The 48,495-nt window shown below is 71.1% G+C and carries 41 protein-coding genes and 1 pseudogene; 22 read left to right on the top strand and 20 right to left on the bottom strand.

What is annotated here, in order from left to right; genetic code table 11:
- From A5714_RS16705 to A5714_RS16695, 3 genes are all read left to right on the top strand, one after another.
- Positions 1-394, top strand: a 394-nt coding sequence (locus A5714_RS16705) for a UTRA domain-containing protein (RefSeq protein ID WP_156747352.1), incomplete at its 5' end; no start/stop codon positions are given.
- Entirely contained in the window at positions 394-2,001 is a 1,608-nt protein-coding gene (locus A5714_RS16700) for an AMP-binding protein (protein ID WP_068073920.1), read from the top strand. The genes A5714_RS16705 and A5714_RS16700, both read left to right, overlap by 1 nt.
- Position 2,002: 1 nt before the next feature.
- Positions 2,003-2,776: an SDR family NAD(P)-dependent oxidoreductase gene (locus A5714_RS16695; protein ID WP_068286904.1), complete on the top strand. Its 774-nt coding sequence runs from the start codon at positions 2,003-2,005 to the stop codon at positions 2,774-2,776.
- Between the two features lie 2 nt (positions 2,777-2,778).
- On the opposite strand, the gene A5714_RS16690 is transcribed toward A5714_RS16695, so the two are convergent.
- The 3 genes and pseudogenes from A5714_RS16690 to A5714_RS16680 form a co-directional block, all read right to left on the bottom strand.
- Entirely contained in the window at positions 2,779-3,243 is a 465-nt protein-coding gene (locus A5714_RS16690) for an SRPBCC family protein (RefSeq protein ID WP_068286902.1), read from the bottom strand.
- A 66-nt stretch (positions 3,244-3,309) separates the two neighbouring features.
- Positions 3,310-5,313 (bottom strand): APC family permease, encoded by a 2,004-nt coding sequence (locus A5714_RS16685; protein WP_068286900.1) that lies wholly within the window; start codon positions 5,311-5,313, stop codon positions 3,310-3,312.
- A gap of 58 nt (positions 5,314-5,371) precedes the next feature.
- Positions 5,372-7,291, bottom strand: a pseudogene (locus A5714_RS16680) (APC family permease); the annotation flags it as partial.
- 611 nt (positions 7,292-7,902) lie between these two features.
- Between A5714_RS16680 and A5714_RS16675 the strand changes: the two are divergent.
- From A5714_RS16675 to A5714_RS16665, 3 genes are all read left to right on the top strand, one after another.
- The gene (locus A5714_RS16675) at positions 7,903-9,669 is read left to right on the top strand and encodes an NAD-binding protein (protein WP_068286898.1); all 1,767 of its coding nucleotides are present in this window, start codon (positions 7,903-7,905) and stop codon (positions 9,667-9,669) included.
- A 280-nt stretch (positions 9,670-9,949) separates the two neighbouring features.
- Positions 9,950-11,272, top strand: coding sequence for a PPE domain-containing protein (locus A5714_RS16670; RefSeq protein WP_068286896.1), 1,323 nt, complete (start codon positions 9,950-9,952; stop codon positions 11,270-11,272).
- A gap of 204 nt (positions 11,273-11,476) precedes the next feature.
- Entirely contained in the window at positions 11,477-16,333 is a 4,857-nt protein-coding gene (locus A5714_RS16665; protein WP_068286894.1) for a cation-translocating P-type ATPase, read from the top strand.
- Here A5714_RS16665 and A5714_RS16660 read toward each other — a convergent pair.
- Both A5714_RS16660 and A5714_RS16655 read right to left on the bottom strand, forming a co-directional pair.
- Complete coding sequence (locus A5714_RS16660) at positions 16,330-17,886, bottom strand: AMP-binding protein (protein ID WP_068286892.1); 1,557 nt, start codon at positions 17,884-17,886, stop codon at positions 16,330-16,332. The two genes, A5714_RS16665 and A5714_RS16660, sit on opposite strands and share 4 nt — an antisense overlap.
- Positions 17,883-18,776, bottom strand: a complete 894-nt coding sequence (locus A5714_RS16655; RefSeq protein WP_068073935.1) for an SDR family NAD(P)-dependent oxidoreductase — start codon at positions 18,774-18,776, stop codon at positions 17,883-17,885. Before A5714_RS16655 ends, A5714_RS16660 begins: the two co-directional genes overlap by 4 nt.
- 256 nt (positions 18,777-19,032) lie before the next feature.
- Between A5714_RS16655 and A5714_RS16650 the strand changes: the two genes are divergently transcribed.
- From A5714_RS16650 to A5714_RS16640, 3 genes are all read left to right on the top strand, one after another.
- Positions 19,033-19,797: a cutinase family protein gene (locus tag A5714_RS16650; protein WP_082959793.1), complete on the top strand. Its 765-nt coding sequence runs from the start codon at positions 19,033-19,035 to the stop codon at positions 19,795-19,797.
- Between the two features lie 80 nt (positions 19,798-19,877).
- Positions 19,878-20,294 carry a cupin domain-containing protein gene (locus A5714_RS16645; RefSeq protein WP_068073939.1) on the top strand — a complete coding sequence of 139 codons (417 nt, stop codon included), beginning with the start codon at positions 19,878-19,880 and terminating at the stop codon, positions 20,292-20,294.
- Positions 20,291-20,860: a VOC family protein gene (locus A5714_RS16640; protein WP_068286889.1), complete on the top strand. Its 570-nt coding sequence runs from the start codon at positions 20,291-20,293 to the stop codon at positions 20,858-20,860. The genes A5714_RS16645 and A5714_RS16640 overlap by 4 nt, the downstream gene beginning before the upstream one ends.
- Here the strand turns inward: A5714_RS16640 and A5714_RS16635 are convergent.
- The 4 genes from A5714_RS16635 to A5714_RS16620 all read right to left on the bottom strand — a co-directional run bounded on the left by A5714_RS16635 (position 20,850) and on the right by A5714_RS16620 (position 25,310).
- Positions 20,850-22,247, bottom strand: a complete 1,398-nt coding sequence (locus A5714_RS16635) for an aldehyde dehydrogenase family protein (protein ID WP_068286886.1) — start codon at positions 22,245-22,247, stop codon at positions 20,850-20,852. The two genes, A5714_RS16640 and A5714_RS16635, sit on opposite strands and share 11 nt — an antisense overlap.
- Position 22,248: 1 nt before the next feature.
- On the bottom strand, positions 22,249-23,340 hold the full coding sequence (locus A5714_RS16630) for an AMP-binding protein (RefSeq protein WP_068286881.1): 1,092 nt from the start codon (positions 23,338-23,340) through the stop codon (positions 22,249-22,251).
- Positions 23,341-23,476: 136 nt separating this feature from the next.
- Entirely contained in the window at positions 23,477-24,235 is a 759-nt protein-coding gene (locus A5714_RS16625; protein WP_068286878.1) for an SDR family oxidoreductase, read from the bottom strand.
- 118 nt (positions 24,236-24,353) lie between these two features.
- Positions 24,354-25,310, bottom strand: coding sequence for an oxygenase MpaB family protein (locus A5714_RS16620; protein WP_068286875.1), 957 nt, complete (start codon positions 25,308-25,310; stop codon positions 24,354-24,356).
- Between the two features lie 94 nt (positions 25,311-25,404).
- Here A5714_RS16620 and A5714_RS16615 point away from each other — a divergent pair, with 94 nt between their 5' ends.
- From A5714_RS16615 to A5714_RS16605, 3 genes are all read left to right on the top strand, one after another.
- Positions 25,405-25,995 (top strand): TetR/AcrR family transcriptional regulator, encoded by a 591-nt coding sequence (locus A5714_RS16615; protein ID WP_068073948.1) that lies wholly within the window; start codon positions 25,405-25,407, stop codon positions 25,993-25,995.
- A gap of 41 nt (positions 25,996-26,036) precedes the next feature.
- Positions 26,037-27,413 (top strand): adenylate/guanylate cyclase domain-containing protein, encoded by a 1,377-nt coding sequence (locus A5714_RS16610; protein ID WP_068286872.1) that lies wholly within the window; start codon positions 26,037-26,039, stop codon positions 27,411-27,413.
- A 91-nt stretch (positions 27,414-27,504) separates the two neighbouring features.
- Positions 27,505-28,236, top strand: a complete 732-nt coding sequence (locus tag A5714_RS16605; RefSeq protein WP_068286870.1) for a class I SAM-dependent methyltransferase — start codon at positions 27,505-27,507, stop codon at positions 28,234-28,236.
- A gap of 10 nt (positions 28,237-28,246) precedes the next feature.
- Here A5714_RS16605 and A5714_RS16600 read toward each other — a convergent pair whose 3' ends face one another.
- From A5714_RS16600 to A5714_RS16590, 3 genes are all read right to left on the bottom strand, one after another.
- Entirely contained in the window at positions 28,247-29,053 is an 807-nt protein-coding gene (locus tag A5714_RS16600) for an SDR family oxidoreductase (protein ID WP_068286867.1), read from the bottom strand.
- A 1-nt stretch (position 29,054) separates the two neighbouring features.
- Complete coding sequence (locus A5714_RS16595) at positions 29,055-29,510, bottom strand: SRPBCC family protein (RefSeq protein ID WP_068286861.1); 456 nt, start codon at positions 29,508-29,510, stop codon at positions 29,055-29,057.
- A 211-nt stretch (positions 29,511-29,721) separates the two neighbouring features.
- Positions 29,722-30,414: an SDR family oxidoreductase gene (locus A5714_RS16590; RefSeq protein WP_068286858.1), complete on the bottom strand. Its 693-nt coding sequence runs from the start codon at positions 30,412-30,414 to the stop codon at positions 29,722-29,724.
- Between the two features lie 85 nt (positions 30,415-30,499).
- Between A5714_RS16590 and A5714_RS16585 the strand changes: the two genes are divergently transcribed.
- Positions 30,500-31,087 (top strand): CGNR zinc finger domain-containing protein, encoded by a 588-nt coding sequence (locus tag A5714_RS16585; RefSeq protein ID WP_231975910.1) that lies wholly within the window; start codon positions 30,500-30,502, stop codon positions 31,085-31,087.
- Here A5714_RS16585 and A5714_RS16580 read toward each other — a convergent pair whose 3' ends face one another.
- The 3 genes from A5714_RS16580 to A5714_RS16570 form a co-directional block, all read right to left on the bottom strand.
- Positions 31,088-31,864 carry a DUF2127 domain-containing protein gene (locus A5714_RS16580; RefSeq protein ID WP_068286856.1) on the bottom strand — a complete coding sequence of 259 codons (777 nt, stop codon included), beginning with the start codon at positions 31,862-31,864 and terminating at the stop codon, positions 31,088-31,090.
- Between the two features lie 58 nt (positions 31,865-31,922).
- Positions 31,923-33,329, bottom strand: coding sequence for an MmgE/PrpD family protein (locus A5714_RS16575; RefSeq protein WP_068286853.1), 1,407 nt, complete (start codon positions 33,327-33,329; stop codon positions 31,923-31,925).
- A gap of 96 nt (positions 33,330-33,425) precedes the next feature.
- Positions 33,426-34,379 (bottom strand): LysR family transcriptional regulator, encoded by a 954-nt coding sequence (locus A5714_RS16570; RefSeq protein ID WP_068073964.1) that lies wholly within the window; start codon positions 34,377-34,379, stop codon positions 33,426-33,428.
- A 95-nt stretch (positions 34,380-34,474) separates the two neighbouring features.
- Between A5714_RS16570 and A5714_RS16565 the strand changes: the two genes are divergently transcribed.
- On the top strand, positions 34,475-35,077 hold the full coding sequence (locus A5714_RS16565; RefSeq protein ID WP_231975909.1) for a 4-carboxymuconolactone decarboxylase: 603 nt from the start codon (positions 34,475-34,477) through the stop codon (positions 35,075-35,077).
- 20 nt (positions 35,078-35,097) lie between these two features.
- Here the strand turns inward: A5714_RS16565 and A5714_RS16560 are convergent, their stop codons facing one another.
- Positions 35,098-35,949 (bottom strand): helix-turn-helix domain-containing protein, encoded by an 852-nt coding sequence (locus A5714_RS16560; RefSeq protein ID WP_068286846.1) that lies wholly within the window; start codon positions 35,947-35,949, stop codon positions 35,098-35,100.
- A gap of 173 nt (positions 35,950-36,122) precedes the next feature.
- Between A5714_RS16560 and A5714_RS16555 the strand changes: the two genes are divergently transcribed.
- The 4 genes from A5714_RS16555 (at position 36,123) to A5714_RS16540 (ending at position 39,756) form a co-directional block, all read left to right on the top strand.
- A complete protein-coding gene (locus tag A5714_RS16555) occupies positions 36,123-36,533 on the top strand; it encodes a nuclear transport factor 2 family protein (RefSeq protein ID WP_068286843.1) in 411 nt (136 codons plus the stop codon).
- Entirely contained in the window at positions 36,530-37,348 is an 819-nt protein-coding gene (locus A5714_RS16550; RefSeq protein WP_068286833.1) for an SDR family NAD(P)-dependent oxidoreductase, read from the top strand. Before A5714_RS16555 ends, A5714_RS16550 begins: the two co-directional genes overlap by 4 nt.
- Before the next feature lie 246 nt (positions 37,349-37,594).
- The gene (locus tag A5714_RS16545; protein WP_068286832.1) at positions 37,595-38,881 is read left to right on the top strand and encodes a sodium:proton exchanger; all 1,287 of its coding nucleotides are present in this window, start codon (positions 37,595-37,597) and stop codon (positions 38,879-38,881) included.
- 35 nt (positions 38,882-38,916) lie between these two features.
- Entirely contained in the window at positions 38,917-39,756 is an 840-nt protein-coding gene (locus tag A5714_RS16540) for an SDR family oxidoreductase (protein WP_082959787.1), read from the top strand.
- Between the two features lie 6 nt (positions 39,757-39,762).
- Here the strand turns inward: A5714_RS16540 and A5714_RS16535 are convergent, their stop codons facing one another.
- The 3 genes from A5714_RS16535 to A5714_RS16525 form a co-directional block, all read right to left on the bottom strand.
- The gene (locus A5714_RS16535) at positions 39,763-41,538 is read right to left on the bottom strand and encodes a SulP family inorganic anion transporter (RefSeq protein ID WP_068286829.1); all 1,776 of its coding nucleotides are present in this window, start codon (positions 41,536-41,538) and stop codon (positions 39,763-39,765) included.
- Positions 41,539-41,554: 16 nt separating this feature from the next.
- Positions 41,555-42,640, bottom strand: coding sequence for a sulfate ABC transporter substrate-binding protein (locus A5714_RS16530; RefSeq protein ID WP_068286827.1), 1,086 nt, complete (start codon positions 42,638-42,640; stop codon positions 41,555-41,557).
- Between the two features lie 267 nt (positions 42,641-42,907).
- On the bottom strand, positions 42,908-43,495 hold the full coding sequence (locus A5714_RS16525; RefSeq protein WP_082959791.1) for a TetR/AcrR family transcriptional regulator: 588 nt from the start codon (positions 43,493-43,495) through the stop codon (positions 42,908-42,910).
- Between the two features lie 179 nt (positions 43,496-43,674).
- On the opposite strand from A5714_RS16525, the gene A5714_RS16520 reads away from it, so the two are divergent.
- Positions 43,675-44,241, top strand: a complete 567-nt coding sequence (locus A5714_RS16520; protein WP_068073982.1) for a pyridoxamine 5'-phosphate oxidase family protein — start codon at positions 43,675-43,677, stop codon at positions 44,239-44,241.
- Here A5714_RS16520 and A5714_RS16515 read toward each other — a convergent pair.
- The gene (locus A5714_RS16515; protein WP_068073984.1) at positions 44,229-44,699 is read right to left on the bottom strand and encodes an SRPBCC family protein; all 471 of its coding nucleotides are present in this window, start codon (positions 44,697-44,699) and stop codon (positions 44,229-44,231) included. The two genes, A5714_RS16520 and A5714_RS16515, sit on opposite strands and share 13 nt — an antisense overlap.
- A 166-nt stretch (positions 44,700-44,865) precedes the next feature.
- Between A5714_RS16515 and A5714_RS16510 the strand changes: the two genes are divergently transcribed.
- From A5714_RS16510 to A5714_RS16500, 3 genes are all read left to right on the top strand, one after another.
- Complete coding sequence (locus tag A5714_RS16510; protein WP_068073986.1) at positions 44,866-45,078, top strand: heavy-metal-associated domain-containing protein; 213 nt, start codon at positions 44,866-44,868, stop codon at positions 45,076-45,078.
- Positions 45,075-47,327 (top strand): cation-translocating P-type ATPase, encoded by a 2,253-nt coding sequence (locus A5714_RS16505; RefSeq protein ID WP_068286822.1) that lies wholly within the window; start codon positions 45,075-45,077, stop codon positions 47,325-47,327. Before A5714_RS16510 ends, A5714_RS16505 begins: the two co-directional genes overlap by 4 nt.
- A 127-nt stretch (positions 47,328-47,454) precedes the next feature.
- The coding region (locus A5714_RS16500; RefSeq protein ID WP_068286819.1) for an alpha/beta hydrolase family protein at positions 47,455-48,495 on the top strand (1,041 nt) is incomplete at its 3' end.

Raw genomic sequence — 48,495 nt, 5'->3', positions numbered from 1 at the left:
GACCGGCCTGGCCGGCGACGAGCAGTGGTTGACCGTCCGCGGGTTCCGCCGACCCAAAGGCGACGATTCGCAGGCCGCCCTGTGCCGCACCGAGTACCACATCAACCGTGCCTTCGCGGGGGTCGGGCGGCTGTTGCAGCGCCACGAGGGCCCCATCTTTCCGCTCATCGAGGACCTGTTCGGCCTGAGCGTCGTCGAGGTCCGGCAGGAGGTCGCGGCGGTGCTGATCGCCCCGGCGCTGGCCGCCGGGCTCGGCGTCGAGCCCGGTGCGCCGGCGCTGCAGGTGCAACGCACGTACACCACCTCCGACGGGCAGGTCGCCCAGGTCACCGTCAACACCCATCCCGCGTCGCGTTTCCGTCATTCGATGACGATGCGCCGCGTCCGCGGCTGATGGGCCCGTCCACCAGGCTGATCGGGGGCCGTCGCGTCCGCTGGGACGACGCCCGCGCCGCCGACGCCTACGCGCGCGGCTGGTGGACCCGCCGCACGCTCACCGACTCGTTGCAAGAGGCCGCCGCCACCACGCCCGAGCGGGTCGTCATCGTCGACGGTGCCGTCCGGCTCGACTGTGCGACCCTGCACCGCCAGGCGCTGTCCCTGGCCCACGCGCTGTCGTCGCGCCATCCCCCGGGCAGCGTGGTGTCGTTCATGCTGCCGAACTGGCACGAGGCCGCGGTGATCTACCTGGCCGCGACGCTGGCGGGCATGGTGGCTAACCCCATCCTGCCGTCGCTGCGCGACCGGGAATTGCGCTTCCTCCTCGAAGACGCCGCCAGCCGAATCGTGTTCGCGCCCTCCCGGTTTGCCGGCCACGACTACGCCGCCATGCTGGACCGGGTGACCGCGCACCTGGCGACCCCGCCCGAGGTCGTCCTCGTGCGGGCCGGCGCCGACGCCCACGGCACGTCGTTTGCCGAGCTGGTGCACCGGGGCGCGGTTGGAGGGGTCCTGCCGGAACTCGACGCCGACGCGGTCCGCATGATCCTCTACACGTCGGGCACCACGGGGCGTCCCAAAGGGGTTCTGCACAGCCATAATTCAATCCATGCGTTGATCCGGCAACTGCGGCAGCACTGGCGCGTCGAGCCCGGTGACGGCTTCCTGGTGGCCTCGCCGATCGCGCACATCGGCGGTTCCATCTACGCGTTCGAATGCCCGCTGCTGCTGGGCAGCACCGCCGTGCTGATGGAACGCTGGGACGCCGACGACGCGGTCCGCCTGATGGACGGCGAACGCTGTACGCACATGGCCGGAGCGACACCGTTTCTGGTGCAGCTGATGGCCGCCGCCGGGCGCGCCGGCACCCGGCTGCCGCGGTTGAAGCTGTTCGTCTGCGGCGGCGCTTCGGTGCCAGCCACGCTGATCCGCAGGGCGACCACGTATTTCGAGGCGGCGGTGGTCACCCGCGTGTACGGGTCCACCGAGGTACCGGTGACGACGGTGGGGTCGCTCGGGTGCGTCGAGCACGCGGCCGACACCGACGGTCGCGTGGGCGTGGCGCAGGTCAAGCTGGTCGACGGTGAGATCTGCGCGCGCGGGCCGCAGATGCTCGTCGGCTACCACCACGCCGACGACGAGGACGGCTGCTTCGACGACGAGGGTTACTTCCGTACCGGGGACCTGGCGCGCTGGATCGACGGCGACTACCTCGTGGTCACGGGACGCGCCAAGGACCTCATCATCCGCAACGGCGAGAACATCTCACCCAAGGAGGTCGAGGACGTCCTGGCCGGGCATCCCGGCGTCGCGGAGGTCGCGGTCGTCGGCCTGCCCGACCCGCGCACCGGGGAGCGGGCCTGCGCCGTCGTCGTGCCCGCTCCGGCGGCACCTCCGTCCGGCCTGGACGTCGCCGGGCTGCGCGACTTCCTGCAACGGTGCGGCGTCGCGCGGTTCAAAGCCCCGGAGCAGGTGGTCGTCTGGGACGTCCTGCCGAAGAATGACGCGGGCAAAATACTCAAACATCGGATCAAGGCGGCGCTCATGGAAGCACAGCGGTGACATGCAGGTAGCGGTCGTGACGGGGGCCAGCGGCGGGATCGGTTCGGGCTGCGCCGCCAAGCTCGCCGGGATGGGCATGGCGGTGCTGGCGACGGGACGCAGCCACGACAAGCTGGCGGCGCTCGCAAAGCGCATCGGTGATGCCGAGCGGATCGCCACCGTCGCCCTGGACCTGACCGAGGACGACGCGCCCCGGCGCCTGGTCGCGGCGGCCGTGGACCGGTGGGGGCGCATCGATTTCCTGGTGAACATCGCCGGGATCGGCAGCCCCAAGCCGGTGCACGAGACCGACGACGAATCGCTGGACCACTTCCTCGGGCTCATGCTGCGTGCCCCATTCCGGCTCATCCGCGAGGTCCTCCCGCACCTGCAACCGGGCTCGGCGATTATCAACGTCACGTCGACATTCGCGGTGGTGGGCGGGCTGCGCGGCGGCGCCTACTCGGCGGCCAAGGGCGGCCTGACCGCGCTCACCACCCACATCGCCTGCCAATACGGGGCGCAGGGAATCCGGTGCAACGCCGTCGCGCCCGGCGTGATCCAGACGCCGATGACCGAGCATCGCCTGCAGGATCAGCGGTTTCGCCGCATCAACACCGAGATGACGCCGCACCAGCGGCTGGGCACCGTCGACGACGTCGCGAGCACCGTCGCCTTCCTGTGTTCGCCCGGCGGCGCCTTCATCAACGGGCAGACGATCGTCGTCGACGGCGGCTGGAGCACGACGAAATACCTGTCCGAGCTGGCGCTGTCCTCGCAGTGGCGCAGCCCCTGAGATCAGGACCGGCCCGCGAAGCGGGCGGCCAGCCCGGCCAACATCTCGCGGTGCGCCTTGACCGCCTGCCGCGCCGTGACCCCGGCCAGCGGCCGCGGCGCGGCGATCTGGATCCGTTCGGTCACCCGCGCGCCCGCCGGGTCCGGCTCGAAGCGGACCGTTCCGCGCAGGCGCACGCCCGGGAACTGATCCGCCTCGGTCCGCACGTCACACACCGCCGGCACGCGCAGCCGGGCGCGGTAGGTGATCCCGACGGTCAACGGCCCCAGTGCAATACGGTCCCGCACGCGATAGCTGTGCAGGTAACCGTCATCAGTTCTACTGCGCGCCAAGGTTTCCACGGAGACGATCAGCGGGTGTAACAGCGCCAGGCTGTCCAGGTCCACGTAGAAGTCGCGGACCTCCTCCGGTCGGGCCGGCACCCGCTGGGTCAACGTGTGCTCGGACTGCGCGAGCCACCAACTCATCGCATTATTGTGACCCGGGCGTCGGCCCGCTGGGGCCGCGGCTCACCGCGGTCCGTTGCTACCGGGTCAGTCGCCGACCGGGCTGGGGATCCTGACCTTGCCGCCCGTGGGCTCGGCGTGGTGGCGCAGCGAGATGTCAACGGGGGCGATCCGCGCGATCCGGGATTCGATGTCGTAGGGCACGATGATGGCGGTCGCGCCGGGGATCCGGCTGACGGCCCGGGCCATCCTGTCGGCCGTCCGGTCGTGCAGCAGCCGACCGAGCAGTGGCGAATAGGTGCGGCGCGGCAGCAGCACCGTCAGCCTGCTGTCCGGATGTTCCTGCAGCACTTGGCACACCAACTCGTGCGCGGCGCGGGAGAGGTGCCGGTCCGGGCAGTCGATCATCCGCAGCGGCGTGTGGTGTTCGAAGTGTTCCCACCGTTGCTCGAGCCGGTCGGCGTGGTCCTGATCGATCACGAAGTGCACCGCGGCCAGATCCTCGGCGTGCAAGCCGTTGCCGTAGCGCAGCGCCTCGATCTCGGCGAGGTCCACGTGGTCGACGAACACCAGCACCCGTAGCCGCGGGTGGCGGCTAACGTCGAAATGCTCTTCGAGCGTCGTCTCCAGGACCGAGGCCTCGGCGCGGTACTTGTGGTTGAGCCGCATCAAGATCAACACCAGCAGCGGGAAGATGATCACGATCAGCCAGGCGCCCTCGGTGAACTTCGCCACCACGAAGATGCCCACGACGACCGTTGACATGAGGCCGGTGGCTAGGTTGGCGATCATGTTGAGCCGCCAGCGCTTACCGCGGTTGGTCAGGTGGTGTTTGGCCATGCCGTAGCCGGCCATCGAGAACGCGGTGAACACGCCGATCGCGAAGAAAGGCACCAGCGCGCTCACCTTGGCCTCGGTGACGAGCAGCAGCACCAAGGCCAGCGCCGTCAGCAGCAGGATGCCGTTGGAGAACACCAGGCGGTGGCCCCGCTTGGTCAGCGGGCGCGGCAGAAACCGGTCCTCGGCAACGAAATTCGCCAACGACGGGAAGCCGTTGAAGCTGGTGTTGCAGCCCGTGAACAGAATGGCCGCGGTGGCCGCCTGCACCATGAAATAGAGGGCGTTGCCGAGCACCCCGTGACCGTAGACCGCCCGCGTGATCTCGGACAGCATCGAGGGGTACTCGTCGAGGTACGGGGTGGCGTGGGTGACGTGCGCCAGCCAGGCCACGCCCGCCAGCAGGAACCCGAGGATGCAGGCCATCACCGTGAGCACCTTGCGGGCGTTGACGCCCTCGGGCTTGCGGAACAGGCTGACGGTGTTGGAGATCGCCTCGACACCGGTCAGCGATGTGCCGCCGTTGGCGAAGGCGCGCAGGACGATCAGGACGGTCGCGCCCATCAGCAGGCCGTTGCCCTGGTGGATCGGGACGGCCCCGACGATGTGCTGCGGATCGTATTTCGGTAGGCCCGAGATCATTTCGCGCACGAACCCGGTCACGATCGTCACCAGGATCATGGCGACGAAGGCGTACGTCGTGATCGCGAACATCCGGCCCGAGCGGCGCAGCCCGCGCAGGTTCATCAGGCAGATGAGGACCACCGACGCCAGGGTGATCTCCAGGTGGTAGGGCCGCAGGGCCGGGATCGCCGACACCACGGCGACGGTGGCGGCCGCGGGCTGCACGGCGACGGTGACCACGTAGTCGATCAGCAACGCCGCCGCGGCGATCTGCGCCACCCGGGGACCGAAGTTGTCCCGCGCCACGGTGTAGGAGCCGCCCGATCGCGCGTAGCGCATGACCACCTGCCGGTAGGACACCGTCACCAGCGCCAGGATGACCAGGATGACGCCGGTGATCGGCAGCAGCAGCGTGAACGCCGACATCCCGGCGGCCGGCAGCAGCTCGATCATGATCTGCTCGGTGCCGTACGCCGTCGAGGAGATCGCGTCGGGCGAAAGCGCGCCCAGCGCAATCTTGTTCGGCAGCCGCTCGGCTTCCAGCTGATCGGTGGTCAGGGGCTGACCGAGGAAGAGCCGCTTACACCTGTCCGGGATTGACGGAGGCAGAACTCCGGCCGATGTCGTCACAACGCTCGCTTTCTCTGGTGCTGCACGCGTAGTTCCCCGGGGCGTCAGCTCACCGGGCAGCCGCCGCGATGCGGGATTCGATGTCGTAGGGCACGATCTGCGCGGCCGCGCCAGGGATGCGGCTGATCGCAGCGGCGATCTTGTCCGCCGTGCGGTCGTGCAACAACCGGCCCACCAACGGTGAATACGACCGCCGCGGCAGCAGCACCGTCACCCTGGTGTCCGGATGCTCTTCGAGCTCCTTGAACAGCAACTCGTGCGCCGCCCGGCTCAGGTGCCGGTCCGGGCACTCCACCAGGCGCAATGGCGTGTCGTGCTGGAAGCGCTCCCAATAGGTCTGGAGCAACGAGGAACGGGCGGCGTCCAGGACGAAGTGCACCGCCGTGAGGTCGTCGGCGTGGAGGCCGTTGCCGTAGCGCAGCGCCTCCACCTCGGCCAGATCGATGCTGTCGACGAAGAGGAACACCCGGTGTCGCGTGTAGCGCCCCAGTTCCGGCCGCTCGGTGCGCGACATTTCGAGCACCGACGCCTCGGCGCGATATTGCGCGTTCAGCCTCATCAGGGCCAGCACCAGAATCGGGAACACGACCACGATCAGCCAGGCCCCCTCGGTGAACTTGGCGATCGCGAAGATGGCCACCACGACCGTCGACAGAATGCCCGCCGAGAGATTGATCGTCAGCTTGCGGCGCCAGCCGGGGCCCCGGTGCGTCAGGTGGTACTTGGTCATGCCGTAACCGGCCATCGAGAAGCCGGTGAAGACGCCGATGGCGTAGAACGGGACCAGCGCGTCGACCGACCCGCCCGTGATGACCAGCAAGGCGACCGACAGGACCGTCAGCGCGATGATGCCGTTGGAGAACACCAGCCGATGGCCCCGCTTCATCAGCGGGCGGGGCAGGAACCGGTCCTCGGCGACGAAGCTGGCCAGCGCGGGAAACCCGTTGAAGCTGGTGTTGCCGCCCGTGTAGAGGATCGCCGCGGTGGAGGCCTGCACCATGAAGTAGAGAACGTTGCCCACCGGCCCCTGGCCGAACACCGCGCGCGCGATCTCCGACAGCATCGACGGGTAGCCGTCTTCGTACGGGAACGCGTGGGTGACGTGCGCCAGCCAGGCCACGCCGGCCAGCAGGAACGCGAGGATGCACGCCATGATGGTCATGACCTTGCGCGCGTTGGGCCCCTCGGGTTTGCGCAGGCTGTTGACGGTGTTCGAGATCGCTTCGACGCCCGTGAGTGACGAGCCCCCATTGGCGAACGCGCGCAACACGATCAGCACCGTGGCGCCCATGATGAGGCCGTTGCCGTGGTGAACCGCGACCGCACCCGCGGCGTGCTCCGGGTCGTAAGTGGGCAATCCGCCGAAGAATTCACGGCCGACGCCGACGCAGATCACCAGGGACACCATGCCGACGAAGGCGTAGGTCGGCAGCGCGAAGCCAACCCCGGCCTCGCGCAGCCCGCGCAGGTTCGCGATGCACATCAGTAGGACGACCCCGACGGTGATCTCCAGGCTGTAGGGACCCAGCGACGGAATAGCGGAGACCACCGCGACCGTCCCGGCCGCGCACTGCACCGCCACGGTCACGACATAGTCGATCAGCAGCGCGGCGGCCGCGACCTGTGCCACCCGCGGGCCGAAGTTCTCCCGCGCCACCACATACGACCCGCCGGAGCGGGTGTAGGTCATGACGACTTGGCGGTACGACGCCGCCACCAAGACTAGGATGAGCAAGATGACGCCCGTGATGGGCAGCAGCAGCGCGAAGGCGGCCATCCCCGCCGCCGGCAGCAGCTCGATCATGATCTGCTCGGACCCGTACGCGGTCGACGAGATCGCGTCCGGCGACAACACTCCCAGCGCGACGGGGTTGGACAGTCGCTCGTGCTGAAGTTGGTTGTTGATCAACGGTTTTCCGAGGAAACCGCGCTTGCAGACGTCGGAGAACGAGGACCATTCATGGCGCCCGTCAGCCAAAGACGTTGTCACGGAGCACTTTCCTCCCGCGGTAGAAGTCACGACCGTCGCAGCCTAGCGGCTCCATGCTCGGTCCGCCTGCCCGTCGACACAACGCGAAAGCGCCACTGGGTATAAGATCCACAGACAATTGGCAGCAAACTTGTCAGCACATCCCCAGTTTGTTATTCGGCAGTAACACAAAACCGCATTTTGTTAACAAGAGGTGCGGTTTTTTCCAGGTATCAGTCGCAACCCTCACAGTTTTTCGACAGGTTCTGTGAGATCGACCACTCGGCTGCGCATCGGCTCTCACAATCAGCACAAGTTGCTGTGAGACACCGGCCGGGGAGCTGAAATGCGTTGCCCGGCAATGCGTTAAGTACCAAACCGGGCCGCTACCGGACGTGGTTGCTACAAGCACAGTTGGACAAACGTCGGCCGAATTCGGCTCAGGCGGATTCACCGGCTGTTAATATCGTCAAAACCCCAAATGCCGGGGCGGCAATTCGACCGTCGCCCCGACCAGGTGAACGCCTTCGCCCCGAACGAGACCCGAGGATGCCGTGAGATCGGTTCCCTTCGCCGAGGCAGAGGCGTACCTGCAATTGTCCGCGAAGGGATCCTCTCTCATGAGTCAGCGAGTCATTGTCAGCGGTGACGATGCGCTGGCCATGACGGTCATCGAGGAGCTGCGCAGAGCCGGCGCCAGCGTGGCCCGGGTCCTGGGCAGCGACCTGGCCGGAGCCAGGGTGAAGACCGAGCTGGAACGCGCCGGCATCGCGCAAGCGGTCGCGGTGGTGTGCGCCGGTGACGACGACGCCACCAACCTGGAGATCGCATTGCTGGCCCGCAAGGCCAACCCGGACATTCGGATCGTGGCGCGGGTCGCCAATGATGTGCTGCGCGAGGCGATCTCCGTCGACGACGGACCCAGCGCGATCTTCGACGTCGCCAACCTCGCCGGACAGGGTGTCGTCGAGGCGTGCTTGGCGCGCACCACGCACCCCTTCGAGGCCGCGGGCCTCGACTTCGTCATGTTCGGCACCGAGGCGCCCCGAGACGCCAGCCTGCGCGACATCTACGGCGACCTGGCGCCGGTGGCCGTCGTGCACGGCCCCAACTCGGCCGCCCCCGGTCAGGTCATCCCCTGCCCGGGAAGGGATTACGTCGTCGCCGCAGGTGACTGGACGGCGATGATCGGCACCGTCGAGGAGGCGGCCTCGTGCGGCTTTCGCGCGCCGCGGGCCGCCCGGATACGCACGCGGCGGCCCCGGCTCCGCCGGGCGCTCGACGCGGCGCGGACGTTGCCGCAGGAACTCAACCCCGCGTTCTTCCCGTTGATCGTCGCGCTGATCGCATTGGTCATCGGCTCAACGACGTTGCTGCACTTCGCGTATGGCCACCCGGGCATGTCGTGGGTGGACGCCTTTTACTTCACCAACGAGACAATCACTACCACCGGTTACGGCGACTTCAGCTTCGCCAGCCAGCCCACCTGGCTGCGGATCTACGCGGCCGTGCTGATGCTGGCCGGGGTGACGACCACAGCCTTGCTGGTCGCGTTCATCGCCGATGTGCTGCTCTCGCGCCGCTTTGTCTGGTCGTACGGACGGCCGCGGGCGCGCCACCTGCGCAACCACATCATCGTGGTCGGGCTGAGCGCGTTGGGAATTCGCGTGGTCACGGACCTCACGCTGGCCGGATACGACGTCGCCGTCATCGAGCGCGACCAAGGCAACCGGTTCCTGCCGAACACGTCGACGCTCGACGTCCCGGTGATCTTTGGGGACGCCACCCTGCGCCAGACGCTGGAGGCCGCCCGCGTGGACACCGCGCGGGCGGTCGCGGTCCTCACGCGCGACGACATGATCAACATCGAGACCGGGATCGTGGTGCGCGAGATGCTGGCCTCCCGGCTCGAGTCGACCGGCGACCGGTGGGCGAAAATGCCGCTGGTGCTGCGGGTGTACGACCACGAGCTGGGCGCCGCGGTGGCGCAGCGGTTCGGGTTCGAAAACGTCCGCTCCACCGTCGAGTTGGCCGCACCGCGCTTCGTCGGCGCGGCACTGGGCCTGCAGGTGCTGGGCACGTTCTCGGTGGGCAACCGGTCCTTCCTGGTCGGCGGGATGCACGTGCAGGCCGGCAGCGAACTCGACGGGCTGCAGATGTTCGAGCTGTCCACCCACACCCGCGTCATCGCGATCACCCGGGAGGACGCCCCGGTGCTGCTGCACCCGCGCCGCGACGCCCGGCTCACCGCCGGTGACACCGTGTACCTGGTCGGCCCGTACCGAGAGTTGTTGGCCACCTTGCGCAAGGGTCAGCACTTCCAGCCTCAGCCCGCCACCGACGACGAAGCAACGGACCAACAAATGAACCTCAGGCTGATCACGTGAGCGGTCAACCGTGAGGTTCTCGATGCAACCAGAACCAAGCTCGTTGTAAGGCGTTGGGGCGCAACGCGTCCTGACGCAGACCGGTCACAGATGCGGCCGCGACCCAGTCGCAGCCGCGCAGCAGACACCGAGAGGGAAGCCCATGCTCGCTGCCCCAGTGCAGATCGAGACACCGGACGCCCGCAGCTCCTCGCGGGGCGCCGTCGACTCGTACCCGGCCCCGAGCCGCCACGCCGTTGTCCGCGGGCGGCCGTCGATCGTCGGATAAGGCGTGCCGGCAGTGGATTTCGCGACGCTTCCGCCCGAGGTCAACTCCGGTCTCATGTACGCGGGCCCGGGTTTGGGTCCCATGCTCGCCGCCTCGGAGGCGTGGGACACGCTGGCCGCCGAACTGTATTCGGCGGCCAACAGCTACGCCGCGGTGGTGACGGGCCTGACGTCCGGCGCGTGGCTGGGCCCGTCGGCGGTATCGATGACCGCCGCCGCGAGCTCGTACGTCGCGTGGCTGAGCCGCACCGCCGGCCAGGCCGAGGAGACGGCCGGCCAGGCCCGGGTCGCCGCCGGCGCCTACGAGGCGGCCTTCGCGGCGACGGTGCCGCCGGAGGAGGTGGCGGCCAACCGCACGCAGCTGGCGACGCTGGTGGCCACGAACGTGTTGGGGCAGAACACCGCCGCGATCGCGGCCACCGAGGCCGAATACGGCGAGATGTGGGCCCAGGACGCCGTCGCGATGTATGGCTACTCGGCGACCGCCGCGTCGGCCACCCAGATGACGCCGTTCACCAGCCCGCAGCAGAACACCAACGCGGGAGGCGTGGGGGCCCAGCAGAGCGCCATCACCCAAGCCGGCGCGACGTCGGCCGGTCAGGTGCAGAGCGCGGTGTCCAACGCCGCGGTGCAACCGGCGTCCAACGCGACGTCCCTGGGTGGCCTCTTCAATTCCGACGTCTTTGACGGGCTCACACCGCTGGATCTCCTGGACCTGGGCGCCGACGCGGTGGCCTTCGGCATCGATGCGCCGATATCGCCGTTGGCCGTCATCTCGCTGCCCATCGACCTGGTCGGAGCGCAGACCGGTCTGCACACCGACGACATCATCAGCGGCTGGGCGGACGCGGGGGTCACACCCAAAATGGCGGCCGACGTGCCGGGCCCGGTCCCGGCGTCGGCCCCCAGCGTGGCGCAGAGCATGACGACGGCCGGTGTGGGCGAGGCGAATTCCGTTGGCGCGCTGTCTGTCCCGCCCACCTGGACGGCCGCGACCCCCGCGGTGCGCCCGATCGCCCTGACCCTGCCGGCGTTCAGCCTCGGCGAACAGGCGGCGGCGGCGGCCCCCAGCACCGGGGTCGGCGAACTCGCGCTATCCAGCCTGGCCGGACGCACGGTGGCCGACACCTTCCGCCAGCGCGAGCGGGTGCCCGCCGCCGCGGCCGCGCCGGCCAAGGACGCCGCGCCCGCACCGGAGGGCGACGAGGACTCCGGCGCGCGCACCGTCGTGACGGGAATCGCCGCGGAGATCCGCGACATGGGCCGGTTGCGCGACGAAGGCCTGATCACCGACGAGGAATTCCTCGAGCAGAAGAACCGTCTGCTCGGGCGGTGACCCGCGTCGCGCCTTCGCGGGCGGGTTTGGCGGGCTGCCAAAACGGTAAGATTTCGGTCAGGGAAGCGGCCCTGATACCTACCGGAAGCCCGACCTGCATCGTCATCGGTGTCGTCGCATGGTTTGCCTCCCGGCTCACATGTGGACAGGTTCTTCACACGCCACGAACATTAGGCGCGGTAGACGTAATCGAAGGGTGACGGAGTGAAGATTCCGGGCGTGGCCAGCGTCGTCGCTGGAGTGGCCGGTGGGGCAGCTCAGGTCGTGCGGGCGGGGGTGTCTACCGCGGCCGGGGCGGCCGGCGCCCTGCAGACGCTGACCAGCCCCGTCGCGGAACTCGCCGGCCCGGTGGTGCAGACCGTCGCACAGACGACCGGCCGGGCGATCGGCCTGGGCGGCGCGACCGACGGGTCGATCGCTCCCGTCACCCCGCCGGTGCGCTGGCAAAGTGGCCGGCGCGTCCATTTGGACCTGGACCCGTTGTTGCCGTTCCCGCGCTGGCACGAATACTCGGCCGTCGTCGAGGAACCGGTCCGGCGCATCCCGGGGGTCGCGAAGGCACACGTCGAGGGCTCCCTCGGCCGGCTCGTCGTCGAGCTCAGCGAGGACGCGGACCCGGGGGACGTCCTGGACGAGGTGCGCGACGCGGTGACCACCGTGGCCGCCGACATCGGGACCCCGCGACCCGAATCGGGGCCGGCGTCGGCGCCCTTCGCCGATCCCGGCAACCCGCTGGCCGTGCTCGTGCCGCTGACCGCCGCGGCCATGGACCTAGTCGCGATGAGCGTCGCCGTCACGGGTCTGGTCACCCGCCTGCCCGCCGCACCGAAGACCACCCGCGCCGCGGCCGCGCTCATCAACCACCAGCCGCGCATGGTGGCGATCCTGGAATCCCGGCTCGGCCGGGTCGGCGCCGACATCGCGCTCAGCGCCACGACCGCCGCGGCCAACGGGCTGACCCAGGCGTTCGGCACGCCGCTGCTCGACATGGTGCAGCGAAGCCTGCAGGTCTCCGAGGCCGTGGCGCACCGGCGGGTGTGGCGCGACCGGGAACCCGCGCTGGCCACGCCGGACCGGCCCCAGGCGCCGGTGGTGCCCGTCATCTCCTCGGCCGGAACCCGCGAGCACGAACCGCGGCACAGCTGGGCCGCCGCCGCGGCGGGCGAGGCGTCGCACGTGGTGGTCAGCGGCGCCATCGACGTCGCGATCGACTCCGCGAAGGGCTCGATGGCCGGTCCGGTGGAAAGCTACGTCGACTCGGCGGCCAACGGCTCGCTGATCGCCGCGGCCAGCGCGTTGGTGGCCGGCGGCGGCACCGAAGACGCGGCCGGCGCAATCCTGGCCGGGGTGCCGCGGGCCGCACACATGGGCCGGCAGGCGTTCGCGGCGGTGCTGGGTCGCGGCCTGGCCAACGACGGGCAACTGGTCCTCGACCCCGGCGCGCTGCGCCGGCTGGACCGGGTGAAGGTCGTCGTGATCGACGGCGCCGCGCTGCGCGGCGATCACCGCGCCGTGCTGCGCGTCCACGGCGAGGCGCCCGGCTGGGACGACGACCGCGTCTATGAGGTGGTCGACGCGCTGTTGCACGGCGAACAGGCGCCCGAGCCGGACCCCGACGAGCTGCCCGCGACCGGGGCGCGGCTCAAATGGCTTCCCTCGCAAGGGCCGTCGGCGACGCCGGCCCAGGGCCTGGAACGCGCCGACCTGATCGTGGACGGCGAGCGGGTGGGCAGCGTCGACGTCGGCTGGGAGGTCGACCCCTACGCCATTCCGCTGTTCCAGACCGCGAACCGGACGGGCGCGCGGGTGGTGCTGCGCCACGTCGCCGGCACCGAGGACCTCAGCGCGAGCGTCGCGGCGACGCATCCGCCGGGCACGCCGCTGCTCAACGTGGTGCGCGAGCTGCGTGCCGACCGCGGACCGGTGCTGCTGATCACCGCGCTGCACCGGGACTTCGCCTCCACGGACACCCTGGCGGCGCTTGCCATCGCCGATGTCAGTGTGGCGCTTGACGATCCGCGCGCCGCGACGGCGTGGACGGCCGACATCATCACCGGCACCGACCTGGCCGACGCGGTGCGTATCCTCTCGGCGATCCCGGTGGCCCGGCAGGCCAGCGAATCGGCCGTGCACCTGGCGCAGGGCGGCACCACGCTGGCCGGCTTGCTGCTGGTCACCGGGGAGCAGCCGGCGTCGACCAATCCGGTGAGCTTCCGGCGCTGGCTCAACCCGGTCAACGCCGCCGCGGCCACCGCCCTGCTGGCGGGCTCCTTCTCGGCCACCCGGGTGCTGCGGCTGCCCGACCCCACCCCGCAACCGCTCACCGCGTGGCATGCCCTGGATCCGGAGATCGTCTACTCGCGGCTCGCGGGCGGGGCCAAGCCGCTGGCCGTCGACAGCGCCGGCCCGTCGTGGCGGCGGCGCCTCGACGACCTGTCCTACAGCCCGGCGCTGGCGCCGTTGCGCGGGCCCGTCAACAACCTGGTGCAGCTGGCCTCGGCCACCCGCGCCGAACTGTCCGATCCCCTGACGCCCATCCTGGCCGTCGGGGCGGCCGCGTCGGCGATCGTCGGCAGCAACGTCGACGCGCTGCTGGTCGCCGGCGTCATGACCGTCAACGCCATCACCGGCGGCGTGCAGCGCCTGCGGGCCGAAGCCGCGGCCGCCGAGTTGTTCGCCGAGCAGGACCAGCTGGTGCGCCGCGTCGTCGTTCCGGCCGTCGCGACCACCCGGCGCCGGCTCGAGGCGGCCCAGCGCGCCACCCGCACCGCCACGGTGTCCGCGAAATCGCTGCGGCCGGGCGACGTGATCGACTTGGCGGCGCCCGAAGTGGTGCCGGCCGACGCCCGCCTGCTGGTCGCCGAGGACCTCGAGGTCGACGAGTCCCTGCTCACCGGCGAATCGCTGCCGGTGGACAAGCAGGTGGATCCCGTCGCCGTCAACGACCCGGACCGCGCCAGCATGTTGTTCGAGGGCAGCACGATCGTCGCCGGGCGGGCCCGGGCCATCGTGGTGGCCACCGGCGTCGGCACCGCCGCGCACCGCGCGATCTCCGCGGTCGCGGACGTCGAGACGGCGGCCGGCGTCCAGGCCCGCCTGCGTGAGCTGACCAGCAAGGTGCTCCCGCTGACCCTGGCCGGCGGCGCCACGGTGTCGGTGCTGGCGCTGCTGCGGCGGGCGCCGCTGCGCCAAGCCGTGGCCGACGGCGTGGCGATCGCGGTGGCCGCGGTCCCCGAGGGGCTGCCGCTGGTGGCCACCCTGTCGCAGCTCTCCGCGGCGCAGCGGTTGACGGCGCGCGGCGCCCTGGTCCGCGCGCCGCGGACCATCGAGGCGCTGGGGCGGGTCGACACCGTGTGCTTCGACAAGACCGGCACGCTCACCGAGAACCGGCTGCGCCTGGTGTGCGCGGTGCCGGTCGGCGTGGACCCGCACGACCCGTTCCCCGAGCTGACCTCCCCCGAGGCCGGCGCGCTGGTCCGGGCCGCGGCCCGCGCGTCGACGCAGCCGCAGGAGGGTCAGGGGCACGCGCACGCCACCGACGAGGCCATCGTCACGGCCGCGGCGTCGCTCAACGGGCACCGCGACGGAGACTGGACGATGCTCGCCGAAGTCCCGTTCGAGTCCAGTCGCGGCTTCGCCGCGGCGATCGGCACGTCGGATAACGGCGAGTCGGGGCCGGCCGCGCCGGTGCTGATCCTCAAGGGTGCCCCCGAGGTCATCCTGCCGCGCTGCCGCTTCGCCGATCCCGAAGCCGACCAGCGCCAGGCGGAGGCGGTGGTGCACGGCCTCGCCGAGCAGGGCCTGCGGGTGCTGGCGGTGGCGCAGCGCGGCTGGGAGCGGGAGGTGACCGACGAAGGCACCGACGCCGACGCCGTGGACGCCGCCGCCCACGACCTCGAGCTGCTCGGCTACGTCGGTCTGGCCGACACCGCGCGCGCGTCGGCCCGCCCGCTGATCGAGGCGCTGGTGGACGCCCACCGCGACGTCGTGTTGATCACCGGCGATCACCCGGTCACCGCCCGCGCGATCGCCCGCCAGCTGGGCCTGCCGGCGGACGTGCGCGTGGTGACCGGGGCCGAACTCACCGGCCTGGACGAGGACGCCTCCGCCAAGTTCGTCGCCGACGTGCAGGTGTTCGCCCGGGTCAGCCCCGAACAGAAGGTGCAGATCGTCGCCGCCTTGCAGCGCAGCGGCCGGGTGACGGCGATGGTCGGCGACGGTGCCAACGACGCCGCCGCCATTCGCATGGCGGACGTCGGCATCGGGGTGAGCGGGCGCGGCTCGTCGGCCGCCCGGGGCGCCGCCGACATCGTGCTGACCGACTCCGACCTCGGCGTGCTGCTCGACGCCCTGGTCGAGGGCCGCAGCATGTGGGCCGGCGTGCGCGACGCGGTCACCATCCTGGTCGGCGGCAACGTCGGCGAGGTGCTGTTCACGATCATCGGCACGGCGTTCGGGCAGGGCCGCGCGCCGATCGGCACCCGCCAGCTGCTGCTGGTGAACCTGCTCACCGACATGTTCCCCGCGCTGGCCGTCGCGGTGACCTCGCAATACGTCGAACCCGACGTGGCGGACTACGACTCCCCCGAGGCCGCCGAGGCGGCTCGGCGCGCACACCAGCAGGTGGTGCTCACCGGTCCCACGCCGTCCCTCGACGCCCCGCTGATGCGCCAGATCATCACCCGCGGCGCCGTCACCTCCGCCGGCGCGACCGCGGCGTGGGCCATCGGGCGCTACACGCCGGGCACCGAACGCCGCACCTCGACGATGGGCCTGACCGCCCTGGTCACCACGCAGCTGGCGCAGACGCTGCTGACGCGGCGCCACAGCCCGCTGGTGGTGGCGACCGCCCTGGGCAGCGCGGGTGTCCTGGTAGGCATCATCCAGACCCCGGTGATCAGCCAGTTCTTCGGCTGCACCCCGCTGGGTCCGGTCGCCTGGACCGGCGTGCTGGGGTCCACCGCGGGCGCCACCGCGATCTCGGTGCTGGCGCCGAACTGGCTCGCCCGCCAGGTGGCCGCCCTGGAACCCGGCCGGGGCGAGACCCCCGCACCGGGCTAACCGGACAGCGCCTGCCGCACCACCTTGCCGGTGGCGGTGCGCGGGATGCTGGCGACGATGTGGATGTCGCGGGGCTGCTCGAACCGGGACACCCTGCCCAGCAGGTACTCCCGCAACCCCGGCGGGTCGATCTCGCTGCCGGGCTGCAACGCGACGTAGGCCGCCAGGCGCTGGCCGAACCGCTCGTCGGGCACGCCGACGACGGCGTTGTCGGCGACGGCGGGGTGCTGGGCCAGGGCGTTCTCGACGGCCCGCGGGTATACGTTCTCGCCGCCGGAGATGATCATGTCGTCCTCGCGCCCGACGATGAACAGCCGGCCCGCGTTGTCGAGGTAGCCCATGTCCCCGGTGCTCGTCATGCCCTCGACCACGGCCTTGGCGCCGCCCCCGGTGTACCCCTTGCTCGCCAGCCCACCGCCCACGAAGATCCGGCCGATGACGCGGGGGCCGACGGCCCGGTCGGCGCGGTCGAAGATCCGCACGGGGCAGCCGGCCACCGGCCGCCCGACGGTCTCGGGCGCCTCGCGCAGGTCCGCCGGCGTCGCCAGGGCGCCGATGCCGACCTCGGTCGAGCCGTAGCCGTTGTAGAGCACCTCCCCGTAGGCGTCCATGAACCGCTGGCCCAGCGTGGGGTCGAGCCGGTCACCGCTGGAAAGCACCACCCGCAGGTGGGGCACCGGGTTGCGGGCGCGCACCCGCTCGGGCAGCTCGAGGATGCGGGCCAGCACCACCGGGACGGCGGTGAAGGCGTCGGCCCGCTGCAGCGACGCCTGCGCCAGCGCAGCCTCGGCGTCGAAGCGGCGCTGGGTCAGCACCGTGCCGCCGAGGGCCACGGTCAGCATCACCATGCCGAGCCCCAGCCCGTGAAACATCGGCATCGCCACCGAGACGCGTGAGCCGGTGTGCAGCCGGGTGCGCGCCAGGATGGTGACCCAGACGCCCACCGCGGAGCGCAGCTCCGGGTCGCGGGGCACGCCCTTGGGGGTGCCGGTGGTGCCGGACGTCAACAGGACGATCCGCCCGGGCGCGGCGACGCGCGGCCGGGCGGCGCGGTCCAGTAGAACCGTCGCCGGGTCGACGACGTCGATCGCCGGGTCGGCGGCGCGGATGTGCTCGGCGAATTCCGCGTCGGCGACCACGGTGCCGATGCCGTGGCCGCGCAGCGCGGCCGCCAGGGCGTCGGCGCGGAACTCGGTGTTGACGGGGACGACGTCGGCGCCGACGAGCGCCGCGGCGAAGACTCCCGCGACGAAACCGCGCCCGTTGCGGCACAGCACCCCGACGGCCCGGCCGGGCCCGACGCCGGGCAGGCGGGAGGCGACCGACTCGATGAGCAGCTGCAGCTCGCGGTAGCTCAGGGCGCCGTCGTCGTCGACGATCGCGGCCCGGTCGGGCCACCGGGCCGCGGCGACCGCTAGCAGCGTGTACGGGTTGGTGCCGCCGCGGCGCGCGGCGCGCAGCAACCGGATCGTGGCCGCCGGCGACGGCGGCGTCAGCAGTCCGGAGCGCACGAGCGCACGGGCCGCGGTCGGCAGCACCGCGGTACCGGTCATCGGCCGCGCTCCGCGTCGCCGACCGCGCGCCGGTACCACAGCCGCGCAGCCACCTCGGCCGGGCCCGCCAGCACCACGCAAGCCAGCTCGGCCGGCAGCAGCCACGGCGGCTCGCTGGTGCGCGGCCGGTCGATGAGCGCCTTGGCGATCACGTCGGCGGCCTCCTCCGCCGACAGGCTCGGCAGCCTGCCGAGGACGGGCGTTGGGGCGATCATCGGGGTGCGCACGAGCGCGAAGTAGACCGACGTCACGGCGACCCCGTCGGCGTGCAACTCCGGGGCCACGCTGCGCAGCCACCGGTCGAACGCCCCCTTGGACGCCTGGTAGGCGCCCCATTGCGGGCCCGGCGCCACGCGCACGCCCACGCTCGACACGTTGACGATGTGGCCGCCGCCGTTGTCTCGCATGGCGGGTAACAGGCCCAGCAGCAACCACACCGGCCCCAGGTAGTTGACGTCGATGGTGCGCTGGAAATCGTGCGGCCGGTCGTACTGCTGATGCAGCGAGCGGCGCAGCGACTTGCCCGCGTTGCTCACCACGACGTCGAGCGCGCCGTGCCGCTCGGTGATCCGCTTGGCCAGCGTGGCGACGGCCGACTCGTCGGCCAGGTCGGTCGGGTAGGCCGTCGCGCGGCCGCCGCCGGCGTTGATGGCTGCCGCGACGTCGCACAACTTGTCCTCGGTGCGGGCGACCAGCAGCACGTGGGCGCCCGCGGCCGCCAGGCTACGGGCCGTAGCCTCGCCGATGCCGGACGACGCGCCCGTGACCAGGGCCGTCTTGCCGGAGACGGCGATGCGCAACCGGTCCGGGTCCGAGATCCGCGCCGGGTTGGCGACGAGGTTCACCGCCCGGACGAGCGCCGCGCCGAGAGGTTGAGCTAGTGCGTTCACTGGGCCGCCGCATTCACTCGAGAGGGGTTGCCGAGGGCGGCTTCTGCTTCACCGCGGGCTCGGCTCGTAAACCACAGCAAGCAGACCACACCGCCGCGGCCCGCCGCTCTCCGGCCCGGCCGCCGCTTGTCGGCCTTTGGGGTTCGGCGCGCAGGCCCAGGTCAGCGGGCACTACCGGCGGCCGTGAGAGCAGCGTGAGAGGAGTTTGTGAACGCCGCGTAATTTCTTCGACCGCCCGGTTTAGGTGGGGGCGGCGGTGGGCACAAGTTGCGGCATGATCGCACGTCAAATAACGCGTTTCGTTGGCTCCGCCGCGGTGGCGGCGTCGGGTGTCGGCGCCTCGCTGCTCGCCGGCTCGTTGCTTCCCTCCGCCGCGGCGCAGTGCCCCGACGTTCAGGTCGTCTACGCCCGCGGCACCGGTGAGGCGCCGGGCGTCGGCCCCACCGGGCAGGCTTTCGTCGATGCGTTGCACCAACGCGTCGGCAACAAGTCGTTCGACGTGTATCCGGTCAACTACCCCGCCAGCGACCAGTGGGCCACCGGCATCGACGGCGTCCGCGACGCGGGTGCGCACGTGGTGTCGATGGCGCACGACTGCCCCAACACCAAGATGGTGCTCAGCGGCTACTCGCAGGGGGCGGCCGTGATGGGCTTCGTCACCTCGGCCGCCGTGCCCGACGGGATCGACCCCACCACCGTGCCCAAGCCGTTGGACCCGGCGATCGCCGACCACGTGTCCTCGGTGGTGTTGTTCGGCACGCCCAACACCCGGGCGATGAACTTCCTCAACGAGCCGCCGGTCGTCATCGGCCCGCTGTACCAGGCGAAGACGCTCAAGGTGTGCGCCACCGACGACCCGGTGTGCTCCGACGGGCTCAACTTCTCCGCGCACAACACCTACGCCGACGACGGCTCGATGATCGACAAGGGCGTGGACTTCGCGGCCAGCCGCCTCGGTGTGGGCGGCCCGCCGCCCGCGGCGACGGCGGTCGGCTCCACCGGTGGTGGCTTCGGCAGCTGAGCTGACTACGCTCTCTGCGGGTAACGCTGCCCGCGGGACACCGCCGCCCGGCCGGCCGGCGGGTCAGATCGGAGCTGACGATGGCGAACGTTGAGCTGCTGACCTTCGACGAGATTCCTACCGAGGTGTTCATGCGGTGGGATATCACCGAGCATCAGGTCAACCAGCACCTGCTGAGCGCCGAGCTCACCGGGACCCCGGCGATCGTGGCGGACCTGCTGACCTTCCCGCCCGGGTTCATCCACCACATGCACCGGCACCCGCACGCCGACATGATGGTGGTTCCGCTCAAGGGCAGCCTGCAGTTCACGGAGGACTTCGAACACACGCTGGACATGCGGGTGGGCCAGCTCCTCGTGGTGCCGCGCGGCAACTGGCACGAATTCCGCAACGTCAGCGGCGACACCACCCAGGTGTTGCACGTCTTCAGCGGCGTGGGCGCGGTGCAGGACATCGGTTACGAGCCGCATCCCGAGCAGTTTTCGACCATCCGGTGAGCGAGCACCCGCCGGCCCCGCTGGTCGTCAACCATCTGGGGCTCACCGTCCCGGACATTCACGCCGCGATCGACTGGTACGGCACGGTGTTCGGGTTTCGCTGCATCATGGGGCCGCGGGTGCTCGAGGCGGCGGGACACGGCGAGGCCGCGGCCGTGTTCGGTGGCCGGTTCCGCCGCGCCCTGCAGGCCCACCTGCTCACCGGCAACTCGGTGGGCATCGAGCTGTTCCAGTTCGTCGACCCGCCCACCGAACAGTCGCCGCCGCCCGGCGAGGCGGCGCCGTGGTTCCGCCACGGCCTGTGGCACCTCTGCCTCACCCATCCCGACGTGGCGGCCCTCATCGAGCGGGTGGTGCAGCACGGCGGGACGCTGCTGGCCGAGCCGTACGACTTCGTGCCGGGCCGGCCGTGGACGCTGGCGTACGCCGCGGACCCGTGGGGCACGGTGCTCGAGGTGATGAGTCACAGCTACGCCGAGGCATTCGGCAACTGGCCCCAGCCCGGTCAGCTGGTCCCGCCGACGCTGGTGCCCCCGCCGGACGCCGACGCGCCGCCTAGCGTTTGACCGAACCCCTCACGATGCCCTTGGTGCGCATCAACGCCTCGGCGAGGAACCCGTCGTGCGGGATGTCGGGCGCGGTGCGCCAGGTCGGGTGCGGGCCCCAGTACACGTTGCCGACGGTCGGTTCGGCGAGCAGGGCGTCGATCAGCGCCTCGTCGTTGGTGATCGCGGTGACGACCAGCGAGCGGCACAGCGCCGCGACGCCGGCGTGGCGTGACCAGGGGGCCACCCACACGCACGGAAAGGGCAGCTCCAGGTTGAGGCGGTCCACGTCCGGCTCCGCCAGCAGGTGCACGGCCGGGCGCAGCGCCGCGTAGCCGTCGCCGAGCTCGGCGACCACCTGGTCGGCGCCCAGCAGCGGCGTCGAACCGGCCGCCTTGCCCGCCAGATACGTCGCCAGCGACCGGGCGCTCTCGAGGGGCTGGGTGGGCAGTCGCGCGCGCTCGTCGGCGCTGGGCAACGGCTCGAGCACCGCCAGGCGCTCGGCGATGGCTGCGGCCAGCGGCCCGGGGTCGCCCTCGTAGAGCACGGCGGTGGCGTTGACGCAGGCCATGCCCCCGAGGTTGGCGATCGAGTCGACGATGACCTCGAGATGCTCGCGCCAGTCCTGCTCGGCGGTGATGAGGATCTTGGTGTGACCCGGACCGTTCACGAGGACCGACGGGTCGTCGGCGTACTTGTCCACCACGTCTTGCCCGCCGTAGACCATCGCGATGTCGGCGGACCGGATCAGCTCGTCGGCACCGGCGTACTCGGTCGGCAGGTAGAGCGCGTCCTCGGCGCGGAACCCGGCCTGCCGCAGCGCCTGCACGAGGCGGTGAGCGGTCAGCGGTTCACGCCGCGACGGCCGCACCGCCACCCGGTACCCCAGCGCCAGCGCCTGGGGCCACAGGCCGTGCACGCCCGGGCCGTTGCCCGCCGCGTGGACGGCGAACACCTCACCGCGCCGCACCCAGGCCGCGCGCTCGCGGCCCTGCCGCCAATCGAGCTGAGCCCCGACCGGCCGCGCGGGCTGCACCGCGTCGAAGGCGTGCGCCACCGAGTCCGCGACGCCGCACGCCCCGGCCCGGGTGATCGCGATCGGCAGCCCGGCGATGTCGCTGGCCAGCGCGACGTAGTCGTCGAAGTCCAGCCCGGCGATCACCTGCGAGGCGAAGGCGTCGGCGGCGCCCGCCAGGGCCGCCGCGCGGTGCGCCACCGGCAGCGGCGCGACCTTGCGCTGCGCCGCGAGTGCCCGCGAAATGTAGAGCGGCGGAACGATGCTGAGCTCGGCGACCGCCTCGCCCGCGGTGCTGGTGATCACCGCCCGGTTGCGGGTCCGGTATTGCCCCGCGGGGCCGAGGGCGTCGATCGAGAGCGCGGCGGTCGCCGCGGCGGGTCGATCGGTCATCTCAGTAGACGCCCTCGATGACGGCTTCGCCCTCGAAGGTGGCGACCGGGCGCACCTCGCTGACCGAGTCGCTGAGTTGGCCCGCCGGGCCCGGCATCCTGATCGCCAGGTCACGCTCGAGGTTGTTCGGGATGAACATGCCCTTGCTGACGTGATTCATCACCACCTGGCCCACCTGCCCGTACGGAACCCGCTCGCCGGAGTCGGGTTCGACCACCCAGAACACCACGTACGGGGTGCGCGGGTCGAACACGAAGGCGTCGTCCAGGGCGCGCGTGACCGCCTGGGAGAGCACCATCGTGCTGCCGAACGCCATGGTGATGGTGGTCGCCGGGAAGATGTCGCGCAGCAGGTCCAGGGTGTCGGCGTCGACGTGCGCGCCGCTGAGCAGCAGGTAGCGGATCTTGTCGTTGACCAGGTCGACGAGCCGGTCGTCGCGGGCGATGGCCTCCAGCAGCGGCGGGGTGGCGTGCAGGTTGGCGACGTCCTGCGTCTGCAGGACGAAGGCGGCCTGCTCGACCACGTGGTCGACGTAGGCCGCCACCTCGGTCGCCGCCTGACGGGCGGCGAGCTTCTTGACCCAGCGGGGATCGATGTCGATCGCGTGGAACACCGAACCCAGCCGCTCCGCTACCCGCCGGGAGAAGTACCCGACACCGTGCGGGCCACTGGGCATCAGGCACAGGAAGCCCCGGCCGCGCACGAAGCCGCCCGAGGCGAAATCCTCGGTCTGCCAATCGATCACCTGCGTGACCCAATCGGGGAGCTGCACGGTGCGTTTCGGCGCGCCGGTGGTGCCGCCGGATTCGAAGATCTGCGGTACCGGAGGCGGTGACCCGTATCCGCGCGGAATCAGGTCCTCGACCTTGGCGCCGCGCAGCTCGCCGAGCAGGTTGGGAAACAACCGCAGGTCCGCGTAGCTGCGGACGTCGGTGCGCGGGTCGAAATCCAGCGTCCGGGCGGTCCGCAGCCAGAAGGGCGACCCGGTGTCCTCGCCGAAGTGCCAGGCGATGGCCGCGCGCAGGTAGGCGTCGGGGTCGTCGACGGGCGCCGCCCTCGGCACGTCGAGCACGGAGAAGTCGATGTCGGCCATAGCTTCGATCCTGTCGCATCACCGACGGTGACGCCAACGACCGTGCCGACGCCGGCGACGCCGGATTCGCCTACTTCACAAGGTGTTTCACTGCCGTGCACGCGGCGTTCAGCACCCTCCGCCCGCCGGTCGGTGCCTACCGCCCGGCGGTGACCGCCTCGTTGAACCGCGGATAGATGTCGTCGAACGTGCCGTCGCGCTCGGCGTAGCGGAACGCCTTGACGCGCTCGACCACGATCTCGTCGGCCTGCGGGTTGGCCTGCAGCAGCGCGATGGTCTCGTCGATGTAGTCCTGCAGCGGCATGGCCTTCGGGTCGAATCCCCGGTCGCCCTGCAGGCCGGTCTGCACCTGGGGCGGGATCAGCTCGATCACCTGGACCGCGGTCCCGCGCAGCTGGAACCGCAGCGACTGGGTGTAGGAGTGCAGCGCCGCCTTGGTGGCGCAGTAGGTCGGCGTCAGGGCGCTGGGCATGAACCCCAGCCCGGAGGTGACGTTGAGGATCGCGGCGTGGCGCCGTCGCTGCAACGCCGGCAGCAGGGCGCAGATCAGCCGCAGCGGGCCGAGCAGGTTGATGGCCACGGTCTGCTCGGCCAGGCCGACGGTGCTGCCGGTGAGGTCCTCGACCCGCTGGATCCCGGCGTTGTTCACCAGGACGTTCAGCTCGAGGTGGCGGTCGGTGAGCTCGGTGGCGAACCGTCGGATGTCGGCGGGATCGCCCTGGTCCAGGGTCAGGTACTGCATGCCGGGGTTGGCCGCGGCGACCTCCCGCAGCGGCTCGCGGCGCCGGCCTGCGATCACCACCTCGTTGCCCAGCCGGTGGAACGCCTCGGCCAGGCCGCGGCCGATTCCGGTGCCGCCACCGGTGACCAGCACAGTGTTGCCCGTCATCTGCATCGCCGGTGTCCTCTCGTGGTTGGGCCGCGCCGTCGTAGCCGCGCCGTCGTAGCGGATGCCCGCTGGGCGACCCGGGTAACCACACCGGCCTGCGCGCGCCCGCCGGTGGCGGCGGCCGTTACGGCGCGCGGTTGAACCGGCGGCGCGGATCGACGCCCGCGCGCACGAACGCGTCGGCCGCCCACGGCGTGTAGACCAGGCGCAATGGCAGCCGGTTGACGACGGGATTGAGTGCCCGCATGACGGCGGCGAAACGCTGAAATCGCTTCTCCCGCTTGCCGTCCCACGGTAGCTGGCAGACCTCGCGCATCTGCGGCGGCAGGGTGCCGACCAGGACCAGCCGGGTGTAGGCGTTCAGCGGGGCCGACAGCACGGCCCACACCGGCCGGGGCAGCCACCGCGGGCCCGGAATCCCTTTGCGGATGTAGCCGGTGCCGTACAGCACGGTCTTGTGGGGAACGAACCGCTCGAGCATCTCGTCCCAGTACTCGAGGAACTCGTCGTAGGTCTGCGGCTGCCCGCGGTCGCTGACCCCGTAGAGGCGGTACCACACCTTGCCCTCGTCGAAAATCTGCTCCTTCTCGGCGCGCGAGAGCCGCCGGATGAACGTGTCGACGTTGTAGATGACCTGGTCGACGAAGGAGGCGTGCGCCCAGTAGAACAATTCGGGGTTCAGCGCGTGGTAGCGCGATCCGTCGCTGATGGTGCCCTTGATCGTCGTGTGGAAGTCGCGGACCTTGCGGCCCCATTCGTGGGGCGCGTCGGAGTACACGGTCTTCATCAGGGGCGGCGCCGTGCGCCTGGCCCGGCCCAGCGTGTCGCTGAACACCACGGAGTGGTCGAGCACCCCCTGCGCGAGTTGCTCGATGCAGTTCTCCACCCCGGCGGTGCGCTGGAAACCGAACAGTTGAGTCCTGTTGTCGCCGTAGAACTTCCAGATCAACGAGTCGGGTCCCAGCCGCGGCGCGGCCGCCGGCTCGCCAGCCGGGTGGTCGATCGGCATCGGGACCGCCTCGCGCACACCGCTGTCGAAACGCGCGCCGGCGCCGCGGCGCCGGTCCTGCGGGGCGTCCATACCCACCTCCTGACGGCCTGCGCCGAATCAATGACACAAAAGAGTATCTTTGTTTCAAGCTAGCATTGGCGCGTCCCCGAGGAGGCTTCCCCCCGTGCAGAACCGCGTGCTCGACGGCACGGAGCCGCTCACCGATCTCGACCGGACCATCCTGGACACCGCCCGCGTGGTGTTCGAGACGTACGGCGTGCGTCGCGCCAACATCGAGGACGTCGCGGCCCGCGCCGGGGTCAGCCGCAGCACGGTTTACCGGCGCTTCCCCACCAAGGACGCGCTGTTCGCGCAGGTGATCCGCCGGGAGGCGGCGGCGTTCTTCCGCACGCTCGACGACGCGACCGCCGGCTGCGACCCCCGCCAGGCCGTCGTCGAGGCGTTCGCGCTCGGCGTGCGGCTGGTCGGTGATTCTCCGCTGTATTCGCGCCTCGCCGACAGCGAGCCAGAGGTATTCGGCCTGTTCTCCCGCTCGCACGTCTTCCCGATCCGCCAGTTCGCCGACGGCATCGCCCACACGCTGCGGCGCTGCGGAGCCCGCAACCCCGGGCCGGACCTGGACAACATCGCCGACGTCCTGCTGCGGGTCGCCCTGGGCATCATCGTGTTTCCCACCGACCGGCTCGACATCGCCGACCCGGTCGCCGTCCGCGACTACGCCGCCCGCTACCTGGTCCCCATCATCGAGCGCTAGTTTGCTGCCGGCTGTCGGGGGCCTGCACTAGCCTGGGACCCGTGGCTGGGAGTTCTGCGGCGCCGCGGACCCGGTATGCCAGTTGCGGCGAGATCGACATCGCCTACCAGGTCTTCGGCGATGGCCCGATCGACCTGCTGGTGCTGCCGGGCCCGTTGATCCCGATCGACTGCGTGGACCTCGAGCCCTCGATGTACCGCTTTCACCGCCGGCTGGCCGCGTTCTCCCGGGTGATCCGGTTCGACCAGCGCGGCATCGGCCTTTCCTCGCGGGTGTCGTCGCTGGACATGCTCGGCCCGGAATCCTGGGCGAACGACGCCATCGCGGTGATGAACGCGGTCGGTTGTGAGCGCGCGACCGTGTTCGCTCCGGGCTTCACGACGCTGGCCGCCGTCGTGCTGGCAACCGACCACGCCGACCGGGTGACCAGCCTGGTGATCGCCAACGGTGCCGCGCGCACGCTGCGCGGTCCCGACTACCCGATCGGTTCCGAACTCGAGGCCGCCGATCGGTTCACCTCGATCGGCATGGAGCCGGACGCCGTCGAGCAGGGCTTTGACATGCTCGGCATCATCGCGCCGTCCGTGGCCGCCGACGCCGCGTTCCGCTCCTGGTGGGACATGGCCGGGAACCGGGCCGCGTCGCCGAGCATGGCCCGCGCCTTCATCAACAAGGTCCGCGAGGGCGACGTCCGCGACCGGCTCGCACGGATCACCGTCCCGACGCTGATCCTGCATCGCGACAACCCGGCGTTCAGCCCCGTCGAACACGCGCACTACCTCGCCGAGCACATCGCCGGGTCCCGGCTCGTCGAATTGCCGGGTGCCGACGCCCTGTACTGGGTGGGCGACACCGCCCCGGTCCTCGACGAGATCGAGGAATTCATCACCGGCGTGCGCGGCGGCTCCGACACCGAGCGGCTGCTCACCACCATCGTGTTCACCGACATCGTCGGCTCCACGGAACGGGCCGCGCTGCTCGGTGACCACCGCTGGCGCGACCTGCTGGACAACCACGACACCGTCGTCCGCCACGAGCTGCAACGCTTCTCCGGCCGCGAGGTCAACACCGCCGGCGACGGCTTCGTCGCCACGTTCAGCAGCCCCAGCGCAGCCATCGCGTGCGCCGACGCCATCGTCGACGCGGTGCAGGTGCTGGGCATCGAGGTGCGCGTCGGCATCCATGCGGGCGAGGTCGAAGTGCGCGGCGCCGACGTGGCCGGCATGGCCGTGCACATCGGCGCACGCGTGGCCGCGCAGGCCGGGCCCAGCGAGGTGCTGGTGTCGTCCACGCTGCGCGACATCGTCACCGGCTCTCGGCACCGGTTCGGCGACCGTGGTGAGACGACGCTCAAGGGCGTGCCGGGGCACTGGCGCCTGTACTCCCTGGTGCGCGACCAGGCGGCCGTCCGGCGCTGACTGGCCCACGACCGCTCGGCGTAGGCTGAGCGCGAGGCGGTGTTCCGCCGTGTTCCGGCCTGCACCTTGACATTTGAGCAAAGGAGTACGCATGACCGACGTGCACATCTCGCTGCCCCCGGCGCTGCGGCGGGCGCTGGACCTGCTCGCCGATCCGCCGGTGGAGCCCGACGTCAGCAAGGGCTACCTCGACCTGCTGGGCCCCGACGGTGACGTCGAGCGCAACACCGGACCGATCCAGGCGGCATGGGCGTCGCCGCTCGGGTCGATGCTGTATGACAACGCCCAGGCGCTGTCGCGCCGGCTCGGCGCCTGGCAGCTGCCGATCGAGTGGCTCAACATTCCGCAGGGCGGGACGGCGCTGGACGTCGGGTCCGGTCCGGGCAACGTCACCTCGTCGCTGGCCCGGGCCGCCGGCGCCGCCGGGGTGGCGCTGGGCGTCGACATCTCCGAGCCGATGCTGGAGCGCGCGGTCCGCAACGAAGCCGGCCCCCACGTCGGGTTCATCAAGGCGGACGCGCAGCGACTTCCGTTGCGCGACAACACCGTCGACGCGGTGGTGTCGACGGCCGTGCTGCAGCTCGTCCCGCAACCGGCGGTGGCTCTCGCCGAGATCGCGCGGGTGCTCCGCCCCGGCCGCAGGCTGGCCCTCATGGTTCCGACGGCGGGGCGGCTGGCCCACTGGGCGCAGCGGTTGCCCCACCTCGGCGCGCACGTGTTCGGCGAGGACGAGATCGGCGACATCTTGGAGGACAACGGTTTTGCCAGCGTGCGGGTGAACAACCTCGGCACGTTCCAGTGGGTGCGCGCCAAGCTGGCCTGAGCCGGTCGGGTCAGCCCCTCTTGAACGCCGGGTGAGCGCGCATCAGCAGCGGCAGCAGCCGCTCCGGGGGCGCCACCCGGAACAAGCCCGCGGCGATCCTGTTGGCCCGGCCCGGAACGACGACGGCCTTGCCGGCCGCCAGGCCGTCGATCCCGGCCTGCGCCACCTTGTCGGCGGGGACCCACATGACGCGCGGCAGGGCCGATTCGGCCTCCTGCTTCGAAAAACCGGCCGTCTCAACGAATCCGGTGTCGACCGGCCCGGGGCACAGGGCGGTCGCGGTGACGCCGGTGCCGCGCAGCTCGCCGCGCAGGCTGTGGGTGTAGGACAAGACGAACGCCTTGGCGGCGCCGTACGCGGCCTGGCCCGGCAGCGGCCCGAACCCGGCCACCGACGCCACGTTCAAGACGGCGCCGCGGCGCCGCTCGACCATCCCCGGCAGGAACCGGCTGCACAGGTCGACGACGGCCGCCACGTCGACCTCGACCAGCTTGATTTCCTGCTCCGGAACCGATTTCGCCACGACGCCCACCGTCGAGAAGCCGGCGTTGTTGACCAGGATGTCCGGGACCAGGCCTAGCGCGGCGACCCGATCCGGCAACGCCGCCCGTTCCGCTCGATCAGACAGATCGGCCGGCAGCGGGTGCGCCGCAGCGCCCAGCCGGGCGGCCAGCGCCTCGAGGCGGTCGACGCTGCGCGCCACGACGACGACCTGATGGCCAGCGCGGGCGAGGAGGTGGGCGAACTGTTCCCCGATGCCCGACGACGCGCCCGTCACGATGGCCGCGCGGCCGGGTCCGGGCGATGGGAGGGCCACCTCAGGCCTCCGACTGGGCCAGTACGGCCAGCCGGTCCATGGACTCGCGCAGCATGTCCGCCGTCGTCGCCTGCGCCTTGGCCAGGCGCGTGGTGTCGGTCAGGCTCGACCAGTCGTAGGTGTGGGTGACGGTGGTGAGCTCGGGGTTGACGGGGCTGAGCTCCCAGCGCCACAGGTGGCCGGGCGGTTGCCGGCGCGGTTCGGCCGGGCGCCAAGCGATTTTGCTGCCCTCGACGAATTCCACGACGTGGTTCTCGCGGACGGCCCCGTTGGTCAGCGTCGTCTTGAAGATGTCGCCGACCTGCCGGATGCGCTGGCCGGGTTCGGCCGAGGCCAGGTTGTTGTTGCCGTCCCAGCTGGGCTGCCGCGCCGGGTCCGCGATCAGCTCGAAGATCCGGGCGGCGCTGGCCGAGATGACGCGGGTGGCGCTGACGATGCGTTCTTCGGAGTCCGGCATAGGGCTATCCAAACACGCCCGCCCGTGCCGGGGGCAGGTGACTTAAGACCCGCTCGGTCGAGGACTTTCGGCCATAGCGCCGGCGCCGCGACGCTGGCAGCCTCATACCGCGGTCTGTCCGAAGTGCGGCAAGTCCACCATTGGGCGTGGCACCGCAAGGCCGGCCGGCCCCGCACGGGGTTTCACTTCGGACAGACCGCTTCCAGGCGACTCAGCCGAACCGCAGAGCCTCGACGGGTCCGGACAGCGCGGACTTGACGTGGCGGGTGATGTCGTCCGCGAGAACCTCGACGTCGCCGCGCTCGAGGCCGTCGACGATGGCTCGGGCGACGTCACGCGGGTCGTTCTTGGGGACGTCGAAATCGGCCGCCATCTCGGTGTCGGTGAGGGCCAAGTGCACGCCCGTCACCTGGGTGCCCTGCTTCTCCAGTTCGATGCGCAGCGAGTTCGTGGCCGACCACAGCGCCGCCTTGGACGCGCCGTAGCCGCCGGAACCGCCCAGCCAGGACAGCACCGACAGGATGTCGACCAGCGCACCGCCGCCGTTGTCGGCCAGGATCGGCGCGAACGCCTTCGCGATTCGCAGCGCCCCGATGTAGTTGGTCTCGAAGATTCCGCGCACCTCGTCGAGGTCGCTGTCGAGCAACGCCATGGCGCCCGAGACCCCGGCGTTGTTGACGACGATCTCGGCGTCGGCGGCAGTGGCCGCCAACGCGGCGACGGACTCCTCCTTCGTGACGTCCAGCTCCACGCTCACCACCCGCGGGTCCGCGCTGGGCTTCGGTGACCGCGCCGTGGCGTACACCTTGGCCGCGCCGCGAGCCACGAACTCCTCCACGATCGCCTTACCCAGCCCGCGCTGTCCGCCCGTGACCACGACTGTCGCTCCCTTGACGTTGACCATGTCCCGACCTCCTTGACTTAAGTGAAACCGTTTGAGTTCTGTCAACATAGTTGACGTGTGCGACATAGACAAGTAAGTTTTAGTTATGTCTATTCCGTGGCCTGCCTCACAGCGGTTCGGTCTGGTCGCCGCCCCCGGCGGCCTCGGCCTGGTCCAGGACTTCCTCAATACGGCCGGCATCGAGGGCTACGGTCCAGACCTGTTGTCCGACGCGGCGCTGGCGCGCGACTGGGTGGCGGCCGCGGTGGGCGCCTGGGCGGCGCTGCGCGGCGCGGACCCGCAGCCGCCCGCGCTCGGGGAGGCGGACCTGGCCAGACTCCGAGAGGTGCGCGCGACCATCGCGCAGCTGGTGACGGCCCAACCCCCGGCCGGCCGGGGCGCCGGTTCCGTGACCGCCGCGCTGTTCGTGTCCGACGAGGGCGAGGTGCGGTTGGAGCCCAGTGGCGCCGGGTGGCGGTGGCTCGCCTCGGCGCTATGGGGGGAGATCCTGCTGAGTCAGCACGCCGGCACCTGGCGGCGGATCAAGCGGTGCCACAACGATCGCTGTGGGTCGACCTTCTACGACCGCTCGAAGAACAACAGCGGAGTCTGGCACGACGTCAGAACCTGCGGCAACGCCGCCAACCTGCGCGCCTCGCGGGCGCGCCGGCGCGCCCGGGGCGCACCGGCCTGACTACTGGCCCGACGCGGGCGTCGCCGCGGCCCGTTCGACGTCGAGCAACTGCTCGCCGCGGCGCTCCTCGTCGTAGGCCTTGCGGCCGCCGCGCAGCCCGAACAGCCGCTTGGAGATCAGCAGGTAGACCACGGCGGCGACGTTGATGCTGAACGTGACCACGCGGGTCATCGTGATTCCCTTGAGCAGATCGTGGACCTCCAGCGGCAGAAACACCGACGTCGCGATCACCGCGAAGTACTCGCCCCAGCGTTTCAGCATCCACAGGCCGACGCCCTCGATCACCTCGATCAGCGCGTAGGCGGTCAGCGCCAGCGTCATCAGCGTCAGCGTGGACGGTTTGGTGGCCAGCGCCTTTTCCAGTTCGTGCACCGCCGTCATCTGGTCGACCTTGAAGCCGCTGGCCCGCAGCAGCGGCAGGTCCCGGTCGAGCGTGGCCTGGATGGACCCGCGCGCTCCCCGGAACTTCCATACCGCATACGCGGCGATGCCGATCAGCACCGCGCGCAGGAAGCGCTCGGCCCCGAGCACCCGGATGATGATCGCCTGGCGTAACGCCTTACCGCGCATGATCAACGGGGCGTCATCGGCGGGGCCGCGGCCGTCGGGCTCGCCGAGGGTGTACTCCCCGCAGCGCAGGCACCGCCAGACCGGGCCCAGACCGGTATGGCCGCTCAGCCGGTCGGAAAGGGCCGCGTCGTCGGGGGCATAGGTGACGTGCCCCCGCAGCCCGCAGGTGGCCAACTCCCACCGGTTGCCGCCCCGATCGTTGCGCATGGCCCCCGATCATTCAGTGCGGGCGGCGACGCACGCAAGGCCGCGCGGCGGCGGGCGGTCAGAACCGCACCCTGCTGCGCGCCCCACGGGCGGTCGGACTGACCGCCCCCAGCGGGCCGGTGAGGTCCGTGATCGGGCCCTCGTCAAGGTGGTCGACCGCGGCGACGATCGCGGTGCCCAGCGCGTCGTCACAGAACGGCTCGGCCAGCCAGCGGAACTTGTCCACCACCCGCTCCCATGGCATCGGCCTGGTGGGTGAGCCCTCGTAGTCCGACTGCTCGCGGGTGAACTCCCGCCCGTCGCGGGTGACGACGCGCACCCGGGCGGCCGTGCGCTGGGGGTAGTCCGCCGTCAGGTCCGCGGCGGCGGTGACGGCGACCCGGTCCAGCAACTCCTGCACGTCGTCTCGCGAAACGCGTTCTGTTTCCAGCTGTTCGGGGCCGACACCGCCGTCGAGCAGGGTGACCGCGCTCAGGTACCTCAGGTTGTAGTCGGCCTGTTCCTTGGTGCGCGGCCGGTCCTTCGGGCCGTAAGCGCCCCCGCCGGCGAAATCGTAGGCACCCTGGAACACCTCCAGGTCGACCCGCTCGACGTCCTCACCGCGCAACCCGTTCTCGTCGCGCAATGCCAGGATCGCGTCGATGACGATCTGGCCGTGGATGAGCGAGCAGTACTGCTTGAGATAGGTCTGCTCGACGCAGGTCAGGCGGCGGTCGGCCGTGTGGAAATCGATCGGCTGGTCGAAGAGCTGGACCAAACCGTGCGGGCCGTCGAACAGTGACGCCGGGCCGGTGATGCCGCGGGCGGCCAGCATGGTGGCGTAGATGGCCCGCATCCCGGTGATCGCCGGCGAGATGCCCTTCCAGTTCGACACGGGTTCGGAATGCACGGCGGCCAGCGACACGTTGTCCACGGACGCGGCCGCGATCGCGTCGGCCGTCCGCTCGACGTCCAGCCCCAACAGCTTCGCCGTGCCGGCCGCGACCGACATCGACAGCTGCAGGGCGTGATTGAGTCCGCGCGCCATCACCGGGACCTGGGCGCTGAAGCGGCACTGCACCTCGTAGGCGACCGCGAGGGCCAGCAGGAAGTCGGCACCGCTGGCGCCGACGTGCTCGGCGACCGCCAGGATCGCCCCGAAATTGTCGGCGGGGTGGCACAGTCCGCCGACGGTCAGGTAGGTGTCCAGCAGGTCGGGGTAGCGCACCAGCACCGCGTTGAAGAACGCGGCCTGGTCCACCGACGCCCGGCCGCCGCCGACGAGCGTCGCCGTCGGGACGCCGCTGAATTGGTCGGTGTGCTCCCGGATGGTCCCGATGAGTTCGCCGTTGAGCGAGCCGACGGCGCAGGCGACGCTGTCGAGCACGTTGCGTTTGAGCGCCGCGCGGGCGCGGGGCGGCAGGTCCGCCTGCTCGGCGCCGACGACGAAGCCGGCCAAATCGTGTAGGACGTCGCGGTGCGCCATGAACGGTCGTCTCCTTCACCAGGTGGTCACCCCAGGAAAGGTCGGCGCCGGGTCGGTGTCCAGGACCGGTTGGTTACGTGTGGGAGGCCGCGCTTCTCACCGCTGCTCGGGGCCGTCGAGCTCGCCGCGGTGGGGATCATCGGCCGGGATCCACCACGGCTGCGCCGGGGCCGTCCGCCAACCGCGGTGTCGCGCCGCGTCCAGCAGCGCGTTCACGAGCTGGTGCACGCCGGGCCGGTCGTCGGCGTGGCGGTGCACCAGGGACCAGGTCCACAACGGCAGCGGCTCGGCGACGGGACGCTGGCCGAGGCTGGGCGGTATGGGTGCGTTGTGCCGCTTCGGCGACGCCAGCACGGGCGCGCCGATCCGGCGCACGTGCCCGTAGAAGGCGTCCCCGGTGATGCCGCCGTCACCGATGCGCTCGACCCGCGCGCCCGTGTCGCCCGCGAACTGCCCGGCGAAGCGGTTCCACGACGACCACGCGTTCTCGTCGGCATCGAGGAGCACCGTAACGTCCTGTGCGCGAACGGCTTCCGCCGAGCCGGCGCCGGGCAGCACGGCGTGTAGCGGTTCGGCGCGCACCAGGTGCGCGGCCAAGCTCCGCTGCCGGGCCTGCGGCGCGGTCACCCAGGTGAGCGCAGCGTCCAGCGTGCCTTCCGCGACCCGGTCGGCCTGCGCGTGCGAGGGCAGCACCCACTCGTCGATGCGTATCGACACGGCGGGGCCGACCACCGCGCCGATGTCGTCGGGCAGCCAGCTGACGTAACCCAGCCGCACGGGAGCGCTGTCGGCGGCAGCGCGCTGCAGCCGGCGCTTGGCGTCGTCGGCCAGGGCCAGGATGGCGCGCGCGTCGGGCAGCAGGGTGCGGCCCGCCTCGCTGAGCCGGACACCGCGGCGGTCCCGCCGGAACAGCTCGGCGCCCACTTCTCGTTCCAGCGCGATGATCTGTTGGGACAGGGCCGGTCCGGAGATCGGGATGCGCTTGGCGGCCCGCCCGAAGTGCAGCTCCTCGGCGACCGCCACGAAGTAACGCAGCTGCCGCAGTTCCATGCGGCGAGTTTAGGCCGCGCGACGTGGGTGCGGAATCAACGCTTACCAGTCGTCGCAGATCCGTCGTGGACAAGCGGCCCCCGCGGCGGATTGGCTTGGCGGACAACCACCCACCGAAAGGAGGCAGGCCGATGCGACTGCCGTTGTTGGCACCGCCCGATCTGAGCGCCGCGCAGCGAGCACTCTACGACGACATGCGCACCGTCATTGACGGCGAGTTCGGCCAATTCGTCGCGGTCCGCGGCGACGGCGCGTTGCTCGGCCCGTTCAACGCGTGGCTACACTTTCCCGATTTCGGTTGTGCTGCTTGGGCTTTCAACCGTTCACTGTGGGACCACGCCCAACTGCCCGCTACGATCCATCAGTTGGTCGCGCTGGTCACCGTGTCGCGCTTTGGCGCCGGCTACGCGATCTATGGTCACGAGTACTTCGCCCACCGCGCCGGCCTCTCGAAGGCCAAGATCGCCACGATCGCCGCGGGCCTGCGGCCCGCTGATCTGACGGAAGAGGAGCGGGTGGCCTACGACATGGCCGCCGCGCTCCAGCGCGGCGGGTTCCTCGCCGAGTCCACCTATCAAGCCGTCGTCGACCGATTCGGCGTGCCCGGAGCCGCCGAGATGGTGTTCTTGGTTGGCTGCTTCTCCATGGTCGCCGTGACGCTCAACGCGTTCGACGCCGCCGCGCCGAGAGTCGACTAGCCCAAACCGGTCCGCGTCGCTCACCAGGCAGACGGTCGCCGGGACTCGCTGAGGGCCGCCGTGTGGTCGGTGAGTCGCTGGCCGATCGCCTTGATCTGCCGCGAGCTGAGGGGGCACAGCGGGTGCACGGCCAGCATCAGGGCCGCGTGGCCGCGGCGATCGAAGACCGGCGCCGCGATGGTGACCACGGGCTGCTTGCGCCGTCCCGGGTTGTCGTCGGAGAGGAAGCCGATGGTGGTGAACTCGACGAGCAGCTGATCCCTGATGTGGCGCACCGGTGTCGGCATGTCGTTGCTGTCCAAGGTGCCGACCGCCTGAACCGCCTGCGCCACCGCGGGCGTCGTCCAATCGACGTCGAAGCCGCGCTCGCGGGTGTTCTGCAATACCTGTTGCAGGCGCCGCACGCGGTCCGGGTTGGTGCCCGCGCCGCGCCGGATCCAGGCCCGTTGTTCCTCGTCGGTGTCCCACGCGGCGAGCGCGACGCCGAACGGCGGCGCGTAGGGGATTCGATCGCCCGGGATGCCGGAGGGCTGCGTGGCGGTCTCGCCCTCGAACGCGGTGACCGCCAACGAATCACCGAAGCGCTCCACCACCGAGCACGGGTAGTTGACCTCGCCCGAGAGCCGCAGCGCGGCGGCGCGGGCGGCGTGGGTCAGCGGCCGGGCCGTGTCGGTCCGCGCGGCCACCACGGCGAGCGCGGGCCCCAACGCAAAGGTCTTGGTGATCGGATCGCGGCTGGCCCACCCCCGATCGCACAGCGTCTTGAGGATCGCGTGCGCCGTCGCCTGCGTCAGATCGAGCTCCCGCACCACGTCGGAGAACCGGATGGGGCTGTTCGCGCACCGCGCGAGGAGCTCGACCACGTCGAGCACCCGGGTGGTCGGCGCCGACGTCGCTCCGCGAATTGCTTGACTCCCTCAGCGCGCGATTCCTACAGTCAACACGAACATTCGAGATGCTATATCGATTATTCGAGAAAGATGGCGGTATCGCGCGTGCGGCTAGATCACCGACTCCCGATCGACGCGACGCTGTGGGCCGCGCAGTGAGTGAAGCCGAGGACCGGCAAGACATCGCCGACCTGCTGGTGCGCTACGCCACCGGCATCGATCGGCGTGACTGGGCGCTGTTCCGCACCGTCTTCACCGACGACTGCGAACTGGACTACGGCGAGATCGGCGCGTGGCACGGGGTGGACGCCGTCACCGAGTTCATGGACACGACGCACGCCCCGGCGGGACACACGCTGCACCGCCTGACCAACCAAGTCATCGCGGTCGACGGCGACGACGGCTCGGCGCGCACCTACGTCGACGCCGTGATCATGTTCGGGGACAACCAATCCGGCGTCAACGCGTGCGGCTTCTACGACGACGAGGTGGTGCGCACCGCCGAGGGCTGGCGCATCGCGCGACGCCGGTTCACCTCGGTGCGCGTCGCCGCCTTCGGCGCATGACGTTCGCGAGCAAGTACGGCCCTTGGGCGGTGGTCGCCGGTGCCTCGGACGGCGTCGGCGCGGCGTTCGCCACCGGCCTGGCCGAACGCGGCGTCAACGTCGTCCTGGTGGCGCGCCGGCAGGCGGTCCTCGACGGCGTGGCGGCCGAGATCGAGGCGACCACGTCGGCGGCCACCCGGACCCTGGCCGTCGACCTGGCGCGGCCGGGCGCGGCGGCGGCCGTGGCGGCGATGACCGCCGACCTCGACGTCGGATTCCTGGTGTATTGCGCGGGCGCGGACCCGCATTTTGCGCCGTTTCTGGCCAGTCCGATCGAGGCCGCCGAGGCGATGGTGCAGCGCAACTGCATGGTGTTGACGCAGCTGTGCCATCACTTCGCCGGGCCGATGGTCGACCGGGGCCGCGGGGGCGTCGTCATCTTAGGCTCGGGCGCCGGTCTGGCCGGCGGGCCCAACATGGTGGCCTACGGCGCCTCCAAGGCGTTCGACATGGTGTTCGCCGAGGCCCTGTGGGCGGAACTGCACGACAAGGGCGTCGACGTGGTGGGCCTGATCCTGGGCAAGACGAACACCCCCGCCCTTCGAGCGCTCGAATACGCGCGCGGGCAGATCGCGTCACCCGAGGACGCCCCGGCCGGCGCCGCCACGATCGACGAGGTGATCGCGGAGGCGTTCGACAACCTCGGCAACGGGCCCACCGTGCTGGTCGGCGAGACGATGCGCGCGGCCGCGCAGCTGTTGGCCTCGCTGAGCCGCAACCAAGCCGTCGCATTGTTCACCCAAGCGGCCGCGGCCGCCATGGGTCCCGACGTCTAGGGAACCCGCCCGCGCCGCCGGCCGTCGAAGTGATCGGGGTGGTAAATGGTTTGCCGAAGTTGTCGATCAGGCGGTCCTAACTTTTCGTCTAGGGCCGCATAGCCAGCAAAGACGGACGGCGGCATCCCCGCGCTTCGTCGCACCGGCACGTTGCTGGCGTGCGGGTTACGCGGGTAACTTGAGGTGGCGGTAGGCAGGCGCCCGCCGAAACCCCGTGACCCGATCGCCACCCCTTTCCACCAAAGGATGACGATGCTCGCCACCGACAGGCCTCCCGCCGCCCCCTCGACGACCGCGCGCACGCGCCGTCGCACCCTGGCCAGGTCGGCGGTGATCACCGCGGCGTTCGTGGTCCCGGCCGCCGTCATCCGCGTCCTCGGCCTGCACCCCGACCCGCTGATCGCCCTGCTGGTGTTCGGGGCCGCGGTGGTGTCCGCGAGCTTCCTTTTGGCGTGGGCCGCCGAGGCCGCGCAGATCGACGTCGCCGGCGGCCTGGCGACCGCGGTGCTCGCGCTGATCGCCGTGCTGCCCGAGTACGCCGTCGACCTCTACTACGCGTACGTGTCGGGCCACAACGCCGGCTACACCCAGTACGCCGCGGCGAACATGACCGGCTCCAACCGGCTGTTGATGGGTTTGGGCTGGCCCGTCGTGGTGTTGGTCAGCATCGTCGTGGCCCGCAGGGGCGGCGCCAAGGCGACCCTCCTGGAACTGGAGACGACCAACCGGGTGGAACTCGGCTTCCTGCTGGTGGCCGGGGTGGTCGCGTTCGCCATCCCGGCGGGCGGCGCCATCCACCTCGGCCTCGGCCTGGCGTTGTTGGGGTGGTTCGGGTTCTACCTCTACAAGCTCAGCCACGGCGACGTCGAGGAACCGGACCTGATCGGCACCGCCGCCGCCATCGGCGAGCTCCCCGACCGCGGGCGGCGCGCCACCGTGATCGGTTTGTTCCTCACCGCCGGCGCCGTCATTCTGCTGTGCGCCAAGCCCTTCGCCGACAACCTCGTGGGCGCCGGCACCGAGCTGGGCATCGACCGGTTCCTCCTGGTCCAATGGCTCGCGCCGTTGGCGTCGGAGGCGCCCGAATTCATCGTGGCCACCATCTTCGCGGCCCGCGGCAAGGGCACGGCCGCCATCGCGACGCTGATCTCGTCGAAGGTCAACCAGTGGACGCTGCTCATCGGGTCGCTGCCGGTAGCTCACCTGATCGGCGGCGGCGGCCCCGCCCTGGTCCTCGACCCGCGCCAGGTCGAGGAGGTTCTGTTGACCGCGACGCAGACACTCATGGGTGTGGCCCTCATTCTCGGCTTGCGTTTCCACCGGGCGACGGCGTGGGCCCTGCTCGGCCTGTTCGTCGTCCAGTTCCCCCTCGCCTCGACGCACGGACGGCTCATCCTGTGTGGCGTGTACGCGGCGGTCGCGGTCGCCGGGCTGCTCGTCAATCGCCGCCATGTGCTGGCGACCGTCAAGGCCCCGTTCGTCGGCACCGCTCTGCGTCACAGCGGTCACCCGCACCACGACGAGCCCGGATAACGGCCGCCGCGCGCCGAAGGGATACCGTCGGTGGCATGAGTCGAGTGTCGGTGATCACAGGCGGCGCGGGTGGCATGGGCCTGGCGACGGCCAAAGTCGTCGGGCGCGACCACACAGTGGTCCTCTACGACGTCAGGGCGGACCGGCTGCGCGCCGCGGCGGACGCCCTGCACGCCCTGGACATCACGCCGACCGTCGTCCACGGTGACGTCACCGACGGACGGGCGGTCGCCGCCTTGTTCGACACCGCCGCCGCGTTGGGCACGCTCGCGTCGGTCATCCACACCGCCGGGGTAAGCCCCAGCATGGGCTCCGCCGACTACGTGTTGCGGACCAACGCGCTGGGGACCGCGCAGGTCAACGAGCGGTTCTATGAGGTGGCCGGCGAGGGTTCCGTCATCGTCAACGTGGCGTCCATGGCGGCGCACCTGTTGCCCGCCGAGATGATTCCCACCGCGAAGTTTCCGCTGGCGCTGCGCGAGGCCGAGGACTTCATGGACGCGCTGCTGGCGGCGTGTGCGGTCGCGCCCGAGGAGGCCCGATCCGGGCTCGCCTACGCGCTGAGCAAGAGCTTCGTCCGGTGGTACAGCCAGGCGCAGGCGGAGCGGTTCAATGCCCGCGGGCTGCGGATCGTCTCGGTGTCACCAGGCTCGGTCGACACCGAGATGGGCCGGCTCGAGGAGCGGGCCGGCGCCGGGGCGATGGTGGCCGACGCCGCCGTCCCCCGGTGGGGCAAGCCGGAGGAGATGGCCGAACTGCTCGCCTTCTGCGCCAGCGATAAAGCCGGGTACCTCACCGGCACCGACATCCTCAACGACGGCGGGGTGGTCGCCTCGATGACCGAGCGGGCCCGGGTGGCGGCCGCCGCGGGCTGACGGGCGTCAGACCAGGTAGTACAGCTCGGTGTGCGGCGCGAGTTCCGGCGCACCCGTGAACGGCGGTTTGAGTTTCAGCTCGGCGAGCTTGTTGTGCGCGTGGCGCACCGCCTTGAGGGTCGCCGAGTACTCCTCGTCCTCCTCGGGGAACACGTCGCCCACGGGGAACCAGCTGTCGAAGCCGACGTTACGCAGCACGCCCAGCGTGTCGGGCCGCACGCCGGCGAGCAGAACGGTGATCCCGCGGGCGGTCTGCTCGCGCAGGAAGTGCTCGATCCGTTCAATGCACACCACGTCCGGGTGCCGGACCCGCTTGAGGCGCAGCACGACGTACTTGACGTCGTCGGTCACGATGCGGGTGGCGATGTCGGCGAGGTAGCGGTCCAGCTCCGGCGCGGCGCCGAAGAACAGCTCACCCTCGAGGTCGTAGATGACGATGGCGGGATCGGCCGGCTCCCCCGCAATGCGTTCGCGCACCACCCGTTCCGGGGTCACGATCAACTCCCGGGCCTTGAGCTTCGCCGCGCGCGGCACGAACAGCAGGATGGACAGCACGACGCCCAGCAGCACCGACTTGTCGAGGTCGATCGCGACGCCGGTGAAGGCCGTGAGGGCCACCAGGCCGGCGTCGTAGCGGGAGGCCTTCACCGTGTAGATCAGCCGCTTCCAGTCCACCAGCCGCGCGGCGGTGACCAGCAGCAGCCCGGCCAGCGCCGGCTGCGGCACGTAGCGCAGCAGCGGCGCGAACAGCAGCAGCGCGGCGGCGACCGTCGCGGCCGAGACGATGCCGGAGAACCGGGTGCGGGCGCCGGACTGGAAGTTGATCGCCGATCGCGACAGCGAGCCCGATCCCGGCAGGCTCTGGAAGAAGCCGCCGGCGAGGTTGGCCAGGCCCTCCGCCATGATCTGGCGGTTGTAGTCGATCTGCTGCTGGGTCTGGTAGGCGATGGCCTTCGCGATCGACAGCGCCTCGATGATGCCCACGAACGCGATGGCCAGCGCGCCGGTGGACAGGTGCGGCAGCCAGCCGGTCTGGACGTCGGGAACGTGCGGGGTCGGCAGGCTGCGCGGAATCTTGGCGGCCACCGCGACGGCGGTGTGGCCGCTGCGGCTCGGCACGGACCAGCCCGCGAAGTACGCGACGGCGCCGGTGATGACGAGCACCGCGAGCATGTCGATCTGCGGCCACCCGAAGCGCTGCACCAACCTGCGCAGCAGCACCGCCAGGACGACCGCGCCGGCGCTGAGCGCCAGCGCGCGGTAGTTGTAGTGGTCGCCGTGGAACAGCGTCAGCCACACCCGCCGCAGCACCTGCATGTGGCCGTTGCCCTTGTCGCGGACCCCCAGGGCGTTGCCCAGCTGCCCGATGGCGAGCAGGAACGACGCGGCGGCCATGAAGCCGATGATCACCGACTCCGAGATGTAGCGGGTCAGGTTGCCGAGCTTGAACAGGCTGATGACGATCTGAAACGCCCCGACCAGCACTGCCAGCAGGAACAACCCCTCGAACAGTTCGGTGGTGTTCTCCGAGTCGAGGAAGGCGAGTGCGCTGAACACCAGCAGCGAGATGGCGCTGGTGGGGCCGTTGATCAGGTGTGACGACGACCCGAAGAGCGATGCGACGATCGTGACGACGATGGCCGAGTAGACGCCGAACCTCGGGTCGACACCCGCGATCAGCGCGTAGGCCATCGCCTGGGGGAACGAGATGGCGGCGACGGTGAGGCCGGCGATCAGGTCGTGCCGGCCTTTCACCGCGTCGTAGTTGATCGAGAGGGCCACGGGGTCCGTCTTTCCGCTAGATCCCCGCCGCCGCGGGCGACGCCGAGAGGGTGTCCAGGATGCCGTTCGTGCCGAAGAACTGCTCGCGCGCGTCGCTCCAGTCCTTGGCGATGGCGGTGATCGGGAACAGCGTCAGGGCGGGCAGCCGGTCGGCGTGCTTGGCCAGGATCTCCGGCTTGACGGGGCGGTAGCCGTACTGCGCCGCCTGCTCCTGCCCGTCGGCGGTGAACAGGTACTCCAGGTACGCCTTGGCGTAGCCCGCCGTCTTGGCGTCGGAGAGATTGGCGTCGACCCACGCGACCGCCGGCTCGGCCAGGATGCTGACCGGCGGGTACACCAGTTCCAGCTCGTCCCTGTTGGCGGCGACCTCGCGCAGCGCCTCGTTCTCCCAGCTCAACTGCACGTCGCCGAGCTTGGCCAGGGTGAAGCTGTCACCGGCGCTGCGCGCCCCCGCGTCGGAGACGGCCACGTGGCGCAGCAACGTGCGCAGGTAGTCGGCCGCCTTGGCCTGGCTGCCGCCGCGGGTGGTGACCGAGCCCCAGGCCGCCAGGACGCTCAGCTGGCCGTTGCCGGAGCTGCGCGGGTTGGGCGTGACCACCGAGACGTCGCTCTTGACCAGGTCGGGCCAGTCGTGGATCGCCTTGGGATTGCCCTTGCGGACGACGAAGACGATGGTCGAGGTGTAGGGCACCGCGTTGTTGGGCAGCCGGCGCTGCCAGTCCGGGTTGATCAGGCCGCGCTTGCTCAGGGTCGCGACGTCGCTGATCAGCGCCAGCGAGACGACGTTGGCTTTCTGCGTGCCGTCCAGCACGGTCTTGAGCTGACGGCCCGAGCCGCCGTGGGACTCCTTGATGTTCAGCGTGATCCCGGTGCGCGCCCGGTATTGCGCGACGAACTTCGCGTCGACGGCGGCGTACAGCTCGCGGGTGGGGTCGTAGGAGACGTTGAGGATTTCATTCGACCCGGCCGACGGCATGTTTTTGACGACGATCGCGGTGGTCGCGGCGACGACCGCCACGACGCCGAGGATGTTGAGCCAGGGCAACCGACGGCGCCGTCGGCCGGCGGGCGCCGACAGGCTAGGTGGTAGCAGCCTCACCACGCCGACCCCATCCCCGAGCGCCGATCGAAAAGAGCCATCCGGTCCGGTGACCGAACATTTTAAGAATGTTAACGATCAGTCCACCGGCCGACAGCCCTGAAAATCAGCCTGACGGAAACGCGCGGCCGAGCAGCTGCCCCGTCTGGGTCGACGGGTGCAGCCGGCCGGCCGTCGTCGTACGGGTCGCGAGGCGCTGGGTCATGGCGCTCCTTCGCCTCTCGGTGCCGGGCAGGACGTCCGAAGCAACGAGGGACGCCGCTCACCCGTTCAGTCGCGCAACCGCTCGAGGCCGGCGACGATCAGCCGCAACCCGAAGCCGAATTCCTCGGTCAAGGGCACCGGCAACTCGTCGGCGACGGCGACGGTCGCGGGATAACGGGTCGCGTCGAGGCGGTGGAACGCGGCCGCCAGCTCGCCGTCGCGCTCGCCGGCGGTCGGCCCGGACTGCAACGCGAAGCCCAGCACGTAGCGGGCCAGGGTGGCGTAGGCGTGCGCCGCCGTCGCCCGGTCGAAACCGTTGGCGAGCAACACCGACAGGCACCGCTCGCGATGCGCCAGAGCGTTCGGCCCGATTGGGGTGTACTCCACCAGCAGCGGCGCGACGTTGCCGTGCCGACGCAGGGCCTCGAAAAGGTTCTGCGCCAAGGCCATACAGGCGTCCTGCCAGCGCGGCCCGGGCGTCACCTCCTCGGCCGCACCGAGGATGTGGTCGATCACCATGGACACCAGTTCCGAGCGGTTCGCGAAATGGCGGTACAGGGTGGCCGTGCCCGAGCCCAGCCGCTGGGCCAACGAGCGCATCGACAGCGCGTCGGCGCCCTGCTCGTCGACGATCTGCACGGCGGCGTCCAGCATCCGCTCGACCGCACGGGCGGGGCGGCCACGCCCGCGCGGCGCGGTCGGCCGGTCGGCGGCGGACGCGTCGTTCACTGCCGTCGATCCTTTGCCGTCTTGACACCCACCGTATTAATGGACACACTGTATCCGTAAATATCCGCACCGGTCAAGGCCGTTGACAGCGAGGACCCTTCGTCATGCTTCTACCGTTGGCGGCTGCGCCGTTCACTGCCCCGACCGACCGCGACATGCTGCCCTCCGAACGACGGGAGTTCGTGCGCACGCACCGCACCTGCGTCTTCGGCTACCGCCGCCGCAGCGACGGGCCGGCGATGTCGATCGTCTACTACATCCCCACCGACACCGGCGAGTTGTTGGTTTCCACGATGGCCGGCCGCGGCAAGGCCCGGGTCGTCCAGCGCGACGGCAAGGTGAGCCTGTGCGTGCTCGACGAGCGGTGGCCGTTCGCGTACCTACAGGTCTACGCGGACGCGACCCTCGACGAAGACCCCGCGCTGGCGGTCGACGTGATGATGGCAGTCGCCGGCCGCATGTCCGGGCAACCGCTGGGTGACGAGGCGCGGCCCCACATCCAGGAAATGTCGGAGCGGGAGAACCGCGTCGTCATCCGGTGCCGGCCGTATGCCAGCTACGCGACGCCGCCCCGGCACCTGCACCGCAACGACCAGGTCGACACGCTGAGCCACTGGGTGTCCGGCGTGGTGCCCTGGGACGCCCCCGACCCGGGCGATCAGCCGGCGTAGCGGTCGCGCAGCTTGGTCAGCGTCGCCTCGATGCCCGCGGCGTTGAACTTGCGGGCGCCGATCAGGGTGTAGTACTTCAACCTGTTCTTGATCTTCCCGGCGTCGCGGAAGTCGAAGGTCTCGGTGACCCTGGTCAGGCCGGGCGCGACCGGCTCGAACTCCCAGCGCCAGCGGTGGCCCACCGGGTGCCGCCACTCGACGACCTCGTGGGGCTTGAGCGCGGTCACGGTGCTGGTGATGCGGTACGGCACGCCGAGCACCTTCATGCTGGTCGAAAACCGCGACCCCACCACGAGCTTGTCGGGCATCACGATGTTGTCGCGGACGGTGCCGGACCCGTCCAACTCGCGGTGGCGGCGCGGGTCGGCGGCCCAGGCATACAACTCGGCGGCCGGCGCGGCCACCTCCACCGATCGGCTCACCTGGCGCGGCCCCGCGTCGACGACTGTCACCGTCATGGCGCCTCCTTCCCCGCTTCCGGCAGCGTAATGCGGCGACCGGGCCGGACGGCACCCCGCCCGGCCGCTGCCGCGGGGCTGCCCCGCGGCGCCGCGGACCGGTCCCCGCCGCATCCGGCGACCGGGCAGAATGGGGGGGTTGGGGGCGGGTCAGCAAAGGAGTGTCATGGCGACGAGCGAATACCGGGTGAGCGGGATGAGCTGCGCGCACTGCGAGGCCGCCGTCCGGCGCGAGGTCGCCCAGATTCCCGGCGTCGGCGGCGTCGAGGTGGACGCCGCGACCGGCCGGCTCGTCGTCACCAGCGCGGCGCCCGTCGCCGCGGCGGCGGTGCTCGGGGCGGTCGACGAGGCGGGCTACGAGGCCGTCCTGGTCGCATGAGTGCGGCCCGACCCGATTCGCCGGCCGCGCCGCCGCACATCGAGCTGGCCATCAGCGGGATGACGTGCGCGGCCTGCGCCGCTCGGATCGAGAAGAAGCTGAACCGGCTCGACGGGGTGGCCGCCACCGTCAACTACGCGACGGAGAAGGCCGCTGTCGCCGTCCCGGCCGGTTACGACCCGGCGGCGCTCGTCGCCGAGGTCGAGAAGGCCGGTTACGGCGCGGTCGTCGCGTCGCGCGCCCGCCGCGCCGCGGCGGCCGATGACGGGGACCTGACGTCGCTGCGCACCCGGCTCGTCGGCACCGCGCTGCTCGCGGCCCCGGTGATCGCCGTCGCGATGATTCCCGCCCTGCAGTTCCGCTACTGGCAGTGGGTGTCGCTGATTCTGACCGTGCCGGTCGTCGCGTGGGGTGGGCGCCCCTTTCACGCCGCCGCCTGGACCAACCTCAGGCACGGCACCGCCACCATGGACACCCTGATCTCGATCGGCACCCTGTCGGCGTTCCTGTGGTCCCTGTACGCGCTGGTGCTCGGCACCGCCGGCCGCCCCGGCCTGCGGCACGGCTTCGATCTGACCGTGCGGCGCGGCGACGGCACCGCCCACGTCTACCTCGAGGTGGCGGCCGGCGTGACCCTGTTCGTGCTGGCGGGCCGCTACGCCGAGCGGCGCTCCAGGCGGGCGGCCGGCGCCGCGCTGCAGGCGCTGCTCGAGCTCGGCGCCCGCGACGTCGCGGTGCTGCGCGACGGCGCCGAGATCCGCATCCCCACCGAGCAGCTCGCCGTCGGTGACGAGTTCGTCGTCCGGCCAGGCGAGAAGATCGCGACCGACGGGATCGTCGTGTGGGGCTCCTCGGCCGTCGACGCCTCCCTGATGACCGGCGAATCGGTTCCGGTCGAGGTGGGCGCGGATGACGCCGTCACCGGCGCCACCGTGAACGCCGGCGGTCGCCTGGTGGTCCGCGCGACCCGGGTCGGGGACGCCACCCGACTGGCGCAGCTGGCCCGGCTGGTCGAGCAGGCGCAGTCGGGCAAGGCCCGCGTGCAGCGCCTCGCCGACCGTGTCGCCGCGGTGTTCGTGCCGGTCGTGCTGGCCCTGGCCGCGGTGACGCTGGCGGGGTGGCTCGCCGCGGGCTCGGCGTTCGCCATGGCGCTGACGGCGGCCGTGTCCGTGTTGATCATTGCCTGTCCCTGCGCGCTCGGGCTCGCCACCCCGACCGCCCTGCTGGTCGGCGCCGGCCGGGCCGCGCAGCTTGGCGTGCTCATCAAGGGGCCCGAGGCGCTGGAGTCGACCCGCGCGATCGAGACGATCCTGCTCGACAAGACCGGCACGGTCACCACCGGAACCATGACCCTCGTCGCCGTGTCGGTCGCCGCCGACACCGACCGGGCCACCGTCCTGCGTTACGCCGGCGCCCTGGAGGACGCCTCCGAACACCCCCTGGCGCGGGCCATCGCGCGGGCCGCCGGTGCCGAGCTCGGCCGCCTGCCTGCCGCGGCGGACTTCACGGCGGTCGGCGGCTACGGGGTGCGGGGCACCGTCGACGGCCACGCGGTCGTCCTCGGGCGCCCCGCCTTGCTGGCCGAGGGCGGCCTGCGCCCGGACGCCGCGCTGACGGCGGCCGCCGCCCGCGCCGAGGGGGACGGCCACACGGCCGTCGCCGTCGGATGGGACGGCCGGGTGCGCGGTGTGCTGGCGCTGGCGGACGCGGTCAAGCCCACCAGCGCCGAGGCCGTGTGGCACTTCACGCGGCTCGGCCTGACGCCCGTGCTGCTGACCGGTGACAATCCGACCGTCGCGCGTCGCGTCGCCGCGCAGGTCGGCATTCACGACGTGATCGCCGGCGCCACGCCGAGCGACAAGGTCGCCGCCGTGCGGCGCCTGCAAGCCGACGGCAGGGTTGTCGCCATGGTCGGTGACGGCGTCAACGACGCCGCGGCCCTGGCGGCGGCCGACCTGGGGCTGGCCATGGGCGCCGGCTCCGACGTGGCCATCGCGGCCGCCGACCTGACCGTGGTGCGCGGTGACCTGCGCGCCGCGGTCGACGCCGTCCGGCTGTCCCGCCGCACCCTGACGACCATCAAGACAAACCTGTTCTGGGCGTTCGGCTACAACGTCGCCGCGTTGCCGCTCGCCGCGTCCGGGCTGCTCAACCCGATGCTCGCGGGTGCCGCGATGGCGGTGTCCAGCCTGTTCGTCGTCGGCAACAGCCTGCGGCTGCGCGGATTCCGCGGTATCGCCGAGCGCTGAACGGCGACCGCTCACACGCCGCGACGACGGGCGGGCGTGGCGCCCCGGTGTGGGATAGTTGTCCCGACCTTCGACACGACCACGGGTCCGACCCGCGCGGCCACCGATTCAGCAAAGGCAACGACCGTTGGACCAATTCTTCGGACGACTGTCTCTGCTGCACGGGTGGTTCCCCGCCACCGTGCAGGCAGTGACGGTGCTGGCGCTGCTCGTCGCAATCCGGTGGGGCGCTCGGCGCTGGCTCGCGCGGGTGCTGCCCGTGGCCGTGATCGCGGCCGTCGCGGTCACCGCCCTCTCCTACTGGTACATCACGTCGCTCGGCGTGGCCGGGGACCCCGCGCCGCCGGCGCTGTGGTTGTGGATCGCGATGAGCGGCCTGGCCGCCGCCGTGTTCCTGGTCGGCTGGCGCGGCGCGGGCTGGTGGCGTCGCGGGGTGGCGGTGGTGTCCGTCCCCTTGTGCGTCCTGTGCGCCGCGCTGGCGTTGAACGGCTGGGTCGGCTACTTCCCGACGGCGCTCGCCGCGTGGAACCAGCTGACCTCGGTCCCGCTGCCCGACCAGATCGACCGGCTGCGGGTCACCGAGATGCAGGTCGCCGGCACCCGGCCGACCAAGGGCGTGGTGGTACCGGTCGACATCGACGACAACGCCTCCCATTTCCGGCACCGGCGCGAGTTGGTCTACCTGCCGCCCGGCTGGTTCAACAGCAACCCGCCGCCCCGGCTGCCCGCGGTCATGATGATCGGCTCGGCGTTCAACACCCCGGCCGACTGGCTGGGCCCCGGCGGCGCGTTCACCGCCATCGACACCTTCGCCGCCGCGCATCACGGGTTCTCCCCGGTGTTGGTCTTCGTCGACCCCACCGGTTCCTTCGACAACGACACCGAGTGCGTCAACGGCACCCGCGGCAACGCCGCCGACCACCTGAGCAAGGACGTCATCCCGTTCCTGGTGTCCAACTTCGGTGTCAGCCCCGACCGCGCCAACTGGGGTGTCGCCGGCTGGTCCATGGGCGGCACCTGCGCCGTCGACCTGGCCGTCATGCACCCGGATTTGTTCAGCGCGTTCGTCGACATCGCCGGTGACCGCAGCCCGAATGTCGGTCCCAAGGACGTGACCGTCGCCAAGCTGTACGGCGGGAACCAGGCCGCCTGGGCGGCGTTCGACCCG

Source organism: Mycobacterium sp. E2462, from assembly GCF_001672685.1.
In the GTDB taxonomy this organism is placed as follows: domain Bacteria; phylum Actinomycetota; class Actinomycetes; order Mycobacteriales; family Mycobacteriaceae; genus Mycobacterium.
This window is presented reverse-complemented; position numbering and strand designations above follow the sequence as displayed.

Coding starts and splice junctions, on each gene's coding strand:
- A5714_RS16700 (WP_068073920.1), top strand. CDS start 394: ATGGGCCCGTCCACCAGGCTGATCGGGGGCCGTCGCGTCCGCTGGGAC.
- A5714_RS16695 (WP_068286904.1), top strand. CDS start 2,003: ATGCAGGTAGCGGTCGTGACGGGGGCCAGCGGCGGGATCGGTTCGGGC.
- A5714_RS16690 (WP_068286902.1), bottom strand. CDS start 3,243: ATGAGTTGGTGGCTCGCGCAGTCCGAGCACACGTTGACCCAGCGGGTG.
- A5714_RS16675 (WP_068286898.1), top strand. CDS start 7,903: ATGAGTCAGCGAGTCATTGTCAGCGGTGACGATGCGCTGGCCATGACG.
- A5714_RS16660 (WP_068286892.1), bottom strand. CDS start 17,886: ATGACCGGTACCGCGGTGCTGCCGACCGCGGCCCGTGCGCTCGTGCGC.
- A5714_RS16645 (WP_068073939.1), top strand. CDS start 19,878: ATGGCGAACGTTGAGCTGCTGACCTTCGACGAGATTCCTACCGAGGTG.
- A5714_RS16635 (WP_068286886.1), bottom strand. CDS start 22,247: ATGACCGATCGACCCGCCGCGGCGACCGCCGCGCTCTCGATCGACGCC.
- A5714_RS16630 (WP_068286881.1), bottom strand. CDS start 23,340: ATGGCCGACATCGACTTCTCCGTGCTCGACGTGCCGAGGGCGGCGCCC.
- A5714_RS16625 (WP_068286878.1), bottom strand. CDS start 24,235: ATGCAGATGACGGGCAACACTGTGCTGGTCACCGGTGGCGGCACCGGA.
- A5714_RS16620 (WP_068286875.1), bottom strand. CDS start 25,310: ATGGACGCCCCGCAGGACCGGCGCCGCGGCGCCGGCGCGCGTTTCGAC.
- A5714_RS16605 (WP_068286870.1), top strand. CDS start 27,505: ATGACCGACGTGCACATCTCGCTGCCCCCGGCGCTGCGGCGGGCGCTG.
- A5714_RS16595 (WP_068286861.1), bottom strand. CDS start 29,510: ATGCCGGACTCCGAAGAACGCATCGTCAGCGCCACCCGCGTCATCTCG.
- A5714_RS16590 (WP_068286858.1), bottom strand. CDS start 30,414: ATGGTCAACGTCAAGGGAGCGACAGTCGTGGTCACGGGCGGACAGCGC.
- A5714_RS16585 (WP_231975910.1), top strand. CDS start 30,500: ATGTCTATTCCGTGGCCTGCCTCACAGCGGTTCGGTCTGGTCGCCGCC.
- A5714_RS16580 (WP_068286856.1), bottom strand. CDS start 31,864: ATGCGCAACGATCGGGGCGGCAACCGGTGGGAGTTGGCCACCTGCGGG.
- A5714_RS16575 (WP_068286853.1), bottom strand. CDS start 33,329: ATGGCGCACCGCGACGTCCTACACGATTTGGCCGGCTTCGTCGTCGGC.
- A5714_RS16570 (WP_068073964.1), bottom strand. CDS start 34,379: ATGGAACTGCGGCAGCTGCGTTACTTCGTGGCGGTCGCCGAGGAGCTG.
- A5714_RS16550 (WP_068286833.1), top strand. CDS start 36,530: ATGACGTTCGCGAGCAAGTACGGCCCTTGGGCGGTGGTCGCCGGTGCC.
- A5714_RS16545 (WP_068286832.1), top strand. CDS start 37,595: ATGACGATGCTCGCCACCGACAGGCCTCCCGCCGCCCCCTCGACGACC.
- A5714_RS16540 (WP_082959787.1), top strand. CDS start 38,917: ATGAGTCGAGTGTCGGTGATCACAGGCGGCGCGGGTGGCATGGGCCTG.
- A5714_RS16525 (WP_082959791.1), bottom strand. CDS start 43,495: ATGCTGGACGCCGCCGTGCAGATCGTCGACGAGCAGGGCGCCGACGCG.
- A5714_RS16520 (WP_068073982.1), top strand. CDS start 43,675: ATGCTTCTACCGTTGGCGGCTGCGCCGTTCACTGCCCCGACCGACCGC.
- A5714_RS16515 (WP_068073984.1), bottom strand. CDS start 44,699: ATGACGGTGACAGTCGTCGACGCGGGGCCGCGCCAGGTGAGCCGATCG.
- A5714_RS16510 (WP_068073986.1), top strand. CDS start 44,866: ATGGCGACGAGCGAATACCGGGTGAGCGGGATGAGCTGCGCGCACTGC.
- A5714_RS16505 (WP_068286822.1), top strand. CDS start 45,075: ATGAGTGCGGCCCGACCCGATTCGCCGGCCGCGCCGCCGCACATCGAG.